Genomic DNA, 54,245 nt, shown 5'->3' with positions numbered 1-54,245 from the left:
GCTGAAGCTCTATGCCGATACCTGGCGCTGGGCCGGCGTGCCCTTCTATCTCAGGACCGGCAAGGCGCTGACGGCGCGCGACACCGAGATCGTCATCACCTTCCAGCCGGTTCCCTTCGCGCAGTTTCGCGAGACCGACGTCAAGCGCCGCCTGCCGCCGAACCGGCTGGTGATCCAGGTGCAACCGGACGAGGGCATGAGCATGGAAATCTCGATCAAATCGCCGGGGCTTTCCGTCGATACCGTGCCGGTCTCGCTCGATTTCCGCTATGCCGACAAATTCGATATTGCCAAGACGACCGGCTATGAATCACTGCTCTATGATCTCTTCATCGGCGACCAGACACTGTTCCAGCGCGCCGACGGGATCGAGGCCGGATGGGCGGCGGTGCAACCCTTCCTCGATATCTGGGCTAGGGATGAGAGCGTGCCTGACGCTTACGCGCCGGGCAGCATGGGACCGATCTGCGCCGACGAACTGATCCAGCGCGACAGGCGGCAGTGGCATGAACTCGGCGTCGTGCTGCACAAAAACGACAAATAGCCGGTCCTGCTTTTCTATACCCGGGACTATCCCGTCAGCGGCAGGCGTCGCTTAGCGTACCGTCGCGCTCGGCCGCGCGGTACTGACGCGTCCCGGGGCGCGGGCATGTGGGCCGATCCGGCGGAATGACGACGTTGATATCACCGGTTTCGACAGAATCGAACGGAATCACGAGTCCGCTGCTGGATTCCGCCCCCGGCACCGTGCCGGGCGGCATACCGCCGAAGCGGCCGCTATAATCCATATCAGCAAGCGCCTGGGAGAAGGCCGGCGTGGCGAATCCGAGGAGAATGATCGAGGCTGCTGCAAGAAACATACGCATGATGCTATTCCCTATGGTTTCAGCGATGCGACAGAAACAGCACGATGACCTCATTGTTCCCCGGAAGCGGGGGCCGACGATCAAGGTTTGGCGATCGGAATATGGCGCCTCACAGCGGGCGATCTCCAGCTCAATCGCGCCAGCGCGACAGCAGCCTGTCGAGACCTGTCGGATAGAGATCGATGCCGGCGTCCTGCAGCCTGTCGCGGCCGAACCAGCGCGCCGTCGCCGCCGTCTCGTCGAACTCGGAATAGCGGATCTCGTCGCGCCCGTAGAGCGATGCATCGGCCAGTTCGATGTCGGCGGCGAAGATATATTCGTGACCGATCGCGCCATGATGTTCGAAGATGTTTTCAAGCAGATGCCAGGGGCCGACGATGCGGATCGCCGTCTCGAGTTCCTCTCTGAATTCGCGGTGCAGGGCTTCTTCACGGCTCTCGCCGAATTCGATCGCGCCGCCAAGCGGGCGAACGCCCTTGATGCGACCGCTGTCGTCCTCCACTTCGGCAGCAAGCAGCTGGTCTTTCCGCCAGGCGAGGCCGATCACCTTCACCCTGATCTGCTGCGATGGGCGCCAGACGGTCATCTGCTCTCCTTCGATAGGGGCAGCGCTTGCTTTTCACCCCGGTGTGGCGAGAACAGCGAGCCCCGCAACAAAGCGAGGCTCCTGCCGACTTCTCGTTTCAGACGAACTGGCTGAGGCCCGGGACGGAAGCGACGACCTCGTCGACGACCTCTTCGCCGGCATATTGCTTGGCGATCGCGATGGTTTCCTTGGCAAGCGAGGTGATTTCGCCCATGCCGAGGCCTTCGCCCATCAGCTGCTGCCCGAGCCCCATGATGCCGCCGCCGCCGAGCGAGCTCATCAGCCCGCCGAGCAGACCGCCGCCGCCGGCACCTGCGCCGTTGAACTGGGCGACAAGATCGGCGCCGCCGGGGATCGCTTCGATCATCTTGGCAACCGGGCCATCGGCGGCCTCGCGCTGCAGGAAGCCGAGCATCATGCCGAGCGCCTTTTCGGCGAGATCAGGCGCAATACCCACGCGATCGGCGATCTGGGTCACAATTTCATTCATCGTCAGCCTCCTGTTTTTTGACGTTAACGTCAACGTTAATCGAGATTCGACCACAACTCAAGCCGGCCCCTCCCCGGGCCGCACTTTGTCCGGTTTTGCTTTCAATGCAAACAGTTGTCCGCATGCGCATGCCTGCTTATAACAGGGAAAAGATAGTTCGATGAAGGCGGCAGAAGCACGCCTTCTCATACAAATGGCGGCACAGCCCAAGGAGCATTCCGAATGATCGAGGAAGGCAAGATTTTCATCGGCGCGAGCCGCAATCCCGATGACAGCATCAACAAGCCGGAATATCTCGACCTGAAATTCGGCAATCGCCACGGCCTCGTCACCGGCGCGACCGGCACCGGCAAGACGGTGACGCTGCAGGTGCTGGCCGAAGGCTTCTCGCGGGCCGGCGTTCCGGTGTTTGCGGCCGATATCAAGGGCGATCTTTCCGGCATCGCCGCCAGGGGCGAGCCCAAGGACTTCCTGACGAAGCGCGCCGAGCAGATCGGCTTTACCGACTACGAATTCGACCAGTTTCCAGTGATCTTCTGGGATCTGTTCGGCGAGAAGGGCCACCGGGTGCGCACCACCATCGCCGAGATGGGACCGCTGCTGCTCGCCCGCCTGATGGATGCCTCCGAACCGCAGGAAGGCGTCATCAACATCGCCTTCAAGATCGCCGACCAGGGCGGGCTGCCGTTGCTCGACCTCAAGGATTTCAGCTCGCTGCTCAACTATATGGGCGAGAACGCCAGCCAACTTTCCAACCAGTACGGGCTGATCTCCAAGGCTTCGGTCGGCTCGATCCAGCGGGCGCTGCTCGTTCTCGAACAGCAGGGTGCGGAGCACTTCTTCGGCGAGCCGGCGCTGAAGATTTCGGACATCATGCGCACCAGCAATAATGGCTACGGCCAGATTTCGGTGCTGGCCGCCGACAAGCTGATGATGAACCCCCGGCTTTACGCCACTTTCCTGCTCTGGCTGCTCTCCGAACTCTTCGAGGAGTTGCCCGAGGTGGGCGATCCCGAAAAGCCGAAGCTCGTCTTCTTCTTCGACGAGGCGCACCTGCTCTTCAACGACGCGCCAAGGGTGCTGACCGAACGCGTCGAGCAAGTGGTGCGGCTGATCCGCTCCAAGGGCGTCGGCGTCTATTTCGTGACGCAGAACCCGCTCGACGTGCCGGAAACGGTGCTCGCCCAGCTCGGCAACCGGGCGCAGCATGCGCTTCGCGCCTATTCGCCGCGCGAGCAGAAAGCGGTGAGGACGGCGGCCGATACATTCCGTGCCAACCCGGCCTTCGATTGCGCCACCGTCATCACCAATCTCGGCACCGGCGAGGCACTGGTCTCGACACTTGAGGCCAAGGGCGCGCCTTCGATCGTCGAGCGAACACTGATCCGCCCACCATCCGGCCGCGTCGGCCCGGTGACGGATGCCGAGCGCCGGCAGATCATGGACAAGAGCCCGGTTCTTGGCATCTATGACGAGGATGTCGACCGCGAATCCGCCTTCGAGATGCTGGTGGCGCGGGCAAAGAAGGCGGCCGATGCCGAGGCCGCCAAGCGAGCGCAGGAAGAAGCGGCAGAGCAGCAGCCGGGCACCACCTCCGGCTGGACCCTTCCCGGCTTCGGCGGCAGCAATGACGACAGCCAGGGTCGCGGCCAGTCGCGCGGCCGGGCGTCCGGCTATCAGCGCGAAACGGTGGTGGAAGCAGCGATGAAGAGCGTGGCGCGCACTGTTGCGACGCAAGTCGGCCGGGCACTGGTGCGCGGGATCTTGGGGAGCTTGAAGCGGTGAGCCTGGGTCTCTTCTTCCCTGGGTCCGAAGGACGATGCCCGCAGGCAGATGAAGGGTAAGAAGCATCATCGAGAACGCCTTGAGCGACCAGTGAAAGGCAGCAACGCGGTGTTCTGTCCCTCATTCGAGCTGCTTGGGTTGAGCCACGTCTCTCAATCCAGCTTGTTTGATCTCGATCTTGATTTTATATCTTTAAATATATATTTCTTAGGCAGCCGATGACATATAAGGTTCAATTCCATCCCGACTTCGTTCCTGAATGGAAAGAACTGGAGATGGGGTTAAAAGAACTGGTTGGCGAAGTGTTCGACCACCTTGAAGATGATGGCCCGTTCTTAGGGCGCCCTGAGGTCGATACGCTTTCAGGTTCCGATTATGCGAATATGAAGGAAATCAGAGTCAAATTTGGCAAACAGGTCTGGCGTTTTGCTTTCGCCTTCGATCCGGCTCAAAGTGCCATCATCCTTTGCGGAGGAGACAAGCAAGGCATGAATAAAGCGCTCTTTTACAAACAACTGATCAACAAAGCTGACGCGCGGTTCGGTGCGTGGCTGAAGGAGAAGAAAAATGAGCACTGAATGGAAGACGTTACGCGACGAACTTCCAGAAGATGTTCGTGCTCGGCTCGACATGAAACGTCAGGAGCGTCGTCTGGGCAAAGCCTTGGCGGAAGTGCGCAAAGCGATGCATGCAACACAGCAAGAGGTCGCTACGCGTGCGGCCATGACGCAGAACACTGTTTCGAAAATCGAAAGCGCCGACGATGTCCTCCTGTCGTCCATCGTGCGGTACATGCATTCTCTTGGAGGCGGAGTCGAGCTTGTCTTGAAAACGCCTGACGGAAAAGCGAGGCGCGTTGATTTTGATCCTGAGATCTACGTGAGGCAGACCGTGTAACTGCAGAGCAATCGAATACGGCAGCCCTGCGCTCCGTGTGCGGAACATTCTGCAGCCTGAAGCGACAAATCCGCCGGCTGCTGCAAGCAGAAGAAGGGCGGCAAGATCGCTGTCTGCCGCCCGATTGGCTGCGTTGCCTTGAACCGGATGCGTTTATTCCCTAAATTACCTGCCATCGACCATTTCAACAGGATGTGTGCCGCAATGGATTTCAACCCGATCGCAACGCCAGTTCGCCTTGCCAACGGGGAAATCCATATCCATGCCTGCATCCATCACCCTCTCCCAAGTCTCGTGGTCCGCTCCTGACGGGCGGTCGCTTTTTTCCAATCTCGACCTGAGTTTCGGGGCCGAGCGTACCGGTCTCGTCGGGCGCAACGGCGTCGGCAAGACGACGCTGCTCAAACTCGTCTCCGGTGATATCCAACCGCATTCCGGGACGGTATCCGTCGGCGGCAGCCTCGGTGTGCTGCGGCAGAACGTTCAGGTGGCGCCCGAGGAAACGGTCGCCGATCTCTTCGGCGTGACCGATGCGCTCGCTATTCTTCGCCGCGCCGAAGCCGGCGAGGCAACGAGCGACGAGCTTGCATCGGCGGACTGGATGCTGGAGGCGCGCATCGCCGCAGCGCTCAATCGGACGGGGCTCGACGCACCGCCGGAGACGCCGCTTGCCGTGCTCTCCGGCGGGCAGCGCACCCGTGCCGGGCTTGCCGCGCTTGTTTTCACCGAACCGGATTTTCTGTTGCTCGACGAACCGACCAACAATCTCGATCGCGAAGGCCGCGAGGCGGTGATCGCGCTGATCTCAGGCTGGCGGGCCGGCGCCATCATCGTCAGCCATGACCGGGAACTGCTCGACAGCGTCGATGCGATCGTCGAGCTGACGTCGCTCGGTGCCACGCGCTACGGCGGCAACTGGAGCCATTATCGCGAGCGCAAGGCCCTTGAGCTCGCGGCGGCACAGCATGATCTCACTGAAGCCGAAAAACGCATGGCCGAGGTGGCGAAGAAGGCGCAGGCGACGGTGGAGCGTCAGGCGCACAGGGACAGCACTGGGCGGAAGGTCGCAGCCAAGGGCGGCATCCCGCGCATCATGCTCGGCGGCATGAAGGAACGGAGCGAAACGACGGGTGGCGGCAATGCCCGGCTCGCCGACCGCCGGCGCGCCGAGGCAATGGAAGAGGCAACAGCAGCGCGCGGGAAGATCGAGATCCTCCAGCCCTTGTCGGTCACCCTGCCACCAACCGGACTGCCCGCCAGCAAGATCGTGCTGAGGATAGATGGCGTGACATCGGGCTACCAGCCTGATGATCCCGTCATCCGCGATCTCTCCTTCGATATGACGGGACCCGAGCGTATCGCCGTCACCGGCCGCAACGGCTCGGGCAAGACGACCTTGTTGGCGCTTGTTGCCGGCGCGCTGAAACCCTGGGCGGGCACGGTCAGCGTCATGACCGCTTTCTCGATGCTCGATCAGAAGGTGAGCCTGCTCGATCCGTCGGCTTCGATCCGCGATAATTTTCGCTGGATCAATCCGCAGGCCGATGAAAATACCTGCCGGGCTGCCCTTGCCCGCTTCATGTTCAGGGCCGATGCGGCGCTACAGACGGTATCGACGCTGAGCGGCGGGCAATTGCTGCGGGCGGGCCTTGCCTGCGTCCTTGGCTCGGCACCGCCGCCGCTGTTGATCCTCGACGAGCCGACCAATCATCTCGACATCGACTCGATCGCCGCGGTCGAGGCAGGACTGCGCGCCTATGACGGCGCGCTGCTGGTGGTCAGCCACGACGAGACATTCCTCAGGAGTATCGGGATAACGCGGAGGCTGGAGCTGCTTGGCGGCGAGCGGGCCGGATAATCAGAAATTGGGTCGCAACTGCGCCAAAGACATGCGGACGCATGCCAATTGCCGGCCAGCCATATACCGCCACTGGCATCGCCGATGCCGGCACCACGGCGGTTATTTCGAAAGAACGACTTCGGCCCAGGCTGCGAACTCTTCGAGGCGCTCAAGGGCGCGTAACGCGTCATCACGCGTCTTCGCCCTCGAACCGTACTGCACTTCGTCCTTCTGTTCGAGAAGTGTCTTGAGATCTGCTTCCTGTCTGTTGGGCAGTTCGTTGCCCAGTGCGCCACGAAGGAGTTTGACGACCGCCTGATGATCTCCTTGGTTGATCTCGCCCTTAAACTTGGCGGTGACCGCGTCTGCATAGGCGATCGCACAGTTGATCACGGTGGATATCGAGGGGTTTCCAATGTCGCCGGGATCGGCGACCGCATTGCCGTTGCGAGCATCCTTGAGAAAGCCACGAGCGACGGCGAGCCGTCCAGCAACATAGGTGCCGTCCTTTTTCTTCGTGGACCGGTTCTAACCATCCGCGCGCTCCCTGACCCGTGCCGCAAGATCCTCTGGGCGTGCTCCCTGCAGGACGATGGCGTCTTCGAGCATCGAGTTCCACCAAGGATTCCCATCGCGGTCGAGGCGACTAACGTCATCGAGGTCCAAGCCGACGACCGAAGGAGTGAAGCCTAGCGACCTTGACGACTGCCGCAGATTCCCTCTCACCTTTTCGACAATTCCCGCAAGGACGTCCTGGCGGGCGACAAGGCCGATATCCAGATCGCTGCCGCGGCGATCCTCACCCCTTGCTACACTACCGTAGACAAAGAGACTCGAAAGATCCGGCGTCTGTTCTCCCGCGCTGAGACGTACGGCATCGAGCATCTTCTCGAATCTCACGGATTCGGCGCCGAACAGCGCCTTGATCTGCGGCGCCAGGTAATAATCGTGATTGAACCTGTGCAGGCGACTGTGTCCCGAACCTTCGGTGACGATCGCACCACATTCTTCCAGGGAGATCAGACCCTGTCGCGTGCCGGTCTTCGAGAGCTTCGCTCGCCGTGTGATGTCCGAACTGGAGAGCGGTCCACCATGGGCAGCGAGGACACGCAGAACGCGAACGTTGGAATCGACCCCGAACACGGTGTCGAGCGGCGCCCGCATTGCACTCTGTGGTTCTGATCGTGCCACATCTTTCTCCAGACGGATATCAGATCAACTGATTTAATATCAAATGTCTTGATCCGATATTAAACCTTTATAAGGCTAGGGCAATCGTCTGGATCGCCCTCAGAACTACCGGCATCGGCGCGGCGCCGGGAATAGCGGTGACTCCGAGCTCCCTTGCCTCTTTTTGCGGGCAATGTTATTTGGATCGCGCAAGCTCTTGAGAAAGGAGGATCACGCAATGCAATATTATTTTCGGTTTAATCGCCAGCGTGGTCCCGTCAACGCCCTGCAAATGCGTTTGCAGGGCTGACCAGAGACCGTTTCTCGACATCTCTTCCTGGTCTGCCCTCGTGGCCAATGCGGCGCCGTAAATGACAGCGCGCATTCCTCTCATTTCCCGGGTCCGAACCGCGAAATTCCGTGATGGCTGAACGCCCCGGACCGCGCTTGATACCCGGTCAAGACCAGAGAACGATCATGACACTCATCAATATCCGCAATCTCGGCGTGACGCTGGGCAATCCTTTGTTTTCCAAGCTCAATCTCGTCGTCAATGCCGGCGACCGCATCGGCCTCGTCGCCGCCAACGGGCGGGGGAAATCGACGCTGCTTGCCTGCATCACCGGCGCGCTGGAGCCGAGCGAGGGCGAGATCACCAAAGCGCGCGGGCTGACCGTCGGCCATGTCGCGCAGAATGTGCCACCTGCCCTTTTCGACACGCCATTCTACGATGCGGTGCTGCAGGCGTTGCCGGCCGATCAGGCCGAAAGCGAAAGCTGGCGTGTCGACGTGGTGCTGGAATCGCTCGAAGTGCTGGAGGTCATGCGCGGCCGGCCATTGAAGCAGTTGAGCGGCGGATGGCAGCGGCTTGCCATGCTTGCCCGCACCTGGGTTGGCGAGCCCGACGTGCTTCTGCTCGACGAGCCGACCAACCATCTCGACCTCGAAAAGATCTCGCAGCTGGAGAGCTGGCTGAATGCGCTGCCGCGCGACGTGCCGGTTATCCTGTCCAGCCACGACCGCGCCTTCCTCGATACGACGACCAACCGGACGCTGTTCCTGCGGCCGGAGCAATCGCCGGTCTTCGCCCTGCCCTATAGCCGGGCGCGCGCTGCCCTCGACGAGGCCGACGTCTCGGAGGCGCGGCGCTACGAGCGCGACATGAAGGTGGCGGAGCAACTGCGCAAGCAGGCGGCGAAGCTCAACAATATCGGTATCAATTCCGGCAGCGATCTGCTCGTCGTCAAGACGAAGCAGCTCAAGCAGCGGGCGGAGAAGCTGGAGGATGCGGCAAAACCGGCGCATCTGGAGCGCTCGGCCGGCGCCATCCGGCTTTCCAACCGCGGCACACATGCCAAGGTGCTGGTGACGCTGGAGGATGCGGCGGTGACGACGCCGGATGGAACGCTGCTGTTCAAGACCGGCCGGCAATTCATCTGCCAGGGCGACCGCATCGTGCTGCTCGGCCTCAACGGCGCCGGCAAGTCGCGGCTGGTGTCGATGCTGAAAGAGGCGATCGAAAGACCGGAGACGGCGCGGGACAGCGTCAAGGCGACGCCTTCGCTCGTTCTCGGCTATGGCGACCAGGCGCTTGCCGATCTTGCCGATACCGACACGCCGATCGGCACGATTATCCGCCGCTTCGATGTCGGCGATCAGCGGGCACGGGGCTTGCTGGCCGGCGCCGGCATGACGATCGATATGCAGGCAAAACCGATCGGCCAGCTCTCCGGCGGCCAGAAGGCCAGGCTCGGCATGCTGGTGCTGCGGCTGACGGAGCCGAACTTCTATCTGCTCGACGAACCGACCAACCATCTCGACATCGACGGGCAGGAGGCGCTGGAGAGCGAGTTGATGGCGCATGAGGCGAGCTGCCTGCTGGTCTCGCACGACCGCAGTTTCGTGCGGGCGGTGGGAAACCGGTTCTGGCTGATCGAGAGGAAGCGGCTGGTGGAGGTGGAAAGTCCGGAAGGGTTTTTTGCTTCGGTTGCGGGGTGATGGATGGCGAGGATGTGGCGTGGGGCCGCTGCCCCCCCTCACCCTAACTTACCCGGGTAGAGCCACTCGTCTCGACCCGTCCTGCGGAACCCCGCTCGCGGGGAGAGGGACGTGCCCTGTGAGAGGTGGGTGGGGAACGGAGAGGTTGCGGCATATCCCCTTCGCCCCGCAAGCGGGGAGAAGGTGCCGGCAGGCGGATGAGGGGCCAACCACCCACCGCCAACGTCGCTCCCAAACCCTACCGCTTCGGTGCGACCAGGCAGAAGAAGGCGCCTTGCGGGTCGGTGGCCTGGATGATCCAGCTGCCGCCGGGGACTTCCATCGGGCCGTTGACGACCGTGCCGCCGCCTGAGGTGACACGTTCGATCGCGGCGTCGAGGGTGGGCACGATGAAATAATAGCACCAGAAGGTCATCGGCATGTTTTCCGGCTTGGTCATCATGCCGCCGGTCTGCCTGCCGTTATGGGCGAAGATGTAGTAGACGCCCATCGGTCCCATATCCATCTCGCTGTCCTTCGTCCAGCCGAACAGCTTAGAATAGAAGGCCAGCGCCTCTTTGCCATTGCCGGCATAGAGTTCGCGCCAGCCGATATTGCCGGGGGCATCGAAGGCCAGTTCCGGCATGGGTTTCTCCATCGGCGCCGGCGTCATGATGCAGAGCACCGCGCCATGCGGATCGGCGACGACGGCGAAGCGGCCGATGGTCGGAATGTCTTCCGGCGGACGGCGGACCGAACCGCCATTGGCGGCAAAATCCTTGGCCGACTGGTCGACGTCGTCGACATCGACATAACCCGTCCAGTTCGGTGGAATGCCCTTACCTTCGAGCTCGGCCGGAAATTCCATCAGCCCGGCGACGCCGATGCCGTTCGCCTCGAAGATCGTGTAGGTGGGCATGCCCTCCACCTTCATTTCCGAGGTGGTCCAGCCGACGACAGAGCTGTAGAATTTCGCCGCGGCCGATGTGTCGGGGGTCATCAACTCGCACCAGATGAACTTTCCATGCGTCTTGGACATCGTACTCTCCCTTTTTCGACGCCGCTTTTTCCTGGGCCCCGTTTTTGGGGTTTGGGGCGCGCCGTGATTGTCAGATCTTGCGGGCGTAATGCGCTTCCATGAACTGCTTCCACGAGCCATCCGGCTGTTTGGTGCTGGAGACGAAAGTGCGATGATCGGCGTCCACGAAGATGATCTGCTCGCGATAATCGGTAAGGCCTTCGGTGTTGAAGTCGGGACCTGTCGTATAGAGGTCGAGCACATTGCCCGACGCGTCGACCTCGCCCTCATAGACCCACATATAGTCCATCATGCTGCCGATCCAGCTGCCGATGTACTTAGCTTTCGAAGTATTGTAGCCGAGCGTCAGGATGCTGGTGGCTTGTTTGCCATCCGGCATCCGGCCGGTCCCTTCGGCGACGAACCAGATGCCGTGCAGTGAGCGCACGGTCTCGATCCAGGGCTCGCCGCCACTCATGTCGGGTGTGGTGACGGTCCAGTCGCCGACCAGTCTTTCCAGGAAGGAATGTTCCTTCAGCACTTCAGCGGTCTTCATCATCCTCTTCTCCCTTGAATGATGGTGGTGTTAGTTTTTACGCATCCTGTGAAAGTCACTTCGCGGCTTTTCCCGGCAAAGCCGCTTACACTTTTCGGCATCATGCTCCGGCTCAGTGACAGCAGGATGGCGCCTTGGCGGCTTCCTCATATTCGTCGTGGCGGCGCACGAAATTCATCGTGCTGTCCTCGTTGCGGCCCTTCGGCGCGCGGTCGAGCATCATCAGGGTGCCGATCAGTTCTTCCGGCCCGCGGGCATAACTCGAATAGGTATGGAAGACCTCGCCCTTGTCGTTGCAGTAGAAAGCGCTGAGGCCCGGCAGTTCGTCATTGGCATCAGCCGGCGGCATAGGCGTGAAATTGTAGAAGACTTTGTCTTTGGCAAGATCCTCCGGGCTGAAAGAAACGTGATAATCGAAATTGAAATCGTTGCCGAAGGAAGAAACCCAGGGAAATTTCCAGCCCATGCGCTGTTTATAGGCGGCGATCTTATCGAGCGGTGCGCGCGAAACGGCGACCCAGGTGACGTCGTGATGGTTCAGATGCGGCAGGGCGCCATCGACATGATCCGACAGGAAGGAGCAGCCGGTGCAGCCGGCATCCCAATCCGGGCCAAGCATGAAATGGTAGATCAGCAACTGGCTGCGGCCGTCGAAGAGATCGGCGAGCGACTTCCTGCCCTCCGGCGTTTCGAAGACATAATCCCTGTCGACCTTCACCCAGGGCAGCGCCAGACGGGCGGCGTTGACGCTGTCGCGCAGCCGCGTCGCCTCTTTCTCCTTTGCCAGCAGGGCACGGCGGGCTTCGAGCCACTCTTCGCGGGATACAACTTCATTCTGCATGGAATGCGCCCTCCTCCGGCGCTTGCCGGTGAAGCCGGCTCATCTCCTTCTCCTTGACTAAATAGATTGATATCAATAGAAATGGAGCATGTCAAATTTGATCGAGATTCCTTTTTCCACGACGCTGATGGTGCGCGACACCTGCCTTTGCCTGCATGTGCAGCGGGCAGCACGCGCGCTTGCCCGGCTGTTCGACGATGCGCTGAGGCCGGCCGGGCTGACCAATGGGCAGTTTTCGCTGATGATGTCGCTGAACCGGCCCGAGCCACCGCCGATGGGGCCGGTCGCTGCGCTGCTCGCCATGGATCAGACGACGCTGACGGCGGCGCTGAAGCCGCTGCAGCGCAAGGGCTGGGTGACGGTGACGGAGAATCCGCGGGATAGGCGCGGCCGGCTGCTGAGCCTCACCCCTGAGGGCAAGGCGGTGCTGGCAAAAGCGCTGCCGATCTGGAAAAGCACACATGCGATGATCGACGGAAAGCTGCCGAAAGGCGGCTCCGCCCGGCTGCGGCAGGATCTGCAGGCGCTGTCATGAATAACGATAGAAACGCCGGGGCCCGCCGGACAGCGCGCCGTCCGGCGGGCAGATGGCGGCAGCCGATACGGCTACCAAGTTTTTAAAATCGATCAGGCGACGGTGACTGGGACCTCGGTCGAGGTGCGCATCGCGTGGCTGTAGGGGCAGACGATGTGGGCTGCGGCTGCGAGCTTTTCGGCGGCTTCGCGGTCGAGGCCTGGGATGTTGACCGTCAGCGCCACTTCGATGCCGAAGCCGCCGCCATCTTCACGCGGGCCTATGCCGACCTTGGCGGAGACCGTCGTGTCCTCGGGAATCTTGACCTTCTGCTGGCCCGCGACAAATTTCAATGCACCGAGGAAGCAGGCGGAGTAGCCGGCAGCGAAGAGCTGTTCGGGATTGGTGCCGGTCGCGCCGTCACCACCGAGTTCCTTGGGAACGGTCAGCGTCACGTCCAGAACGCCGTTTTCGGAAACGGCGCGGCCCGCGCGGCCGCCGGTGGCAGAGGCTTTGGTCGTATAGAGAATAGGCATGACAATCTCCTTTGGTTGGCCCTTCGATCGGGTTGGATTTTTATTATCGCACGATTAAATTGCACGCAAGTGAATTTTGCAAATTGCATTTCGATTTCGGAAAGAGGACAATCAGGCTTCAGGGATAATAGATATGAGAGCGCAAACGACGAAGACGATGGAGATACCGCAAGAGGAGAAGCGACTGGAAAAGCAGTTGTGCTTCGCGGTCTACGCGACGGCGCATGCTTTCACCCGCGCCTACAAGCCCATCCTCGACAGGGTCGGCCTGACCTATCCGCAATATCTGGTGATGCTGGTGCTGTGGGAACGCGGCGAACTGCCGGTCAAGACGATTGGTGAGCAGCTGGATCTCGATTCCGGCACGCTGTCGCCGCTGTTGAAACGGCTGGAACAGAGCGGGCTGATCAAGCGCATCCGCGACCTGCGCGACGAACGGCAGGTGATCGTGTCGCTGACCCCTAGAGGTGAGGCAATGAAAGGAGAGATCGATACGATCATGACGGCGATCGGGCAAGCCGCAGGCTGCACGCTTCAGGAAATGGCCGAGATGCGCGACATGCTGCATCGGCTGCGGGGCAATCTCGGGCGGGCCGGCACGGGCGGCGGCTGAACGCATTCACCCCGTAGAGCCGGCACTCGGTGGAGCCGGCGTGCGCGCCGAGAAATCAGGGCCGCGGCTTGGCCGGCGACCGGCGCTTCTTTGCAGGCGCAGCCTTAGGTTCGGCCTCGGCCTCCTGCTGCAAACGCAGCGCCTTCAGCTTCTCCGTCTTCTTGTCACGGGCCGATGCCTCGGCGGCGATAATGGCGCGCGCCGTGTGATCGGTCGCTTCCGCCTTGTCGCGAGACGAAAGCTTGGCGGGATTGAAGAATTCTCCCTTGGTGGCGGTCATAGGCCCCTTTCCCAGGTGATGGCGGCGTTACTGCATCGTTCCTCAAATCGGAATCGGTTCAAGGAATTATGCTGAAATTCAAGTGTCACAGCCTCATTGCGCGTCTGGAAATGACGCGCGGCGCTGTAAGCGATGGCTCCACGGCAGAAACCATGATTCACGGCTGAACCGTGATTGCCACGGTTGGGCCGTGATGCCATGGTTGGGCCACGCCCGGGATTAGCGGGTGGGGCGGAGAACCTTCTTCGGTGCCGGCAGCAGACCTTCGCGCTGCAGCTTCTTGCGGGCGAGCTTGCGCTGGCGGCGAATGGCCTCGGCCTTTTCGCGGGCGCGCTTCTCGGACGGCTTCTCAAATGCGCTGCGCGCCTTCATTTCCCGGAACAGGCCTTCCCGCTGCATCTTTTTCTTGAGCACGCGGAGCGCCTGATCGACATTGTTATCTCTGACGAGTACCTGCAAAACGATATCCTTCCTGTCGCGGCGGCGAGGCCGCACTGTCCAAAATAAAAAACCCGGGCCAAATAAAAAACCCGGAACTACTTCCCGATTTTGATGCTCGAAAACTTCAGCCAGGGCTCGGCGCCGTCGGACTTGGCCGCCACCTCGGGGGAAGCCCTCGACGGAGATTCACCGGTGTCGATGTCGGCCTCGGTGATGCGGCGCTCGAAATTCTCCGCGTCGAACTGGACACGATATTGCACATGCCCGTGGTCGTTGGGCAGGATGCTGGAGATCCGGCACCGCTTGTTGGCTTTCGCCGTTCGAGTGAGGCCGGATTTCAGCACGATCATGTCGCCGACTTTATAGTTTTGTCTGCCCATTTCAGCGTCCCTTCAACTCTTCGGCTGCTCAATCGGTCAATCACAAGGCCTGCGCAAAGCAAAAAGGCCGGGCTCGAACCCGACCTCTTCCAGTCACTCAGCCCGCTGCCAGTTTGGTCAGCCCGCTGCCAGTACATCCGTGGTCAGCGTAGGCGAATGACAAATCATGCGGCCTGAAGGTTGTCGGCCGAATTCTTGCCGGACTTCTTGTCGCGGACGAGATCGTAGCGGATCTTCTGACCTTCAACGAGTTCGCGCATTCCGGCGCGTTCAACCGCTGAGATATGGACAAAAACGTCCGTAGAACCATCATCGGGCTGAATGAAGCCAAAACCTTTGGTGCCATTGAACCACTTGACGACGCCTGAATTCATAACGATCTCCTTTTCAACCGTTTATGTTCGCCTGCGGAAAGATGTCCGACAAGCCGTATCGATGTTGAGAGGATATCTGACGGAGCGCTCAAGCGCGTGGACAAAGGTCGCAAGCAATTCGATACGCACCATGTAGGATATTTACCAAATTAAGCAATGGTATTTCGGAAAATAATTCTCTCGAGGGGGCAAAATGAAGCTCTTGCCTCAGGAGAAAGCACCTGTTTTTCCGGGGCAAAGCGCCACCTTGCCTGGGACAAAGCAACCACTTGCCTGGGGGAAAGCACCGGCTTGCCCGGGAAAAGCGATCGATCCGAGGCGGCCGGATTGCGGCCGCCTCGGTGACGATCATTGCCAGACGACGATGGGCGCCTTTGTCGGCACGCGGTCGTAGAGATCGATGATATCCTGGTTCATCAGCCGCACGCAGCCCGACGAGACGGCCTTGCCGATCGAGCGCCAGTCGGGATTGCCGTGCAGGCGGTAGAGCGTGTCCTCTCCGTTCGAGAAGATATAGAGCGCGCGGGCGCCAAGCGGGTTCTTCAGACCCGGCTCCATGCCGCCGTTCTCGATCGAATATTTGACGAGTTCGGGCTGACGGGCGACCATCTCGTTCGGCGGCTTCCAGCGCGGCCATCTCTGACGCCACTGGATGACGCCCGACCCCTGCCAGGCGAAACCCTCGCGGCCGATGCCGACGCCGTAACGCATCGCCATGCCGTCGCCCTGGACGAGATAGAGGAAGCGCGACGGCGTATCGACGACAATGGTGCCGGGGGGCTGACCAGTGGGATCGACGACGCGCTGGCGATAATAGCGCGGATCGATCTGCTCGTAGGGAACGGCTGGAATGAGAAAGCCGCCGTCTTCGATGGGGCCATACATGACGGCAAGTTCCGCCCCGCTCGGCACGCTCGATGTTCCCATCGATTGGAACAGGCGCATGGGCGAACGGTAAATGATCGTCGTATCGCCTGATGTCACGGTGTTGGCTGAGGAGGCGCAGCCGGTGAGCGCAGAGGCTGCGGTCAACGCCGAATAGGAAAGAAAGCTGCGGCGGGAAAGATGTCTATCGAAGCTCATGACGCGAGACTGATTTCCTTTGATACGGGAAGCCGGACAAGACGCCGGTTAAACCGGTGATTCGTCCGATGCCGATAACGATATTAGGAATATCTATCGGCTTGCGCCAAATAAACCATAGCTTCACGCAGACGTGTCCCGCCAGAAGCAGACGATATGGGAAGCGCTGTTGCAGCACTACATCACAACGATCTCGGCCTTGGCAGGAAGGCGGTCGTAGAGATCGACGACGTCCTGGTTCAGCATGCGCACGCAGCCCGACGAGGTGGCCTTGCCGATCGACTGCCAGTCGGGTGTGCCGTGGACACGGTAGAGCGTATCCTGCCCGTCCTTGAAGATATACATGGCGCGGGCGCCGAGCGGGTTCATCAGCCCCGGATTCATGCCGCCATTCTCCGCGCCAAACGGGCGAACTTCTGGCTGGCGCGAGACCATTTCGACCGACGGCGTCCAGCGCGGCCATTTCTGCTTCCACTGGATGACGCCGCGGCCGGACCAAGAGTAACCGTCGCGGCCGAGACCGACGCCGTAGCGCATCGCCTTGCCGCTGCCCTCGACGAAATAGAGGAAATGCGCCTTGGTATCGATGACCACCGTGCCGGGGCGCTCGGTCGTCTGATAATCGACCTCCTGGCGCAGGAACTGCGGCTGCACGCGGCTGACCGGGATCGCCGGCAGGGTGAAATCCTCGTCACGCTGCTGGCCATACATCGCCATGTGCACGGGATTGGTGACCGGCAGGCCATAGGTCTGGTGGAACTGGGTCTTGTAGAGCTCGCGCGTCTGCGGCACCGGCTGATCGGGGATCGGCCGAACCCGGCGCGGATCGACGCCGGGCGGCTGATAGAAGACCGGCGAGGTTTCCTGGACGAAGCGGGCGGGCGAATCGGCGGCGACATCGGGAATGAGGATGTTGCAGCCGCTCAGCGACGCAACCGCAATCACGAGCCCGGCAAGTGGGAAGACCCGGCGCAGAAAATTCATGGAACCACCCTTATCAACGATCGGCGAGACAGCGATATCTGCCGGAACGATGGCATCTGCGGCTGGCGCGAAGCTGGCGTTGATGTGGGAAAGGCGGCGGCGAAAGTCAGGCCGCCACCCCGCGGAAGAAGCGGATGCTCTGTTCGATCTCGGCCGGCAGCGCCGAGGTGTGGTTGCCGGCGACGGTTTCCGTCTCGATGGGAACGCCGGCGCCGCGGGCGCGGCGGGCCAGCAGATCGGCGCGGTCGTTGAAATGCGGCTCCTCGGTGCCGTGGACGACACGGACCGGGCATTTGAAGCTGTGGGCGTAACATAGCGCCGAACGCACCTCGAATTCATGCGCGTTGCTATCGTCGAAACGGATGTCCTGGGGATAGCGGTTGAAGAAGCGGAAGGCATCGGGGTTGCCTGAAATCGGTGCAGCGGCGCGGAATTTGTGGGTGCTCATCGCCGTCAGCATTGTCAGCGTGCCGCCGATGCTGTGACCGGCGATGAAGAGGCGCTCGGAATCGACGCCCGGCAGATGCGCCAGGCGCTCGGTGGCGGCGAGCACGTCGTCGACCTCGTCGTAGAAGCCGGAGAAATTGCCCATCTGGCCGTTTTCGCCGCGCAACGACGGCATCATCACCACGTAACCAGCATCCGTATAAGGCTTCATCAGCTGCCAATGGCCGATGCCCATGGCATTGCCGCCGTGCAGGAAGAGCACGGCCGGCCTGGCGGCGCGCTCGCGCTTGTATTTCGAGACAAAGGCCGCCAGCTCCAGCTCGCCGTAACCGGAGCGGTAGAAGATCTTGTCGGCATCGGCAGGCGCATTCAGCGGTTCGTATTTGTCGGGCGCCGGGCCCTTCTGCAACAGCTTGGTGCGGAAATGGTGGCGGACCTTGGTATAGTCGCGCTTGGCAAGGCGCGGCTCGTCCGGGACATCGAACGCGGCCGCCATGCGCGGCAGGATAAGTGCGCCGGCAAGACCCGCCAGGATGGCACGGCGCTGGAGGAAAAGGGAATTTCGTTCACGCGAGCTCATAACGCAGCATCCATCATTTCCCCGGCACGCAGAATCTGCACCGGAAGATCGTTGCCGCCAATACACATGCTGTTGAAAATATTGCCCTGCGTCATTGTTGCGCAGGGCTTGCAACTTCACGCCGGCTTGGCCTCGATCATGGCGATCAGCGTGCGCAGCCGGTCGGCCTCGTAGGAGGGTTTGTCGGGGCGAAGGCGGGCGATGCGGGGGAAGCGCATGGCGACCCCCGATTTGTGCCGGGTCGAACGGTTGATGCCCTCGAAGGCCACTTCGACGACGAAGCCGAAATCCTTGTCGGCGCGCACGGCCCGCACCGGGCCGAAACGCTCGGTGGTATTATTGCGCACGAATTTGTCGAGCACCTCGAGCTCGGCATCGGTGAAGCCGAAATAGGCCTTGCCGACGGGCACCAGCTGTTCGCCGTCCTCGTCATCGGCCCAGACGCCGAAGGTGAAATCGGAATAGTAGCTGGAGCGCTTGCCGTGGCCGCGCTGGGCATACATCAGCACCGCATCGACATTATAGGGGTCGCGCTTCCACTTGAACCAGGGACCCTTCATGCGGCCGGCCTGGTAGATGCTGTCGCGGCGCTTGATCATCAGGCCTTCGATGACCGGATCGGGCGGGGCGGCGCGCAGAGTATCGAGCTCTTCCCACGACGAGAACGGCACGAGCGGCGAGAGGTCGAAACGGTCATGGGGGGCGCGGTCGATGATCTCGGTCAGCCGGTCGCGGCGATCGATATAGGTGCGGCCGCGGACGTCGTCGTCGCCATCGAAGAGCAGGTCATAGGTGCGGATGAAAGCGGGGTAATCGCCAAGCATCTTTGCCGTCACCGTCTTGCGGTTCAGGCGCTGCTGCAGGTCCGAGAAGGTGCGGGTCGGGCTATTGGAGCGGGCGGTGCCGCCGACCAGCAGCTCGCCGTCGACGACGCCGGAAAAATTGATCGCGTCGAGAATATCGGGAAAGGCGCCTGATATGTCGTCGCCGGAGCGGGAATAGATCTTGCGCCTGTCGCCGGAGCGGGAGAGCTGGACGCGGATGCCGTCCCATTTCCATTCGGCTGCATAATTCGCCGGATCGAGACCGGTCAGATCCCCCTCCTCCACCGCATTGGCGAGCATGACGGAATGAAATATCGCCGGTGTGGCCAGGACCGGTTTTTCGCCGCCACCCGCCAGCCATTCGAACAGCGTCTCATAGGGCGGCTGCAGGCCATGCCAGAGAGTTTCGATCTCGGTGACGTCCTTGTCGCCGAGATCGGCGAGCGCCTGCTTGGCAAGGCGGGCGGAAACGCCGATGCGCATGGCGCCGGTGGCAAGCTTGATGAAGGCGAAACGGCCGGACGAATCCAGCCGGTCGAGAAGGTCGCGGACGTAGCTGCGGACTTCGGTTTGGCCGAGGGCATTCATGCCGGTGACGATCTCGCCGAGGCGCGGCTGGGCAAGGGCCGAGCGGTCGATATCCCTCTCATTATCCCAGACGAGCGAGATGGTTTCGGCAAGATCGCCGACATAGTCGTAGGAATAGCGAAACAGCACCTCGTCCATACGCTCCAGCACCAGCTCGCGCAGCATGGCGGGCTTGACGTTGCGCACCTCCAGCGTGCCGGCGATGGCGGCAAGGCCGTAACCGCGGTCAGGGTCCGGCGTGTCGCGGAAATAGTCGGTGAGAAGCTTCAGCTTGCCGTTACGGCCGGGGGTCAGCACCAGGCGGTCGAGGAGATCGGCGAAGGCTTTCATGGGTGCCTCCCACTGGCGTGGAGAGGCCCCACGGGTGCTCCCTCATTCCTGTCCTCGGGCTTGACCCGAGGGATGTCACAGGAATCCAGTGCGTCCAAGTCCTTGGACGCGGGACGCTCTTTTTCGTTGCATGAGTCTTTCACCGCGCCGACGCGCGGTGGCTGCATTCCTGTGACAAGCACAGGAATGAGGGAGCGAGAAATGCGACGGGCGCGGCACGAACGCCCCTCCCCCTTGTGGGCAGCGATTGGGGAGCGGTTCTCAGCGACAAACTCCACTTTCAATCCCCCTCGTCCTCGTAACCCACCAGATGCAGCGGCTTCGCCTTGATGCCCTGCAATTGGCACCAGCGCACCAGGGCCTCCTCGCGGCCATGCGTTACCCAGACCTCGGCCGGGTGAAGCTCCCGGATTGTTTCCGTCAGTTCCGGCCAGTCGCAATGATCGGAGATGACGAGCGGCAGTTCGACGCCGAGCTGCTTAGCGCGCTGGCGCACCATCATCCAGCCGGAGGCGAAGGCCGGCAGCGGCTCGTTAAAGCGCCGGGCCCAGCGGTCAGCGAAGGCCGATGACGGGCCGATGACGACCGCACCCCTGAAGGCGGATTTGTCGCGGCTTTCGATTGTCGCCGGCAGTAGTTCCCCGAGATCGATGCCCTGCCCGATGTAATAGTCGCAGAGAGTTTCCATGGCGCCGTGGATATAGATCGGTTCGGCATAACCGGCATCGCGCAGCAGCCGGATGACGCGCTGGGCCTTGCCGAGCGCATAGGCGCCGACGAGATGGGTTCGCTCGGGAAATTGCCGCAGCGATGCCAAAAGCTTGCCAATCTCGTCCATCGGATCGGGATGATGGAAGACCGGCAGGCCGAAGGTCGCCTCGGTGATGAAGACATCGCACGCAACCGGCACGTAGGCGGCGCAGGTCGGGTCGGGGCGGCGCTTGTAGTCGCCGGAGACGACGATGCGGGTACCGTTCTTCTCGATGGCGATCTGGGCGGAGCCGAGCACATGGCCGGCCGGGTGAAAACTTACCTTGACGCCGTTGACCAGCAGTTCCTCGCCGAAAGCTGCCGCCTGCTCGCTGGCGCAGAAACCGTCGCCGTAACGCAAGCGCATGATGTCGAGCGTCTGGCGGGTGGCAAGCACGTTCACATGGCCGGGGCGGGCATGGTCCGAATGGCCGTGGGTGACGAGCGCCTGCTCGACGGGCCGCACCGGATCGACATAAAAGCCGCCTTCCGGGCAATAGAGCCCCTCGGGGGCGGGATAAAGCAGCGCATCAGGTCTCATGAAACGAGAGATAGCGGCAAATGGGCGCGAGGCCAGAGGGCGGGAAGAAGGGACTGGCGAATGCGCCGCGGTCAACCCCGGCGATCGTCACGGCCCTATTCCATCGAGGAAGGATTCCACGGCGGCATTAAATTGCGACGGCCGCTGCAGCGGCGCGAAATGGCTGACGCTTGTGAGATAAATCATCTCAGCGTTCGGAATGCTGCGGGCAAGATATTCGGCATGGTCCGGCTTGATGAATTCGTCGTGCTCGGCAAGGACAATCGCAACCGGCACGCGGATCAGGCCCAAGTCGGCGGCCTGATAATTCGGCTCCGTCCGCATCATCAGGCTGACCGCCTCGACGAATGGATTAAAATCATCCGGCGTGGCGGACAATGCGGCATAGTCCTTGGCGTGCCGGCTGAAGCATCGGTCGATGACCGGAGTCGCGACGAATTCCCGCGTGCCGCTCGGATCCATGTTGCAGCCGAAGAAAAAGACGCCCTCGACCCGCGACGGCGCCGCCATGGCGAGGATCAGAGCGATGCAGGCTCCGTCGCTCCAGCCGATGATGGCCGCCTTGTCGAGATGCAGTTCGTCCATGACGGCGAGCACATCTGAAGCCATCAGCTCATAGCTATAAGGACGGGAATCGTGGGTGCTTCGTCCATGGCCGCGGCTGTCGATCAGCACGACGCGGCGGCCGCGGCGCGCGAGCGCCGGGACCTGATAGCCCCAGTTGCCGCTATGGCCGAGGCCGCCATGCAGCAGAATGACGGGTGGGCCAGAGCCATAGCTCGCATACCAGATACGGGCGCCGTCGTGCGCGACATGACCGTCGACTGCCGCCGGCGGCAACGGGGCAGCGCCGTGCGCTTCGAAATGGATAAGCTCGTCGTCGTCAAATTCCATAGCAATCAGACTCATTGTTGTCGCAGCATAGAAAAGCCAGAAAACAGCCCAAGAACAACCGGAATCGCTTTCTAGCACTTGCTCGTCGATGCAACCAGAGGGGGATTAACTTGGGCAGGAAGCTTTTCTATTGCGCCGCGGCGATCGCGGTTGCAGTCGCCGGCATCTACCTCAACAATACCAGCCTGCTCGCCGAACATCGGCCGGGAAAGCCGGTGCTGCTCGCCCATCGCGGCATCGCCCAGCGGTTCGACGAAACCGATCTCAAGAACGACACCTGCACGGCGAGCCGCATGCTGCCGCCGAAACACGACTATCTGGAAAACACACTTCCGTCGATGCAGGCAGGTTTTGCGGCCGGCGCCGATATAGTCGAGATCGACGTGCATCCGACGACGGACGGGCAGTTTGCGGTTTTTCACGATTGGACGCTCGACTGCCGAACCGACGGGCATGGCGTCACCCGCGAGCATTCGATGGCTGACATGAAGAGGCTCGACATCGGCTATGGCTATACCGCCGATGGCGGCAAGACCTTTCCCTTTCGCGGCCGGGGCATCGGCATGATGCCGACGCTTGCCGAGGTGCTGTCCACCTTTCCGGATCGGCGCTTCCTGATCAACGTCAAGAGCCGCGATCCCTCCGAGGGCGAAAAGCTCGCCGCCGTGCTCAACGGGCTTTCCACTGAGCGGCGGGCGGAGATCATCGTCTATGGTGGCGACGAGCCAATCTACGTGCTCCGCCTGATGGCACCCGATATCAAGACTGCCTCGCGCAAGAGCCTGAAGGGCTGCCTCACCGGCTATATCGGCTATGGCTGGACCGGCCTGCTGCCGGACGAATGCAAACACGCGATGATGCTGGTGCCGATCAATATCGCGCCGTGGCTCTGGGGCTGGCCGGATCGTTTTCTCAACCGGATGGCAGATGCCGGGACCGAGGTTTTCGTGCTCGGCCCCTATCGCGGCAGCGATTTTTCCACCGGCATCGACGACCCCGCGCAACTGGCGCGGCTGCCGCCAAACTATGCAGCGGGCATATGGACGAATGAGATCGAGGCAATCGGTAAGCTTGTGAAATGAGGTTCGTCCTCGGACATCGTTGAGGACGTGTCCGAGCTGTCTTCGAGATTACGCCGCTCGTGCTTGATCTGCGGCCGCCTCAACACGGTCGCGGCCATGCTTCTTCGCCGTGTAAAGCGCCTGGTCCGCCGTGGCGGTTCCGCAACGGGACCTTCGACGTCAGGAACGAGCGTTCCCGGCCATTCCCTTGGACGAGCGGTTCCTCGAAGTCGACGATGGATTCGCCGGTCGCCATGATCTCCTGTTCGCGAGCCGAAGCCAAGTTTCGCCTGGACCTTGGAAAGGCGATAGAGCTTGTAGTGCAGGTGCATCCACACCGAGATAACGAGCGAGACCGCAGCCACATTGCCTATCAACACTGCCAGGGCACAATATCTTCCCCCTCATACGCACGATAACTTGCTGTAAATTCTTGATGAAAATCGGCATGCCGGCGCACTGCCGATCTCGGGTCCGAGACCGCCAGCCGACTCATGCGCGATCAGAACTCTTCCCACTCGCCTCCTGCAACCGCGGCATTCCCGTAAAAGGCGGCAGCCACCTTGGCCGTCCTTGCCCGGGCCGGCGACGTCGCAGGCTTGGAGGCCGCAGTTACCGCGGTCGGGCGATATTGACGTTGCGCCGTGCCGCCGATGTTGAACTGACCCAGCAGCTGGAAAAGCGCATCAGCTTCTTTGGCAAGGCCATGGGCCGCGGCCGTCGATTCCTCCACCATGGCGGCATTCTGCTGCGTACCTTGGTCCATGGTGTTTACGGCCGTGTTGATTTCCTTCAATCCCGTCGCCTGCTCCTTGGAACTTTCGACGATCGCCAGAACATTGCCGTTGACTTGCTGAACTTGGGCGACGATCTCTTCCAGGGCCTTGCCGGTTTCGCCGACCAGGGTCACCCCGCTCTTCACATGCTCGTTGGAGGCGCTGATGAGCTCCTTGATCTCCTTTGCCGCTTTGGCCGATCTCTGGGCAAGCTCGCGAACTTCTTGCGCGACCACCGCAAAACCCTTGCCGGCATCGCCCGCGCGTGCCGCCTCGACGCCCGCGTTCAGCGCCAACAGATTGGTCTGAAACGCGATTTCGTCGATCACGCCGATAATATTGCCGATCTCCGCGGACGATGTCTCGATCTTTCCCATGGCCTCGACGGCGTTGCGGACCACCGCGCCGGAGCGCTCGGCATTCTCGCGGGTGCTGCGCACCAGTTGGCCGGCCTCCTGGGCGCGGTTGCTGGAATCGGAGACCGTTGTGGTGATCTGTTCAAGGGCGGCTGCTGTTTCCTCGACGGAGGCTGCCTGCTGTTCCGTGCGCTTCGACAAATCGTCCGAGGCGGAACGAACCTGCTGGGCCCCGGCGGCAATGCCCGTTGCGTTCTGGGCCACGACCTGCATCGCAGTGCGCAGCTTGCTCACCGCCGCGTTGAAGTCGATCCGGAGTTTTTCCAGTGTCGGAATGAACGGTGTCGCGACTTCCTGGGTCAAATCCCCTGCGGACAGGGACGTTAGGGATGCCGCGAGCTGATCGACATTGCTGACGCGCGTAGTGACGTCAGTCGCGAATTTAACGACCTTGAAGACCTTGCCGTTCATGTCGAAGATCGGATTGTAGGAGGCCTGGATATAGATCTTTTTCCCGCCCTTGCCGATGCGCATAAACTCGTCAGCCACGAATTCGCCACCTGACAGACGCTCCCAGAACCGCCGATAATCGTCGCTGTTTGCGTAAGCGCTCTCGCAAAACATCGAATGGTGGCGCCCCTGGATCTCGGCAAGCTGGTAGCCGAGCGCCGACAGGAAATTCTCGTTCGCCGTCAGAATCTCGCCTTTCGGTGTGAATTCGATTACCGCCTGGGCCCGCGAAAGCGCGCTTATTTTGCCGGCATCCTCGGCGCTTTGCAGCTTCTGCTTCGTGATATCGGTGGCGAACTTCACAACCTTATACGGTTTTCCGCCACTGAAGACGGGATTATAGGAGGCTTCGATCCAGATTTCCTTGCCGCCCTTGCCGATGCGCTTGTATTGGCGCCGATCGAACTCGCCCCGGCTGAGCTTTCCCCAGAACTCACGATAATCGGTCGACGAGGCTTCTGCCGGCTCGACGAACATCCGGTGGTGCTGGCCGACAATCTCGGACAGTTGGTAACCGAGCGCAGCGCAGAAATTGGCATTGGCCGTTAGAATCTTGCCGGTAAGGTCAAATTCGATGATGGCCTGCGACCTGCTCATCGCGGCCAGTACAGCCTTAGCATCCGAACGGAAGCTGAATCCTATCTTCGTCATGCTTTCCCCCTAACTCAACTCTGAGCGTGACTGCCGCGACCCATCGCGGGCTTGCGCTGGACGAGCAACCTGAAAATAAAATCCGATAAATTCTTTAAGCATCCATTAACCGGGCCATCGCAGAACTGGCCCCTGCATACCGCGGCCGCGCGAGAAAATAACAAAGTAGAATCAGCTATTTGTATGGGAGATGCCAGAAGGGTCGCTTCGGCAGAGGATCTTCCGGCATGAATTTCGCGCGCGAACAGAGCGCTTTTTTATCTCGGCCCGCTCCGGAAATTCGTAGCCACGTTTACTCTTTGTTAAGCACAGACTGCCCTTTATATTTGTGTTCCCGGCAGCCGGAGGCCTTCTGTCTTTCCCCTGCAAAAGCATATTTCACCGTCCTTCGAGCGTGTAGAATCAACCTCCGATACGAGCGGATAAGGTGGACACATCAGCCGCCAAGCGCCGGATACGACCGGCGATCGGAGAAAGTCATGATACTCGAGGCCGAGTTCAATCGAATTGAGGAAGTCGCCGCAGGCTTCAACACGCATTACGAAGTTTTCAAATATATGAAGGGCCTCACTCAGGATCTGGGAATGACTGCCTTCCTGATCATGACGCTACCCACTGTCGACTTCGTTGAAATAGGCGCAACAAAGATCATCACCAACTGGCCGGCGGAGATGGTCGATTATTATGATGCGCATAACCTGATGGTCGACAGTCCGGTCATGCGCCGGATGCTGAGATCGACCAGCCCGTTCAACTACGATGTCGAAGCGATCAATACCAATCGTGGAGGAGGCAAGAAGTCCACGGTCATCGAGCTGTTCAACCGATACGGCATGGAAAAAGGGGCCTATTTTCCTGTTCACGATGCCGCGGGTGGACGCGGCGCCATGTCGATTTCGGGATCTCGGAATTTCAGCATGGTCGAAATGGCGAAGCTGCTGTTCATCGCCACACTGATCTATGACCGGCTCTCGCAGCTGACATTGAACGAGAAACACAAGCCCATCGAGTTTACGCCGAGCGAACTGGACTGCCTGAGGCTGACCGCCGGCGGCAGGAAGGGCAATGAAATTGCCAAGCTTCTCGATCTCACAGAAAATGCGGTCAACAATCACATAGGCAGCGCGATCAGGAAGCTCGGATGTACGACAAGAACGCAGGCCGTCGTGAACGCTCTGCGGCTCAATATCATTCGTGTTTAGAGATCGAGGCGATCGGCAGGCTGATGAAATAAGGCTCAGAGACTGCGTGCCCGCAGCAATGCCGGGATCTCCTCCGGCGAGACCGGTTTGGAGAAGCGGAAGCCTTGCGCCTCCTCGCAGTGCGCCTGGCGCAGGAAATCCATCTGGGCGTCGGTTTCGACGCCTTCGGCGAGAACCGAGAGCTTCAGCGTCTGCGCCAGCGAAATGACCGCCGAGGCGATGGCGACGGCGGTCTTGTCGCCGGGCAGCGCCTCGACCAGCGAGCGGTCCATTTTCAGGCGGTCAAAGGGGAAGGTCTTCAGCGCCGCAAGGCTGGAATAGCCGGAGCCGAAATCGTCGATCGACAGGCGCACGCCAAGCCCCCGCAGCGTTTCCATCATGGCAAGCGCCCGTTCGGCATTCTGCATCACCACGCTTTCGGTGACTTCAAGCTCCAGCCAGCGGGACTGCAGACGGTGGCGCTCCAGCGCCTCGGCGACATGGGTTGCGAAATCCGGATCGGCGAACTGCTTGGCCGAGACGTTGACGGCGATCGTCAGCGGCGCCAGACCCATGTCCTGCCAAAGCCGCGCCTGGCGGCAAGCCTCATTCAGCACCCAGAGGCCGAGGGGAACGATGAGGCCGGTCTCTTCGGCGAGTGGAATGAAATTGACCGGCGGCATCCTGCCCTTTGCCGGATGGTTCCAGCGCACCAGCGCTTCGAGGCCGGTGATACGGCCGGTGGCGACATCGACCTGTGGCTGGTATTGCAGGAACAGCTGGCCGCCAGTGATCGCCTGGTGCAACTCCTCCTGCTCGCCGAGCGGCATTCCGACGGGCGTGCCGCCGCAGTCGTGATATTGCAATGTGTTGCGGCCGAGTTCTTTGGCGCGGTACATGGCGCGGTCGGCATTGGCGAGAAGCTCTTCCGAGGTCGCGCCATCGAAGGGGAAGGCGGCAACGCCGATGCTCGAGGTGACGGTGATCTCGCCGTTCGCGCCGCGGATCGGCCGGTTGATTGCCTTCTGCAGCTCGCGAAGGCGGCGCGTGATGCCGGCATCGTGGCTCGACTGGTGGACGAGCACGACGAGGAATTCGTCGCCGCCGAGACGCACCACCATATCGGAGGCCCTGACGCTGTTGGCCATGCGGGCGGCCGTCTCTTTCAGGACCTCGTCGCCGGCGGCGTGACCGCGGCCGTCATTGATGTCCTTGAAATTGTCGAGATCGATATAGGCGACGGTCACCTTGCGGTTGTTGCGCCGGGCCTGATCGAGGATGCTCGCCAGCCGTTCCTTCAGGAAGGCGCGGTTCGGCAGGCCGGTGAGATCGTCGTGATGGGCCATGAAATGGATGCGGTCATCGACGCGCTTGCGCTCGATGGCGATGCCGGCGATATGGGTGGCGAGCGCCACCAGCGTCATCTCGTGCTCGGTGGGGCGGCGGACTGCCCGGGAATAGAGTGCAAACGTGCCGAGCACGTTATTCTCAGACGTCGCGATCGGCGTCGACCAGCAGGAGCGGAAGCCGAACGGCGCGATCATCGCGCGGAAATCCTCCCAGAGCGGATCGATCGTCACGTCCTCGACGATCACCGTCTGGCCGCGCCACACCGCGGTGCCGCAGGAGCCGACCTTGGGGCCGATCGTAACGCCATCGATCAGGCGGCTGTAGCCGCCGGGCAGATTGGGAGATGCGCCGTGATAGAGCCTGGTGCCCTCGCCGTCGAGCAGCAGCACCGATCCGTCAATCCCATCCAGCTGCGCCTCGATCATCAGCACGAGCGCCTCGAGGATCATCGGCAACGGCTCGTTGCGGGCGATCATTTCGAGCAGGCCCGCCTGGCCGCGATGCAGATCCTCCTGGCGCTTGCGTTCGGTGATATCACGGGAAACGCCGATCAGACCGACGATCTCGCCGCGATCATTGCGCAGCGGTATCTTCGAGGTCAGCCGGCATATCGGCCTTCTGCTGCCGGGAAGGACGTAGGATTCCTCCATGTCGATGCGGGCTTCGCCCGTCGCCATGATCTGCTGCTCGATGTCGAAATGGCGGCGCGCCGTCTCAAAATCGAACAGGTCGAAGTCGCGCTTGCCGGTGATCAGATCGGCGCGCTGCAGGCCGAGGCTGCTGGCGGTGACGGCGTTGGCGAAGACGAAGCGGCTGTCACGATCCTTGACGTAGAGAAAATCCGGAAGTTCGTGGACGATTTCCTTGAGGCGCAGATTCTCGATGCCCTCGGAAAGGTGGTGGGCGGTCGATGCCATCATTGCCTCCGTCGCGGCGACGATACGCCGCGTTTCGGCCGTCAGGGCATCGGCTGATTCCCATCGCCTGGCACTCGGTTCGTACATGCCGCCATTCTCCCCGCCGGCCGTAGGCCGTATCCCGCACCCGTCATCAAAGAAATTCCCTTAAAAGTAGTCCTCATTTCCTTCGGCTTGCTTAAATGAAAGGGTGAACAAGACGACAATATAAGCGGCGATATCCTGCCGTCGGCCTCGGCCATAACGGCAATTTCGCCCGCCGTTGCCAAGCTTGTGCCAAAAGAATACTGCGCGCTTGGCACGTTTCCTGCTACGGGCGCGTTATGACAAGTGATCCCCGGATGCCCTCACGCCGCGACATGCTTCTATTCCTCGCTGCCTCGGCCGTTGCGGGAGGGGAATCGCGCGCCCTTGCCTCGCCGCTGACGGCAGCCGATCAGTCCGATCTGCGCGGGGCGATCGACGCGGTGGAATATCGCGCCATTCCCGAAAGCGGCAACCGCAAGACCCGCAACCTGCAGCAGATGATCGAACAGGCGGCGCGCGAGAACGTGCCGGTCTTCCTGCCACCCGGCACCTACCGGGTTTCCAATCTCACTTTGCCGGACAATACGCGCATCACTGGTGTGCCCGGCGCCTCGCGGATCGTCTATACCGGCGAAGGCCACCTATTTGCGGCCGAGAACGTGCGGCGGATCGAGCTTTCCAATCTCGTCATCGACGGCGGCAACCGCTGGCTCGGCGACTATGCCGGCGGACTGTTACAATTTACCGGCGTCGACGAGGTGCTGATCGACAATTGCGAGATCGGCGGCAGCCGCAAGCACGGGCTGCAACTGGAGCGCTGCGGCGGGCGGATCGAGCGCAGCCGCATCTCGGGAGCTGCCCAATCCGGGCTTTACGCGGTGGATTCCACCACCCTCTCGCTCATCGGCAACACGGTCTCGGATTGCGGCAATGGCGGTATCCTGGTGCACCGCTGGAAGAAGGCGGAGGACGGCACTGTCGTCTCCGGCAACCGCATCTCCAACATCCGCGCCAATGACGGCGGCACCGGGCAAAACGGCAACGGCATCAACATCTTCCGCGCCGACGGCGTGATGGTGGTGAACAACCAGATCTCCAATTGCGCCTTTACAGCGATCCGCGCCAATTCGGCCTCGAACATCCAGATCAGCAGCAATCAGTGCCGGCGTTCCGGCGAGACGGCGATCTACGTCGAATTCGCATTCGAGGGCGCCGTCGTTTCCGCCAATATGATCGACGGGGCAGCAAACGGCATCTCGATCGCCAATTTCGACGAGGGCGGCCGGCTGGCGAGCGTCACCGGCAACGTCGTGCGCAACCTGACGCTAAAAGGCCCCTATCAACACGAGGTCGGTTTCGGCATCGGCATCGCGGCGGAGGCCGATACGCTGATTTCAGGCAATGTGATCGAGGGCGCGCCGCGCTGGGGGCTGCAGATCGGCTGGGGTCCTTATCTGCGCAACGTCGTTGTGACAGGCAATGTGGTGCGCAAGGCGCCTGTGGGATGCGCGGTCTCGGTCGCCGATGGCGCAGGAACCGCCGTCATCACCGACAACATCTTCCAGGAGACCGCCGAAGGGGCGGTTTTAGGATTCCAATGGGAGAAGAAGGTCTCCGGCGAGATGGCGGGCGGCGGCGCGCCCTATGCGCAGCTCACCGTCGAGCGGAACCGCGTCTCCTGAAGAGCACGTCGATCATCCTCGATATTTCCATCGGTTATCGCGTCTGATAGGTGCCGGTGACGGTCGCTTCCTCCAATGTGTGTTTCTTTGCCTCTGCCCACATCACGCCTATCCCGGCGGCATCGGGAATCGAAAGTGTCGGCACGTCGAGAGCGGCGAGGCGGAAGATATAGCGATGCGGGGGATCGCCGGGCGGCGGTTGCGGGCCGTCATAACGGGCTTGGCCGAAATCATTCCGATAGAATCGCGGCGCGTGCTCCGGCGCCGTATCGGCACTTTCGCCAAGAGCAGTCCACTCAGCCGGGATGTTGGCGATCCCGCAATGGCGGAACGTGCCATGAGGGGCGTCCGGATCCTCGACCACCAGAGCGAAGCTCCTGGTTTTGTCAGGAGCTTCGCTCCAGGCCAGCGGCGGGAAGAGGTTCTCGCCCGTTCGCGCATATTTCGCAGGAATCGGCTGGTCTTCTGCGAAAGCTTTGCTGATCAATGTCAAAGCCATGACCTTCTCCTTCCCTCTCAGGGGCGACCGCTTCCCTTTTTATGCCCGCTTTCCTGATTGCGGCCGCGCACAATGCTCCGATCCTCGTTTCCGGAATCGGTGCCGGTCTTCAGATCGCTTCCTTTTCGATAAGCTTCTTTCGCCTGTTCATTCCGGTGCAGATCCGCCGCCGCGTCGAAGGCCTCGTCGGCATTGGCGGTTTTCTCGCGTTTTTCGATGATGCGAAGCTGCTGTTCATGCGTCTTCTTCCCCGTCATGACATTCTCCTTTCGTTGCAGGTGTATGTTTTGGGGTGCGGTTGATCGCTGTGGACACCTTGGGGGTTCCAATCTCCGAGTCGAACCCGCTGGCGTTGCCATTGTTCCTTCGAAACGGCAGCAATTGTGCTTCGATCGTTGCGGGCGGGGAAATGCATCCGAACTGAGCCCTAGTCGGTCCGAGCACTCGCATCAAAAGCTTTCATCATCCCATTAGCGGCAGGGACTTTTCGCAACCCGATCCGGCATTTACGCTCTCCTGGACAAATATCGAGGGGGATATCCATCATGCTGACAGTCTACGGGGTCTATCGCTCGCGCGCATCGCGTGTCTACTGGATGGCCGAGGAGCTTGGGCTCGAATTCCGGTCGGTGCCAGTGCTGCAGGCACGGCGGCTCCCAGATCCGCTGGCGCCGGAGGCGGCGCTTAACACGCACTCGCCTGACTTCGCTGCCGTCAATCCGATGGCGCAGATTCCCAGCATCAGGGACGGCGAGTTCGTCATGCACGAGTCGCTCGCCATCAACCTCTACCTCGCGCGCAAATATGGCGGACCGCTTGGCGGGCAAACCGTCGAAGAAGACGGATTGCTGACGATGTGGACGGTCTGGGCGGCGTCGCAGGTCGAACCGCAGACGGTGAAGATCGTGCTCACTTATGATGACGGGCTTGAAAACAGCGAAGACGGCAAGCAGACGATCGCCGTCGCCTGTCGCCTGCTGCGCAGGCCGCTGGCGGCTCTCGAAAGCCACCTTCACGGCCGGCAATGGATCGTCGGCGACCGCTTCACCGTCGCCGATCTCAACATCGCCGAGGTGCTGCGCTACGCCCAGAGCGAAGAGGCCCTGTTCGACGCGCATCCGAATATCAAAGCCTGGATCGAGCGCTGCCAGTCCCGCCCGGCCTACAAGGCGATGCAGGCGACGCGTGCCAAGGAGCCGGTCGAGGTCTGAAAACTACGTGAAAAGCGCCAGCGTGCCGGCCATTTCCTCACGGATCCAGGCCTTGAAATCCTTGACCTTCTTCGGCTCGCGCGTGCCTTCGGCGGTGACGAAATAGTGACCGAAGCCGGTGCGGGCGCGAATGCCGAAGGGGGCGACGAGCCGGCCCTCGACGAGCGCGAAGCCGGCAAGGGTCTGCCAGGCCAGCATGACGCCCTGACCGGCGATCGCCGCATCGAGGCAGAGCGAGGCATCGTTGAAGACGTGGCGGGTCGAAAGGGTGGCGCCGGATAGTCCGGCCTCGCGCATCCAGACCTCCCAGGTAAACATGGCGCGGCCATCGATGATGGCAGGCAGTGCGAGGATATCGGCGGGTTCCTTCAAATTCGCCGCCATCTCGGGGGAGCAGACGGGAAAGACCTCCTGTGCCAATAACAGTTCGGCGTTCACGTCAGGCCACTTGCCGTTGCCGACGCGGATGCCGATATCGACGTCGCAAAGCGCCGGATTGACGAGATTGGTCGTCGCATCCAGCCGCAGCTTGATGTCGGGATGACGCTCGGCGAAGCGATCGAGCCGGCAGACGAGCCAGCGGGCGGCGAAAACCGGCGCCACCGAGATCGTCAGAATCGTATCGTCCTTGCGGCTGGCGATCGACACCGCCGCCGAAAGACGGGCAAAACCCTCGTCCAGCGCCAGAAGCACCGGCCGGCCGGCTTCGGTGGCGACCATGCCTCTGGCGGTGCGCTCGAAGATCACCTGACCGAGTTGGGCTTCGGCCTTGATCACCTGCTGGCTGACGGCGCCGACCGAGACGCCGAGTTCATCGGCAGCGGCCTGCAATGAGCCGAGACGGCCGACGGCTTCCAGCGCCCGCAGGCCGTTGAGACGGACCATGTTCAAGTTCTTCATATAGTTTTTCTATAGCGCCTCAGCGTTATTCTCAATTGAAAATCTGCCTGCTGAGGCCGACATTGCAAGCATAGGCAACCCATTCGAACGTAATTGCGTGGACGGATGGGATGGCAGAGGCGAAAACCGCTGCGCGATCACATCCGCGCCACTGAAGAAAGCGAGGCATGCCATGTCGTTGCTGAAGTTTTTCTTGAGGCCCGCTCTTCCTGTGGGCAGCGCGGAAATTGCCGATGCTACCGCTTGGAAGGACGATCCGTTGCGGCATCCCGAGGTCGAGCGCATGTCGATGCGCGAAATCGCCGATCTGCCGCTCGGGATGCCGGCCGGCTTTCAGGCGGAGGACAAGTCGCCGTTGGCGAAATGCGCGTGAAAACACTAAGTCAAAGAAAGAGAGTATCATGTCGTCCGAAACCGATCACCCTCTTCGGCATTGGGCTCTATCGGCTTGAGGGTCATCCAACTTTGACCCGACCCTTAAACTGTCCTTTGTCCTCAGTCCCAGGACAAAGGACAGTTAGGATGAAAAGCCAAGACATCGTGATTTTACTGAAGCTCGTCAGCCTTCAAGAACAGGAAGAACATCGGGAAGACGAGTGGCTTCAGCTGGAATCGCAAGGCGGCGATCCCTACTCTGTGCGCAATCTGGAGGCATCGCTGGGGATAAGCAAGACGGAAATCAGCCAGGCGATAAAGAGGAGTATCTCCTCTGGAATTGCATCAAAGGATGGTGACCTCAATGCGCATTGAGGCACGATGGTTTGCCAAATTATTACCCACACCCGCGCGGATAGGCCCGTGCCTTTCGCTCGCACTTTTCGGCATCATGCTCTAAGCTTTCGCCCTGGCAGAAAGGGCGGAACCATGGCCGGCGATGTCGATGCGATCTTCGAACGCCTGAAGCGGCTGGCGGCAGAAGCCGGGCTGCCTGATGTCGAGGAGAGCACCTCCTACGGCAATCCGGCGCTGAAGGTCGGCGGCAGGAGCTTCGTGGCGGTGAAGAATGCGGAGACGATCGTGATCTCGATTTCGCTCGACGACAAGGATCACCTGCTGGAGATGGTGCCCGACGTCTATTTTCAAACCGATCATTATGTCGGCTGGCCGCATCTGCCGGTGCGCGCCGCCGTGATCGGCGACGAGGAATTGCGGCTGCGGCTGATCGGCGCCTGGCTGTTCCGGGCGCCGAAGAAACTTGCCGCCGGATTTAAGGATCAGGCCCGATCGTAGGCCAGCGCCCGCTGGACGGCGGGACGCTGCAGCATGCGGGCGTGATGGTCGCTCGCCTTTTCGAAGCGGGCGGGATCGACGCCGTCGGACGGCAGCCAGTCGGTCATGACGAAGAGGTAGGGATCGGCGAGCGAATAGGCCTCGCCCATCACCCATGGGCCTTCGAACATCGTCTGCTCGATCAGCGTGAAACAATCGGCCATATTCTCAGGCACCTTGGCCTTCATCGCCTCGATTGCCGCCGGCTCGTCGGCCCAGCGCGAGCCGCGCGGGCGGTGGGCATGGTTCACATGCACGGTCGAGCAGATATAGCTGTTGAAGGATTGGAGCCTGGCAAATTCGAAGGCATCGTCAAGCGGCGCCAGCTTGGCGGCCGGCGCGCTCTGGGCGATATAGGCCAGGATCGCCGGCGTTTCCGTCAGCACGCCATAATCGGTGACCAGAGCCGGCACACGGCCCTTCGGGTTGATCTTCAAATAGTCCGGCGAGCGCTGCTCGCCATCGCGCAGGCTGATCTTCTTGACTTCGAAGGCCAAGCCGGATTCTTCCAGGGCAATAAGGCTTGCGAGCGCGCAGGTTCCGGGCGCGTAGTACAATGTCAGCATGGTTCTCGACTCCCTTTCGGCAAGGGTTATAGCGTAGCGGTGCGCGGGTCGGAACTGGTTGGATTGGGTTTTGCTTCTCCCAGGACAAGTGAGGTGCGTTGAGCACGAGCGAAGGGCAATGTATGGTGTGCCGTGTGGCCCCCTCATCCGCCTGCCGGCACCTTCTCCCCGCTGGGGAGAAGAGATTTGTGGCAGCGCCTCACTTCTCAAAGCGTCTGTTGTGGAACCGAAGCCAAACCGCTTGCTCCCTCTTCTCCCCAGCGGGGTGGCCCGAAGGGTCGGTTGAGGGGGTGAGCGGCAAAGCCGCGAATGTGCTGAGCGTAAGCGAAGAGCAAGAGCTTCGCCGATACCTCTCAGCCGCAGCCCGGCACATCCTCCAGCCTGTGCCAGACCGGAATGCCGCGTTCCCGGGCGATGCGGACGTCGTTGTCCGCGCCCTTGGAATCGCCCGGCAGGCGCAGCACGCCCTCGCAGAGCTGCAGCAGCCGGCCGGCGACGGGGTGGAAGATCTCTTCGTAGAGCGCGTCGCCGACCGACCGGCCGCCGGCGGCGTGCCAGATCGGCAGGGCCACCCATTCGCCGATCATCGGCACGTGGCCGGCTTCAAACAGCGCGTGCGAAGGCGCTTCCAGCCGCTTCAGGTTGGCGGCCATCTTTTCCGGGTCGTCGCCGGTTCCGGACCGATAAGGCCCGGCAATCAAAATCAACATGATCCACTCCTTCGCTCCGCTTTATGCGTGAGCACTCTTCCCGGCCTCATGCACGGGATTTCGTGAAAATGCACGATATTTCTTGAATGTCGAGTCATTTCGTGCAACATCGGGCTGTTATGTTAATTTTCGTGCAGAGAACCGATGCTGACAACCCAACGCAAATCCCTCATTCTCGACATCCTGCGCCGTGACGGCCAGGTGGTCGCCAAGCGCGTCGCCGAGGATTTCGCCCTTTCGGAAGACACGATCCGGCGGGACTTAAGGGAAATGGCGGCGGAGGGGCTGCTGAAACGGGTGCATGGCGGGGCGATGCCGCTAGCGCCTGATCTGCCCGATTTCACCGCCCGGCGCGGCGTCTCGTCGCAAATCAAGGCACGACTCGGCGCGGCGGCGGCGGCGATGGTGAAGCCTGGACAGATGATCTTCCTCGACGGCGGCACGACGACGGCGGAGATCGCCAGGCACTTGCCGCGCGACATGCCGCTGACGGTTGCGACCCACAGCCCGACGATCGCCGCCGAACTCGAACACCATCCGACGGCCGAGGTGATCCTCACCGGCGGGCGGCTTTACAAACATTCGATGGTGGCAACGGGCGCGGCGGCCATGGCGGCGATCGCGCAGCTGCGCCCCGATCTCTTCTTCCTCGGCGTCACCGCAGCGCATCCGGTGCACGGGCTTTCCACCGGCGATTTCGAGGAAGCGGCGATCAAGCGGCATATCGCCCGCTGCTCGGCTGAAACGCATGTGCTGCTGACCGAGGAGAAGTTCGACCTCGTCTCGCCCTGCCCGGTGCTTGGCATTTCCGAGGTGGCGGGGCTGATCGTGCCCATGGAGATGACAGCGGAAAAGCTGAAACCCTATCGCGATCTCAACGGCGCAATCGCCGCAGCATGATGGTGCTGCGGGAGGGCTGTGGTGCTGCAGCATGTGGCAGGAGACTTGCGGCAAGGGCCGCGATGAAGGCCGCCAGCACGGCATAGGCCGGCGCCACGCTGCCGGTTCCAAGGGTGAGCACCGTCTGCAGATAGGGTTGCGCCAGCGCGATGACGACGGAAAGTGCCGGCATGTCGAGCAGGGTCCCGTCGATCGGCGACAGTTCCGGCATGAAGGCTGCACCGGCAAGCGCGCCGTAGACCGCCGTCAGGCGGAGTGTGAAGCGCAACGGCACGGAGGCTGCAAGCGGCAGCCTGTCGCCATCCTCGACGGCAATCACGAGATAGGCGACGAGGGCCGCCAGAAACAGGAAGGCGACGGGCAGCGCCGCCAAGGTGGCGGGCCGCGTCAGAGCAGCCGCATCCGCCGCCAGGAAGAGGAGCATCGGCGTGGAGGCGACGAACCAGATGGCGGCGACCGGTCCCCAGAACCAGATGAGCGAGAGAGTGTGAAGACGGAGCAGCGTCGCCACGAAAAGCACGCCGATCGCAGCCCAGATGCAGGCGGGTTTCAACATGCCCGATATCAGCCGGAGAACCGGCTCGCAGGCGCCGGACATATCGCCGCAGCCGGACAGCTGGATCGTGAGCCAGGTGATATAATCGAGGCTCAGCGCGGCGAACATGAAGATGCCGATCCCCATCAGCATCCACCAGAGATAGCGGCCTGCAAACATGCCCCGCCCTCACGGCTTCCAGGACTGTGCTCACGTCGCCGCGAAAGGGTGCATCCGCGATCGCAGGACGTACCCTTTTATATTAGTAAATTCTTATTTTTCTAATAACTTATGTATGCAAACTCGCATTCATCCGGCCAAGGCGGAGGTGACCCTGACATCGCCGACATGGATGCCGTTCCAATTGCGCATCGGCGTTGCGGCATAGGCCATCAGCGCCGCATGCACCTCATCTTCCGTCTCGAAGAACCGGGCGAGTGTCGCCGCCACCATGGCTTCGGCGGCGCGGGTCATGCCATCCTCGCATTTGAGTGCGATGGCGATGCCCTTTTCCGGGATCGCGGCGCAGAAGACGCCCTCGGCGCCTGTCTTGACGAAGATGCGGCCTGGGGCGATCTGCATCAGCTTGGTGCAGGCGCGGCCGGAACCGGCGACATAGAAAGGCTCGGCCATGCAAGCCTCGATCAGCCGGCGGGATGCCTTGGCGCGCAGGGGTTCGAGGCCGGTACCGGTCGCCATCTTGGCGAAACCGTGGGCAAGGCTCCTGAGCGGCACGGCATAGGTCGGAATGGAGCAGCCATCGGTGCCGCAGCTATCGGCGCCAATCACGGCTCCCGTGAGGCTTTCCATCGCCGCACGGATCTCGATCTGCAGCGGGTGATGGGTGCCGACATAGCCCGTCGGATCGACGTCCTGATGGCAGCAGGCGCAGATGAAGCCGGCATGTTTTCCCGAGCAATTGTTGTGCAGCGCGGTCGGCGCTTCGAGCGTGCGGGCCTGCTGGATCAGAATCTTCTGGCTCATCGACCAGTGGGCGCCGCATTCCAGCGCTTGCGCATCGCGACCGGCGCGCGACAACATGGAAGCGGCAAGCGCCACATGCTCCTCCTCGCCATTATGCGAAGCGCAGGCAAGCGCCAATTCCTTGTCGCCGAAGCCATAGGCATCTGCAGCACCACTCTCGACCAGCGGCAGAGCCTGCATCGCCTTGCAGGACGAGCGCGGGAAGACCGCGGCCTCGATGTCGCCCAGCGAGAAGACAAGCTTGCCGTCGCCATCGACCACAGCCACCGCGCCGCGATGGCGACTTTCGACGAGCAGGCCGCGGGTGACTTCGACGGTGACGGGATTGGTCATGAGCTTTTATCCGGATGCTGGCGGGATAGCGCAGTCCATAACGCGTCACGCGGGGAAAGCCAACGGGGTTGACGTTTTGCCAGGGTTTAGGCGGCTGCGCGGGTGCCTGCTGCTAGTGCACCGGCTCTATCTGTGGCTGGACGTCACCGCATATTCCGTCCTCCTCTGCCTTGAGCCGAGGATCCATACCCGCTGCCGGTGGAGGCCGGCGTAGATCCTCGGGTCAAGCCCGAGGAAGACGGAGGGCGGGGTGAGCCTCTGGAGCAAGTACAGCGAAGTCACCGGAATTGCGCCTCCTGCGGGTCGCGCCGCAACCTCCGCCATCCTAGGCCTTGAGTTTCGACGCATCGGGACGCTATCGTGCAGCCGGGTTCACATCCCAAGGGATTGTTTTGCAAGCAGGCCTGTCTATGACCGAGTCCATATTGTTGGCATTTTTGACGATTGTCTCTTTGGCTCTGGCGTCTTGGCTGGCACGCCGGCCGGCAAAGGCGAGCGTTGGAATAATACTCGGAACACTTCTGGGGCTAGCGCTGATCGTCAGCACGTCAGCTCTGGTCGGATTTTTGGGAAAGGTGCTTCCCTTCGGGCAAATCGACTTCTGGCTCTCAGGTTTGGTCGCGAAATTCTGAGTTCGGCGCTCGGCCGCGCTGTGGGGTCGGACCGCGATCACATCGTCCAAACATTCATCACATAAATTGACCGAGGCGATCGAAAACTATCGTTTCTCTGATAGGTCCGATGCAGCTAAGAGTGGTGCATCAGGAACCGCCCCCATGCCATCCACCTTTTCCTTGATCCTTCGCGACAACAGGATCCGAATTCCGACCGTGACCCTCGTCGCGCTCGCCTTCACCTATGCGTCGACCGCGCCCTACCAGTCGATCATCGGGATCAACGAACTTGGCTTGAGCAACGGCGGCTATTCGGCACTGGTGTTCTTCTCTTCGATCGTCAACGTCACGACGAGCCTGACGCTCGGCATCTGGTCGGACAGGCTGAAGGAGCGCCGGCCGCTGGTGCTGGGGCTTTCCGTTGCCGGCATGCTCGGCTTCGGGTCGATCGCGCTCGTCCATAGCCCCGCGGCCTTCATCTTCTCCACGCTGTTGCTGGTGCCGATGAGCAATTCCACTTATTCGCTGCTGTTCGCCAGCCTGCGCGCCAGGACCAACCAGATGGACCGCGGCCAGGGGGCGGCGATCACCGCAATGGTGCGGGCGCTCTTTTCCGGCTCATGGGCGCTGGCGCCGGGGTTGATCGGCCTCTATCTCGTCAGTTCGCCGTCGATGACGCCGGCCTATGGGATCGCGGCATTGGCAAGCTGCACCTGCTTCTGCCTGTATTTCTTCTTCGCACCCGGAAATGGCGCCGGCGGCCCTGCCCCCGATCCAGTCGGCTTCATTGCTTCGCTGAAACGGATTTTCGTGCCGCATGTGCTGTCGCGCGTCATCGTCATGGCGATGCTGTTCGGGCTGCAGCGGCTGAATGCCATGCTCCTGCCGCTGATCATCATCCATGCGGCCGGCGGCACCGTGGTCGATGTCGGCTTCATGGCAGGTTTGACCGCCTTGCTCGAGATGCCGTTCATGATGATGTGGGGATTTGCGCAGCGCCGCTTCCGGACCGTGCATGTGCTCGCCTTCGGCGCGCTGATCTATTGCGTTTATCTGCTGCTGCTCGGCTTTGCTTCCGCGCCCTGGCACGTCTACGCACTCCTCCTCTTCAATGCCTGCGGGGCGGCAGCGATCCTCAGCGTGCCGATCACCTATCTGCAGGACCTGATTGCGGACCGGCCGGGGCTCGGAACCTCGCTGATCTCGCTGAACACGTTCATTGGGGTTGGCGTGAGCGCCGGCCTCTTTGCCTTCGGCACCGCGATCACCGATTATTCCGGCACCGCCTTCGTCGGCGCGGCCGCGGGTCTCGCATCGATCGGAGTGCTGCTCTATCTCGAAAGCAGCAGGCGCCAGGCGCGGCAGCCCGCGTGAAGTGCGACGATCGACAGACGTCAACCGGGCGTGATGCGATAGGCGCAGCGGCGGGCGCCGGCGAGGATGTGTTCGCTGCGTTCGACCTTAGCACTGAGGACCGCGCGGAATGTTTCGAGTTCGGAGCGGCAGAAGCCGGCACAGGCAGTGGCGGCCGCACAGATGGGGCAGTGGTTTTCGACCAGCATGAAGGATCCGTCCTCTTGCCTCCAACAATCGGCCATATAACCCTCGCGGGTGCGGATGCCGGCAAGGGCCTCGACGCGCGAGGCTAGGTCACCGACCTTACTGAGCTCCTGCCTATAGCGCTGCAGCGTCTCGGCCTCGCGGGCGGAGATGACGGTATCGAGCGCTGCGGGGCCGAGCTGTTCGACGAGCGTGCCGAGGAGATTTGCCGTCAGCTCGGCATGGCCGTCAGGGAACTGGCGGTTGCCGCTCGTTGTGAGGTGCCAGAGCTGGCGCGGCCGGCCACGGCCCGCGCTGGCAAGGGTGACCGGTTCCACCAGCCCCTCCTCCGCCATCTTCGACAGTTGCTGGCGGGCGGCCTCGCCCGATATGCCGAGCGCATCGCCGATCGCGGCGGCGAGCTGCGGGCCGTCGGTCTTTATCAGGATCAGAATCCGGTTGGCTGGGGACTGGCGCATATTTTCCAAGTCAAGTCTTGTTTAATTCGAGACGGCATGCAATTTTCCAATTTATAACTTGGAAAATAATCCTTCGCCAGCAAAAATCTCGGGGTCCCTCCCATGTCGAATATCGACCAGACAGCAGCCATCCCCCCCAGCTCCCTCTTCCGCCTCTTCCTGCCCGAGCACCTGCCGGCAACATTGATGCTGGCCGGCGGCGTGACGCTTTATGCGGTGGAGAGTTACATCATGGCGACGATCGCGCCTTCGATCGTGCGCGATATCGGCGGGCTCGCGCTGTTTTCCTGGGTCACCAGCCTGTTCGTCGCCGCCGCCGTGCTCGGCTCGATCTTCGTCGCCATGCGGCCGCGCGGCATCGGGCTTCGGTCCGTCTACGTGATCGCAGCACTGGTCTTCGGCGTCGGCAGCCTGATTGCCGCAGCCGCACCGTCGATGCCGGTGGTGCTGATCGGACGCGCGGTGCAGGGTCTCGGAACCGGCGCACTTGCCGCCCTCGGCTATGCCTTCATCCGCTTCGTCTATCCCGAGCCGCTATGGCCGAAGGCCTCGACGCTCTACGCGGCAATCTGGGGGGTCTCGACCGTCATCGGGCCGACGCTCGGCGGCTTCTTTTCTACGGGCCACGCCTGGCGCTATGCTTTCATCGTGCTCGTGCCACTCGGCCTGCTGATGGCGGTCTTGGCGCCGCGGCTATTGCCTGACGTCGAGGACGACCGCGAGCAGGCAAAGACGCCGGTTGCGCAGATCGGGCTGCTGCTTGCCGCCGTCCTGATGGTGAGTGCGGCCGGCGCGGTCGAGGCGACAGCCACGAAGGTCGCGCTGATCGCGGCTTCGGTCGTCGCGGTCGCCGGCATGATCGTCACCGAGGGCCGAAGCCCGAACCACCTGCTGCCCTCCGGCGCCATCAACCTTTCCCAGCCGATTTCACGGGTCTACCTGGCGATGCTCGCCATGACTGTCGTTCTCGTCAGCGATGTCTTCATTCCCTATTTCCTGCAAACCTTGCATGGGGTGCCAGCGATCGTCTCGGGCTATCTCGTGGCGCTCGTCGCCCTCGGCTGGACCTTCGCGGCCTTCCTCAGCGGCTGGTGGGCCGGCGGCCGAGCCTATTGGGCAATCGTCATTGGCGCCCTCATCGAGGCGGCGGCGACCGCCTGCCTCGCCGTCTTCCTCGCCAAGGAGAATCCCGAGGGGCATATGCTCCTCATCGTGCCGGCGGCGATTGGCATGTTCATGATGGGCTTCGGCATCGGTCTCGGCTGGGCGCATCTGGTCGCCATGGTTTTGAGGCTCGTCGCCGACAACGAGAAGGACAAGGCTTCTGCCGCGATCCCGACAATGAGTTCGCTTGGTGGGGCGTTCGGGGCCGCCTTTGCCGGCCTGATCGCCAACGGCGCCGGCCTCGTTCATCCCGGCGGCATATCAGGCGCGTTGTCGGCAGCGCACTGGCTCTATCTGCTGATGGCGCTGCCCGGTGTTCTCGCGGTTGGCGTGTCGCTGACATTACCGCGCCGCGCGTCCGATAGGACGCAGTAAGAGCGCCCTATCTCCTTGTTTTGAGGCAATTCCCGGCAAAAGCGCTTCGCGCTTTGCCTGGCAAGACCGCTGCACACTTTTGCTGGAATTGCTCCTTGTTTCTTCGCAATCCGGACGCAAAACCGCTGCGCACTTTTGCTGGAATTGCTCTAGCCGACGCGCAGCATGACCTTGCCGACATGGCTGCCCTCTTCCAGCAGCCGGTGGGCTTCGACGACCTCTTCGAAGGCAAAGACCTTGTGGATGACGGGGGCGACAGTGCCGGCTTCCAGCAGCGGCCAGACTTCGGAGAGCAGGTCGTCGCGGATAGCGCGTTTTTCCTCCGCCGTGCGCGGCCGCATGGTGGAGCCGGTGACCGTCAGGCGCTTGACCATGATCGGCGAGAGATTGACCTTTTCGGCGAGCGCACCGCCGAGGAAGGCGATGATCGAGAGGCAGCCATCCCTTGCCAGCGAGGCGATGTTGCGCTCGAAATAGGCGGCGCCGATCATGTCGAGGATAATATCGACGCCGTCGCCGGTCTCGGCCTTGATCACCTCGGCGAAGTCCTCGCTCCTGTAGTTGATCGCCCGCCTGGCGCCGAGCTTTTCGCAGGCATCGCATTTCTCCTTTGAGCCCGCCGTCGCGTAGACCTCGGCGCCGAAGGCGCGGGCGAGCTGGATCGCCGTCGTGCCGATGCCGCTGGAACCGCCATGGATCAGCACCGTCTCGCCTTCCGTCAACCCGGCCATTTGGAAGAGATTTGCCCAGACGGTGAAGAAGGTCTCAGGCAAAGCTGCCGCCTTCACCGCGTCATAGCCCTTGGGAAAGGGCAGGATCTGGCCTGTCGGCAGCAGGCAATATTCGGCATAGGCACCACCATTGGCGAGGCCGCAGACCTTATCGCCGACGCCATGGCCCCTGACGCTCGAGCCGACGGCAACGATTTCGCCCGACAATTCCAGGCCGAGGATCGGGCTCGCATCCTTGGGCGGGGGATAGCTGCCCTGGCGCTGGGCAATATCGGGGCGGTTGACGCCGATCGCCTCGGCGCGCACCAGGACCTGCCCGTCTTGGGGCACAGGAAGCGGACGCCTGCCGATCGTCATCACCTCCGGCCCGCCGAAGGACGGCAGATCGACGAAACGCATATCCTGAGGCAAAGGCATGACCGGCTCCTCCCTAATCGGAAGCAACCGGAATAAATCAGCCTCGCAGGCTTGGGAAGGCACGATGTGGCAAAGGCGTCAATTCGCCTCGCCCAGCAAATGGAAGACGAGACCTTCCTCGCTGTCCTTGGCGGCCGACTTGATGATGGCGATTTCGGCGCTGACGCGGTTGATATCGTCGACAACGAGGCCTTCCGGCAGTTCGATGACGCCGATCGAGCAGCGCATCAGCGGGAACAAAGTTTCGGCGCCGGTGCGGTCGTGACCGAGGATACGGCCGGCGGCACGGTCCTCATCGGAATAGAAATCCCGCACATCATCATGAAAGTCGCTGATCAGCCGGTCGAGGATCTCCGTCAGCTCTTCCTTGCTCCAGCCGACGACGCCGATGAAGAAATCGTCGCCGCCGACATGGCCGAGGAAATGGCGCTCGGCGAAGAAATAGCGGCGCATCAGCGCGGCAAACAGCGAGATCGCGTGGTCGCCGAGATGGAAGCCGTAGGCATCGTTGAACGGCTTGAAATTGTCGAAGTCGCAATAGCAGAAGTGGCGGAGCTCATCGCCGTCGCGGCCGGACTGACGCATGTAATCGCGGATGGCGCGATTGCCCGGCAGGCCGGTCAGCGGGTTCTGGTCCTGCGCGGTCTTCAGCTGCTTTTCGTTGATGACCTTGATCAGTGAGGCGGCGGAGACGACGCCGGCGTAACGCATGTTGTCAGTCAGGATCAGGCAGTTGCTGCCTTCCATATTGGCGAAGATCGCCATCAGTTGCTCGGCGTCGCTGTCGAGGCCGACGATCGGCGCCATCTCGACGAAATGCGAGATAGAGCGCTCGTACATCTTGTTCTTTAAGAGATCGCGGCCGAAGGGCTGGTAGATATATTCCTTGAGATGATGCTCGTGGATGATGCCGCGCGGCTCGTCATTGGCGTTGAGGACCGGAAAGAAGGCCTGGCGCGGATTGCGGCGGAAGAGTTCGAAGACGCTGTCGATGCTGTCATTCTCATAGACCGTCGGCAGCAGTTCGATCTGCTTGCGGATGAGGATTTCGTCGAGCGACTGGCTGCCCCGCTTGCTCTTGCCGAGCTCCTGCAGATGCGGGAAGGATGGCGCCAGCTCCGATATATGCGTCGTCGGGCGGGAGATGAACCAGCCCTGGACGAGATCGACGCCATATTCGCGGCAGGCGATGAATTCGGCCTCGGTCTCGATGCCCTCGGCGATGACGCGCGTGCCGAGCACATGGGCGATGTTGACGATGCTCTTCAACAGATGGCGCTTGCGCGGGCTGCGGTCGATCTCGGCGACGAAATGGCGGTCGATTTTGAGGTAATCAACGGCATAGTCGCAGAGCAGCTTCATCTCGCCGTGACCGACGCCGAAATCGTCGATCGCCAGCTTGAAACCGGCCTTGCGCAGCCTGGAAACCAGGCTGGAAAATTCCGGCACGCTGGTATTGTCGAAACGCTCGGAGAATTCGAAGCAGACGGAGGATGGCGGAATATTCGCCTTCCGCAGATGCTGCAGCAGGCTCTCGACCAGGTGTTCGCCATGCGGGATCAGCCGGACATCGAGATTGAGGAAGAGCGTCGAGGTGGAGAAATTCGACAGTGTGGCGAATTTGGCGAGCGCGCGGCTGGCGACCATCTGCTCAAGTTGCAGCAGCTGGCCGGCCTGGTGAGCCTCGTCGAGGATGTCGACCGGCGTCTCGTAGCCGATGCGCTCCTGGCCGCGCATCAGGGATTCGTAGCCGAAAACCGTGCCGGTGCCGGCCTCGACGATCGGCTGGAAGGCATTCTCGACTACGAGCTTGGCAAGGGTTACGATCTGATCGCTGGCGTAGCGGCGCAGGACATCCGGCGCGACGGTGGCAGCCAAGGACATGCTGATCTCCACTGTGACTTGTTCTTTTTCGCAGGGAACATGCCGCAGAAGGATCAATGAACTCTTTCGCCAATGTGAAAGTTTTATGAAACGTGCAAGGGTCTTGCACGCGTTCCGCGTTTATTCAATTTTTCCAATGCAATCAGACGCTTGTCAGGCGGAGCGACGGCGCTCCGCCTCGTGATCAGCGAACATGTCGGCGACGCATCTGCCGCCGGATGGGGCGCCGTCGTCAAGAATATCGTCCCGGAACTCATTGAGCTTGCGGGCGGTATCCCAGAGGCGCAGCGCCTCGCGGACAACCTCGCTGCTCGAGGCATAACCGCCATTGTCGACGGCGGCGCGGATGCCCGCTGCCTGTTGCGGGGAGATGGAAACGGTGACCATCGGCATGAACTTCCTCCCTTTTCTGATCAGGCAGAACCCTGCCTCTGGGGGACGCATGACCATTTTTAGCATTCTCGGCGATCTCGCCGGTGCCTTGGTGCATTCGCACATCGGACCATCCGTGTGCTGGGATTGGCCCGTAACCCCTTAAGTCTAATCCCCTATCCTAGTCTTGTCAAAAAAGAACGGTCAGCGGCATCAGTTTGAACTGCGGATGCCGATCCCGAAAGCGATCAAGGTTGAGCCCTGGACGATGAGATCGGCGGCCAGGAACAGGCCGAGAATCCACAGGCTGTTCACCGGCCAGCCGAGCGCGATGACGAAACCCGCAAGAGCGGTGATGACGCCGCTTGCGACGATCCAGCGCCAGCCCTTGACCGGCTTCATGCGCATGCCGACCCAGGTGCGGAAGACGCCGGCGACGACGAGCGCCAGCGACAGGAACAACGTCAGCGCCGCCGAGGTCAGGATTGGATTGATGAAGGCGCAGATGCCGGCAAGCACATAGAGCAGGCCGCTCAGTATCCAGAAAAGCACGTGATCCCAGCCGCGCACTTGGAAGGCATGGACGAGATAGATCACGCCGCCGAACAGCATTAGCATGCCGACATAATAGACCGAGACGACGGTGGCGAGCATCAGATTGCCGAGCGCGATCAGACCGCAGACGAGCAGCAGCACGCCGAGGCCGGCAAACCAGATCCATTTCGATTGCAGCGAAGATGTCGGCGTTCCCTCGAAGACATCGGCCATGACGCACCTCCTGACAGGTTCGAATATGCTGCAGCAATTCGGGAGGGAAAGATCTGCGTTCGAGCAAATCGGCAAAGATTTTTATTGATTGATCAGTCAATCAAAAATAACCTGTCGCTGATTTCAAAGGAGTGGTCTGTTGCCGAAGGTCGGAATGGAGCCGGTGCGCCGCAAGGCGCTTGTCGATGCGGCGCTGCGGGTGATCGGCGATCACGGCTCGCTTGCTGTCACCATGTCCGACATCGCCCGGCAAGCCGGCGTGTCGCCAGCCTTGGCGCATCATTATTTCGGCAGCAAGGAGCAATTGCTGATCGAAACGATCCGCTCGCTTCTGAGACAGCTGCGCAGCGATACGGTGGCGGCGCTCAAGGCCGCCAGGACGCCGCGCGCCCGGCTTTCGGCCATCATCCGCGTCAGCTTCCACGCCGACCAGTTCGCGCCGGGCACGATTGCCGCCTGGCTTGCCTTTTATGCCGAAGCGCAGCGCTCGGAGGAGACCCGGCGCTTCCTGGTGATCTATGCGCGACGGCTGCGCTCCAATCTGCTGGCCGACCTCAAGGCGCTGCTGCCCACTGACGCCGCAGAACGCATCGCCGAAGGCGCTGCGGCGATGATCGACGGGCTCTACATCAGGCAAAGTCTAAAATCCGCGCCGATCGGCATTGAAGCCTCGATCGCGCTGACGGAAGATTATCTGAATGCGCTTTTGGCCACCGCCTCCCCTTCTCCCCGAAGGGAGAAGGGACGACCACATCGAACGACCAAAGGACAAATGACATGAAAGCCCAGCCGAAAGCCTCGCACTTCATCGATGGCGAATATGTCGAGGACACCGACGGCACCGTCATCGAGAGCCTCTATCCGGCGACCGGCGAGGTGATCGCCCGGCTGCATGCGGCAACGCCCGCGATCGTTGAGAAAGCGATTGCGGCGGCCAAACGCGCCCAGCCGGAATGGGCGGGGATGAGCCCGATGGCGCGTGGGCGCATCCTGAAACGGGCGGCCGACATCATGCGCGAGAGAAACCGGGCGCTCTCCGAACTGGAAACGCTCGATACCGGCAAGCCGATCCAGGAGACTGTTGTCGCCGACCCGACCTCGGGTGCCGATGCCTTCGAATTCTTCGGCGGCATTGCGCCGGCCGGTCTCAACGGTTCGCAGATCCCGCTCGGCCAGGATTTTGCCTATACCAAGCGGGTGCCGCTCGGCGTCTGCGTCGGCATCGGCGCCTGGAACTATCCGCAGCAGATCGCCTGCTGGAAAGCTGCGCCGGCGCTTGTCTGCGGCAATGCCATGGTGTTCAAACCGTCGGAGAACACGCCGCTCGGGGCGCTGAAGATTGCCGAGATCCTGCTTGAGGCCGGACTGCCGAAAGGACTCTTCAATGTGATCCAGGGCGACCGCGACACCGGGCCGCTGCTCGTCAACCATGCCGATGTCGCCAAGGTGTCGCTGACCGGCTCGGTGCCGACGGGGCGCAGGGTCGCGGCGGCGGCGGCCGGCAACCTCAAGCACGTGACGATGGAACTCGGCGGCAAGTCGCCGCTGATCGTTTTCGACGATGCCGATCTCGATTCGGCAGTCGGCGGCGCCATGCTCGGCAATTTCTATTCGACCGGCCAGGTCTGCTCGAACGGCACACGCGTCTTCGTGCAGAAGGCTATCAAGGACGAATTCCTGAAGCGGCTGAAGGTCCGCACCGAGGCGATGCTGATCGGCGATCCGATGGATGAGGCGACGCAGGTCGGGCCGATGGTCTCCTGGGCGCAGCGCGAGAAGGTGATCTCCTACATCGAGAAGGGCAAGACCGAGGGCGCGACGCTGATTGCCGGCGGCGGCATTCCGAACAATGTCTCCGGCGAAGGCTATTACGTGCAGCCGACGGTGTTTGCCGATGTCACCGACGACATGACCATCGCCCGTGAAGAGATCTTCGGGCCTGTCATGTGCGTGCTCGATTTCGACGCCGAGGACGAGGTGATTGCGCGCGCCAATGCCAGCGAATTCGGCCTTTCCGGCGGTGTCTTCACCGCCGACCTCACCCGCGCTCACCGCGTCGTCGACCGGCTGGAAGCGGGCACGCTGTGGATCAACACCTATAATCTCTGCCCGGTGGAAATCCCCTTCGGCGGCTCGAAACAATCCGGCTTCGGCCGCGAGAATTCGCTGGCCGCGCTGGAGCATTATTCCGAACTGAAGACGGTCTATGTGGGCATGGGGCCGGTGGTGGCGCCTTATTGAAGAACATCTTGGCCCCTCACCCTAACCCTCTCCCCGCTCCCGGGGATAGGGGACGTGGCATACGCAGCGTCGAGGTTGGGGGAAGCGGTGCGGCATGTCCCTTCGCCCCGTTTACGGGGAGAAGGTGCCGGCAGGCGGATGAGGGGCAGGTTCTGGGAAAACAAGAAGTAGCCGGATGATGGCAGCTCGAGGGAACAAGACTATGCAAGCAGATTTCGTCATCATCGGCTCGGGCTCCGCCGGCTCCGCTCTCGCCTACCGTCTGTCGGAAGACGGCAAGAACAGCGTCATCGTCATCGAGGCGGGCGGCAGCGATTTTGGGCCGTTCATCCAGATGCCGGCAGCCCTTGCCTGGCCGATGAGCATGAGGCGATATAATTGGGGTTATCTGTCCGAGCCGGAGGCGAACCTCAACAACCGGCGTATCACCGCGCCGCGCGGCAAGGTGATCGGCGGCTCCTCCTCAATCAACGGCATGGTCTATGTGCGCGGCCATGCCGAGGACTTCAACCGCTGGGAAGAGCTCGGCGCCAGCGGCTGGGCCTATGCCGACGTGCTTCCCTATTACAAGCGGATGGAACATTCGCATGGCGGCGAAGAAGGTTGGCGCGGCACCGACGGGCCGCTCCATGTCCAGCGCGGTGGCTTCACCAATCCGCTCTTCAAAGCCTTCGTCGAGGCCGGAAAACAGGCGGGCTTCGAGACGACGGAGGATTATAACGGCAGCAAGCAGGAAGGCTTTGGGCTGATGGAGCAGACGATCTTCGGCGGCCGCCGCTGGTCTGCCGCCAACGCCTATCTGAGACCGGCGCTGAAGCGGCAGAATGTCGGGATCATCTATGGCTTCGCCCGCAAGATCGTGATCGAGGACGGGCGGGCGACCGGCGTCGAGATCGAGCGCAACGGCAGAATAGAGGTGGTGAAGGCGAACCGCGAGGTGATCGTCTCGGCCTCCTCCTTCAACTCGCCGAAGCTGTTGATGCTGTCGGGCATCGGTCCAGGTCAACATTTGCAGGACATGGGCATTGCGGTCAAGGCCGACCGGCCTGGCGTCGGCGCCAACCTGCAGGACCATATGGAATTCTACTTCCAGCAGGTGAGCACCAAGCCGGTGTCGCTCTATTCCTGGCTGCCGTGGTTCTGGCAGGGGGTGGCAGGCGCACAATGGCTGCTCTCGCGCGGCGGGCTCGGCGCCTCCAACCAGTTCGAAGCCTGCGCCTTCCTGCGCTCGGCACCCGGGCTGAAGCAGCCTGACATCCAGTATCATTTCCTGCCCGTGGCGATCAGCTATGACGGCAAGGCGGCGGCGAAAAGCCACGGCTTCCAGGTTCATGTCGGTTATAACCTGTCGAAATCGCGCGGCAGCGTGAGCTTGCGCTCGGCCGACCCCAAGGCCGATCCGGTGCTGCGCTTCAACTATATGAGCCATCCGGAGGATTGGGAGAAATTCCGCCACTGCGTGCGCCTCACCCGCGAAATCTTCGGTCAGAGCGCCTTCAACGACTATCGCGGGCCGGAGATCCAGCCGGGTGAAGGCGTGCAAAGCGACGATGAGATCGACGCCTTCCTGCGCGAACATCTGGAAAGCGCCTATCACCCTTGCGGCACCTGCCGGATGGGCGCCAAGGACGATCCGATGGCGGTGGTCGATCCGCAAACGCGGGTGATCGGCATTGATGGCCTGCGCGTCGCCGACAGCTCGATCTTCCCGCACGTCACCTATGGCAATTTGAACGGCCCCTCGATCATGACCGGAGAGAAGGCAGCCGACCATATCCTCGGCAAACAGCCGCTGGCGCGCTCGAACCAGGAACCCTGGGTCAATCCGCGCGCGGCCGTCAGCGATCGATAAGAAGCGAGCCGTCCGACGTTACTTTGTCCGTCTATGCAGGTGACCGAAAGACTTCGACGGACGCGGAGAACGCCAGCGACCGAGACGTTCGCCAGCAAGATCGCCGTCACGGCCCAACCGTCTGACGTGAGGCGCGATATCTGCGATATCGCGCCCATGAATCAGCGAGCCGTGGTTCATTTTTTTAATGCCAACGGACAGGGGCACTCAGCGCTATTCGACAGCCCCGATCAATCAGGCAGCGCGGTAGGATGCGAGCCAATGTGCGTAGGGGGCAGGCAATGTCCAGGACGGACGCTCGACACCGAGCTTGCGCGCGGCTTCGTAGGGCCAATGCGGATTGGCGAGCATCGCTTTGCCGATCATAACCAGGTCAAGCTGCCCGCTCCGGATAAGTTCGTCCGCTTGCTCCGGCTGAGTGATGTTCCAACTTGCGGCACCGGGGAGGCCAGTGGCCTTGCGGACTTGATCGGCGTAAGGCGCGATGAACCCTGGACCCCAGGGAATATTGGCGGCCGGAGTTGAGAAGCCGAGGCTGACGTCGATGAAGTCGAGGCCGGCCTCCTTGAATTTACCGACGAGATCGATCGCGTCCCGCAGGGTTTCCTGGTCGCGACCGTCAAACTCGATGACGCCGAAGCGAGTCGTGAGCGGACGATCCTCGGGCCAGACTTCACGAACGGCCGCCAGCGTCTCAAGGAGAAAGCGTCCACGGTTATCGGCGCTGCCGCCATATTCGTCGTCGCGCTGGTTCGAATGCGGCGAGAAGAAGCTCTGGCCGAGATAGCCGTGAGCAAAATGCAGCACGAGCCAGCGGAATCCGATGTCCCGGGCGCGGATCGCTGCAGTGACAAAATCGCCGCGGACGCGATCTATGTCGGCTTTCGTCATGGCGCGCGGTACCTTGGCCAAGCCGCCGCCGAACACGATGGCCGACGGTGCGATGGTTTCCCAGCCGCGCGGATCGCCATCGGCGATATGATCGTCGCCTTCCCAAGGGCGGTTTGCACTGGCCTTGCGGCCGGCGTGGCCGATCTGGATTCCTGCGACCGCGCCCGCCTTTTCGATGCCGGCGACGATCGGTCCAAAGGCCTCGGCTTGGACATCATTCCAAAGACCGGTGCAGCCCGGCGTGATCCGCCCCTCCGGAGAGACAGCCGTGGCTTCGACGTTGACGAGGCCAGCGCCACCGCGCGCCAAGCTTGTGAGATGGGCGGCGTGCCAGTCGTTCGGAACACCATCCGTTGCGGAATATTGGCACATAGGGGATACCGCGATGCGGTTTCGGAGGATGACGCCTTTCAGCGTGAATCGGTCGAACAAGCTCGGCAATGGAATCTCCTTGAAATGAATATCGATCAACCGCACGGATCTGCCGACGCCGCTGACGTAGGGGTTGATCCGCGCGCTCGATCCTTCGGGGTGCCTAGACGGCGCGGTAACGGGGCGCAGGTTCACCGGTCTGCGTCGCGGCGAACAGTGTGGATCGGGCTTGGTCGAACTTGTCCCACAGACTGGCGTCGGCAACGGATGGCAGCGTGATATCTTCGCCCTTGTCGAAACCGGCCAGGGCGGCGTCGACCAGGTTTTCGGACGTCATGACGGTCGCCTGGTTGAGCGACGCCAGCGGCACGCCCGACAAATCCCAGAGTTCGGTCGCCGTGGCCGCCGGCATGACGAGTTGCAGGCGGACATTGGTCTCAGCCAGCTCCTGCTGCAGACCCCGGCTGAAGTTCATCACATAGCCCTTGGTGCCGCTGTAGATCGCGCTGATCGGCAGGGCATGAAAGGACAGGACCGAAGCGACGTTGATGATCGCGCCGTGGTTGCGGCTGAGGAAAGCAGGCAGAATGGCGTGCGTCAGCCGCGTGAGCGCAGTGACGTTGAGTGCGATCATCGCGGCTGCGTCTTCCTCAGCGGTCTTGGCGACCGGAGCCAAGGTCGAGTTGCCGGCGTTGTTGACGAGGAGCGTAATCGCTGAATTTTCCTTCAGCACCTTTTCGACGCGGGTGACGTCGGCGTCTTTCGTCAGGTCGGCTTCCACGACCTCGACTTTCGTGCCGTGGGCAGCGCCGAGCTTGTCCGAGAGCGCCTTCAGACGATCGGCCCGCCGGGCGACGAGGATGAGATCATAGCCCCTTTCGGCGAGGCGCGCGGCGTAGATGGCGCCGATGCCAGCGGAGGCGCCGGTGACGAGGGCAACGGGCTTGAGCGATGATGCAGACATGTCAAAATCCTATTTAGTTGAGTGCTCAAGTATACATATGATCGCGATGTCCCCTTGTCAATGGATGAGCCCTCAACTATTTTATTGAGATGGGAAAGAAACGTTCGATTGGCGATCCAGGTGACGAGTTGCGGGCGGGCAGGCTGACCCCGCCGGAACTCCTGGCCGAACTCGTGTGCACAAACACCGCCCTTCGACGCGCGTCACGGCGGTTGGGGCAGATCTATGATGACGCGGTGGCGCCAACCGGCCTGAAGGCCACTCAAGTCGGCCTTCTGACCCAGATAGCAGCGTTGCACGAGGGCAGCCATGAGTGGCCAACCTTGCTATCGCTTGCCGAGCGCGTCGCCGTCAGCATTTCCGCTTTGACCCACGCACTTCGTCCGCTCGTCCGGGACGGACTGATCGAACTCATGCCTGACGAACATGATGGACGGACCAAGCACGCAATGCTGACGACCTCTGGCGAGCAACGTCTGCACGAGGCATTGGCCCTGTGGGCTGATGCCAATCAGCGCGTTGAGGTGGTGCTGGGTCCTTCCGCTGCTGCGCTTCGCGCGCTCGCCGATGACGTCGCCTCTCCGGAGTTCCTGGAAGCTTATGAAGCTCGTCGCATGCTGCGAGACTGACCGTGGGGATGGCGCGGCAGAGGATTCGGGCGATGAATTCGAACAAGCATGTTGGACCCGCCGCGCCGCGCGAGCCTTCGGACGGGTGCGCGTCGCCGACAGCTCGATCTTCCCGCACGTCGCCTACGCCAACTTGAACGGCCCCTCGATCATGACCGGAGAAGGCGGCTGACCATGTCCTCGGCAGACACCCGCTGGCGCGTTCGAACCAGGAGCCGCGGGTCAACCCGCGCGCGGCCGTCAGCGACCGCTGAAGCGTAGAGAGCTATTGTGGGCAGCACTGCCACCGACCGGTCGTCGCTGGTCGTCGGGAACGTCTATCGTCAGAGCGATAGAAATACGGATGCCGG

The 54,245-nt window shown here is 61.8% G+C and carries 60 protein-coding genes and 1 pseudogene (2 of these 61 cut by a window edge); 24 read left to right on the top strand and 37 right to left on the bottom strand.

Annotation, left to right across the window (positions count from 1 at the left end):
• A protein-coding gene (gene zwf / locus BS630_RS01305; protein WP_077975961.1) for a glucose-6-phosphate dehydrogenase crosses the window boundary here: on the top strand, window positions 1-544 show its 3' portion. 965 nt of this gene lie to the left of the window's left edge; 544 of the gene's 1,509 nt are visible here — the last part of the coding sequence; its start codon lies off the left edge, out of view; the stop codon is at window positions 542-544.
• Window positions 545-578: 34 nt separating this feature from the next.
• Here the strand turns inward: zwf and BS630_RS01300 are convergent, their stop codons facing one another.
• The 3 genes from BS630_RS01300 to BS630_RS01290 all read right to left on the bottom strand — a co-directional run bounded on the left by BS630_RS01300 (window position 579) and on the right by BS630_RS01290 (window position 1,942).
• Complete coding sequence (locus BS630_RS01300; RefSeq protein ID WP_077975954.1) at window positions 579-920, bottom strand: hypothetical protein; 342 nt, start codon at window positions 918-920, stop codon at window positions 579-581.
• A gap of 76 nt (window positions 921-996) precedes the next feature.
• A complete protein-coding gene (locus BS630_RS01295) occupies window positions 997-1,452 on the bottom strand; it encodes an NUDIX hydrolase (protein ID WP_077975953.1) in 456 nt (151 codons plus the stop codon).
• Between the two features lie 97 nt (window positions 1,453-1,549).
• Complete coding sequence (locus BS630_RS01290; RefSeq protein ID WP_003546502.1) at window positions 1,550-1,942, bottom strand: hypothetical protein; 393 nt, start codon at window positions 1,940-1,942, stop codon at window positions 1,550-1,552.
• 222 nt (window positions 1,943-2,164) lie between these two features.
• Here BS630_RS01290 and BS630_RS01285 point away from each other — a divergent pair, with 222 nt between their 5' ends.
• The 4 genes from BS630_RS01285 to BS630_RS01270 all read left to right on the top strand — a co-directional run bounded on the left by BS630_RS01285 (window position 2,165) and on the right by BS630_RS01270 (window position 6,482).
• Entirely contained in the window at window positions 2,165-3,727 is a 1,563-nt protein-coding gene (locus tag BS630_RS01285) for a helicase HerA-like C-terminal domain-containing protein (RefSeq protein WP_077975951.1), read from the top strand.
• A 218-nt stretch (window positions 3,728-3,945) separates the two neighbouring features.
• A complete protein-coding gene (locus BS630_RS01280) occupies window positions 3,946-4,305 on the top strand; it encodes a type II toxin-antitoxin system RelE/ParE family toxin (RefSeq protein ID WP_026265072.1) in 360 nt (119 codons plus the stop codon).
• Window positions 4,295-4,624, top strand: a complete 330-nt coding sequence (locus tag BS630_RS01275) for a helix-turn-helix domain-containing protein (RefSeq protein ID WP_077975949.1) — start codon at window positions 4,295-4,297, stop codon at window positions 4,622-4,624. The genes BS630_RS01280 and BS630_RS01275 overlap by 11 nt, the downstream gene beginning before the upstream one ends.
• Before the next feature lie 262 nt (window positions 4,625-4,886).
• Window positions 4,887-6,482: an ABC-F family ATP-binding cassette domain-containing protein gene (locus tag BS630_RS01270; RefSeq protein WP_077975947.1), complete on the top strand. Its 1,596-nt coding sequence runs from the start codon at window positions 4,887-4,889 to the stop codon at window positions 6,480-6,482.
• 102 nt (window positions 6,483-6,584) lie between these two features.
• Here the strand turns inward: BS630_RS01270 and BS630_RS01265 are convergent, their stop codons facing one another.
• A complete protein-coding gene (locus BS630_RS01265; RefSeq protein WP_245310379.1) occupies window positions 6,585-6,857 on the bottom strand; it encodes a hypothetical protein in 273 nt (90 codons plus the stop codon).
• 135 nt (window positions 6,858-6,992) lie between these two features.
• Window positions 6,993-7,655, bottom strand: a complete 663-nt coding sequence (locus BS630_RS01260) for a helix-turn-helix domain-containing protein (RefSeq protein ID WP_245310378.1) — start codon at window positions 7,653-7,655, stop codon at window positions 6,993-6,995.
• 456 nt (window positions 7,656-8,111) lie between these two features.
• Between BS630_RS01260 and BS630_RS01250 the strand changes: the two genes are divergently transcribed.
• The gene (locus BS630_RS01250) at window positions 8,112-9,632 is read left to right on the top strand and encodes an ABC-F family ATP-binding cassette domain-containing protein (RefSeq protein ID WP_077975941.1); all 1,521 of its coding nucleotides are present in this window, start codon (window positions 8,112-8,114) and stop codon (window positions 9,630-9,632) included.
• Window positions 9,633-9,870: 238 nt separating this feature from the next.
• On the opposite strand, the gene BS630_RS01245 is transcribed toward BS630_RS01250, so the two are convergent.
• The 3 genes from BS630_RS01245 to BS630_RS01235 form a co-directional block, all read right to left on the bottom strand.
• Window positions 9,871-10,650, bottom strand: coding sequence for a VOC family protein (locus BS630_RS01245; protein ID WP_077975940.1), 780 nt, complete (start codon window positions 10,648-10,650; stop codon window positions 9,871-9,873).
• Between the two features lie 70 nt (window positions 10,651-10,720).
• A complete protein-coding gene (locus BS630_RS01240; RefSeq protein WP_077975938.1) occupies window positions 10,721-11,188 on the bottom strand; it encodes a DUF1579 domain-containing protein in 468 nt (155 codons plus the stop codon).
• 109 nt (window positions 11,189-11,297) lie between these two features.
• A complete protein-coding gene (locus tag BS630_RS01235) occupies window positions 11,298-12,026 on the bottom strand; it encodes a DUF899 domain-containing protein (RefSeq protein WP_077975936.1) in 729 nt (242 codons plus the stop codon).
• 88 nt (window positions 12,027-12,114) lie between these two features.
• Here BS630_RS01235 and BS630_RS01230 point away from each other — a divergent pair, with 88 nt between their 5' ends.
• A complete protein-coding gene (locus tag BS630_RS01230; RefSeq protein ID WP_020049099.1) occupies window positions 12,115-12,561 on the top strand; it encodes a MarR family winged helix-turn-helix transcriptional regulator in 447 nt (148 codons plus the stop codon).
• A gap of 92 nt (window positions 12,562-12,653) precedes the next feature.
• Here the strand turns inward: BS630_RS01230 and BS630_RS01225 are convergent, their stop codons facing one another.
• Window positions 12,654-13,076, bottom strand: a complete 423-nt coding sequence (locus BS630_RS01225) for an organic hydroperoxide resistance protein (RefSeq protein ID WP_077975934.1) — start codon at window positions 13,074-13,076, stop codon at window positions 12,654-12,656.
• 124 nt (window positions 13,077-13,200) lie between these two features.
• Here BS630_RS01225 and BS630_RS01220 point away from each other — a divergent pair, with 124 nt between their 5' ends.
• A complete protein-coding gene (locus BS630_RS01220) occupies window positions 13,201-13,689 on the top strand; it encodes a MarR family winged helix-turn-helix transcriptional regulator (protein WP_026265067.1) in 489 nt (162 codons plus the stop codon).
• Window positions 13,690-13,744: 55 nt separating this feature from the next.
• Here the strand turns inward: BS630_RS01220 and BS630_RS01215 are convergent, their stop codons facing one another.
• The 10 genes from BS630_RS01215 to BS630_RS01165 all read right to left on the bottom strand — a co-directional run bounded on the left by BS630_RS01215 (window position 13,745) and on the right by BS630_RS01165 (window position 22,185).
• The gene (locus BS630_RS01215; RefSeq protein WP_003546479.1) at window positions 13,745-13,969 is read right to left on the bottom strand and encodes a hypothetical protein; all 225 of its coding nucleotides are present in this window, start codon (window positions 13,967-13,969) and stop codon (window positions 13,745-13,747) included.
• A gap of 219 nt (window positions 13,970-14,188) precedes the next feature.
• Entirely contained in the window at window positions 14,189-14,428 is a 240-nt protein-coding gene (gene rpsU / locus BS630_RS01210) for a 30S ribosomal protein S21 (RefSeq protein WP_003546477.1), read from the bottom strand.
• Window positions 14,429-14,505: 77 nt separating this feature from the next.
• Window positions 14,506-14,790: a hypothetical protein gene (locus tag BS630_RS01205; protein ID WP_020049097.1), complete on the bottom strand. Its 285-nt coding sequence runs from the start codon at window positions 14,788-14,790 to the stop codon at window positions 14,506-14,508.
• Between the two features lie 164 nt (window positions 14,791-14,954).
• A complete protein-coding gene (locus BS630_RS01200; RefSeq protein WP_003546468.1) occupies window positions 14,955-15,164 on the bottom strand; it encodes a cold-shock protein in 210 nt (69 codons plus the stop codon).
• 348 nt (window positions 15,165-15,512) lie between these two features.
• A complete protein-coding gene (locus tag BS630_RS01195; RefSeq protein ID WP_077975933.1) occupies window positions 15,513-16,247 on the bottom strand; it encodes a L,D-transpeptidase family protein in 735 nt (244 codons plus the stop codon).
• Between the two features lie 177 nt (window positions 16,248-16,424).
• Complete coding sequence (locus tag BS630_RS01190) at window positions 16,425-17,231, bottom strand: L,D-transpeptidase (protein WP_077975931.1); 807 nt, start codon at window positions 17,229-17,231, stop codon at window positions 16,425-16,427.
• 106 nt (window positions 17,232-17,337) lie between these two features.
• Window positions 17,338-18,258, bottom strand: coding sequence for an alpha/beta hydrolase family protein (locus BS630_RS01185; protein ID WP_077975930.1), 921 nt, complete (start codon window positions 18,256-18,258; stop codon window positions 17,338-17,340).
• 116 nt (window positions 18,259-18,374) lie between these two features.
• Complete coding sequence (locus BS630_RS01180; protein ID WP_077975929.1) at window positions 18,375-20,000, bottom strand: cisplatin damage response ATP-dependent DNA ligase; 1,626 nt, start codon at window positions 19,998-20,000, stop codon at window positions 18,375-18,377.
• 280 nt (window positions 20,001-20,280) lie between these two features.
• Complete coding sequence (locus BS630_RS01170; RefSeq protein ID WP_017959550.1) at window positions 20,281-21,291, bottom strand: ligase-associated DNA damage response exonuclease; 1,011 nt, start codon at window positions 21,289-21,291, stop codon at window positions 20,281-20,283.
• Between the two features lie 87 nt (window positions 21,292-21,378).
• A complete protein-coding gene (locus BS630_RS01165; RefSeq protein ID WP_077975927.1) occupies window positions 21,379-22,185 on the bottom strand; it encodes an alpha/beta fold hydrolase in 807 nt (268 codons plus the stop codon).
• Between the two features lie 110 nt (window positions 22,186-22,295).
• Between BS630_RS01165 and BS630_RS01160 the strand changes: the two genes are divergently transcribed.
• Window positions 22,296-23,267 (top strand): glycerophosphodiester phosphodiesterase family protein, encoded by a 972-nt coding sequence (locus BS630_RS01160; RefSeq protein WP_077975925.1) that lies wholly within the window; start codon window positions 22,296-22,298, stop codon window positions 23,265-23,267.
• A 79-nt stretch (window positions 23,268-23,346) separates the two neighbouring features.
• On the opposite strand, the gene BS630_RS38500 is transcribed toward BS630_RS01160, so the two are convergent.
• Window positions 23,347-23,502, bottom strand: a complete 156-nt coding sequence (locus BS630_RS38500; RefSeq protein ID WP_331275732.1) for a PAS domain-containing protein — start codon at window positions 23,500-23,502, stop codon at window positions 23,347-23,349.
• 246 nt (window positions 23,503-23,748) lie between these two features.
• Window positions 23,749-25,539, bottom strand: coding sequence for a methyl-accepting chemotaxis protein (locus BS630_RS01150; RefSeq protein ID WP_077975921.1), 1,791 nt, complete (start codon window positions 25,537-25,539; stop codon window positions 23,749-23,751).
• 479 nt (window positions 25,540-26,018) lie between these two features.
• Between BS630_RS01150 and BS630_RS01145 the strand changes: the two genes are divergently transcribed.
• Window positions 26,019-26,741 carry a helix-turn-helix transcriptional regulator gene (locus tag BS630_RS01145; RefSeq protein ID WP_077975919.1) on the top strand — a complete coding sequence of 241 codons (723 nt, stop codon included), beginning with the start codon at window positions 26,019-26,021 and terminating at the stop codon, window positions 26,739-26,741.
• A gap of 35 nt (window positions 26,742-26,776) precedes the next feature.
• Here the strand turns inward: BS630_RS01145 and BS630_RS01140 are convergent, their stop codons facing one another.
• Window positions 26,777-29,074, bottom strand: coding sequence for a sensor domain-containing protein (locus BS630_RS01140; protein WP_077975917.1), 2,298 nt, complete (start codon window positions 29,072-29,074; stop codon window positions 26,777-26,779).
• 254 nt (window positions 29,075-29,328) lie between these two features.
• Here BS630_RS01140 and BS630_RS01135 point away from each other — a divergent pair, with 254 nt between their 5' ends.
• Window positions 29,329-30,696: a TIGR03808 family TAT-translocated repetitive protein gene (locus BS630_RS01135; RefSeq protein ID WP_077975915.1), complete on the top strand. Its 1,368-nt coding sequence runs from the start codon at window positions 29,329-29,331 to the stop codon at window positions 30,694-30,696.
• A gap of 34 nt (window positions 30,697-30,730) precedes the next feature.
• On the opposite strand, the gene BS630_RS01130 is transcribed toward BS630_RS01135, so the two are convergent.
• Together BS630_RS01130 and BS630_RS37780 are read right to left on the bottom strand one after the other, a co-directional pair.
• Window positions 30,731-31,195 (bottom strand): YbhB/YbcL family Raf kinase inhibitor-like protein, encoded by a 465-nt coding sequence (locus BS630_RS01130; protein ID WP_077975913.1) that lies wholly within the window; start codon window positions 31,193-31,195, stop codon window positions 30,731-30,733.
• A 17-nt stretch (window positions 31,196-31,212) separates the two neighbouring features.
• Complete coding sequence (locus BS630_RS37780; protein WP_065279281.1) at window positions 31,213-31,452, bottom strand: hypothetical protein; 240 nt, start codon at window positions 31,450-31,452, stop codon at window positions 31,213-31,215.
• Window positions 31,453-31,740: 288 nt separating this feature from the next.
• Between BS630_RS37780 and BS630_RS01120 the strand changes: the two genes are divergently transcribed.
• The gene (locus BS630_RS01120) at window positions 31,741-32,406 is read left to right on the top strand and encodes a glutathione S-transferase family protein (protein WP_077975911.1); all 666 of its coding nucleotides are present in this window, start codon (window positions 31,741-31,743) and stop codon (window positions 32,404-32,406) included.
• A gap of 3 nt (window positions 32,407-32,409) precedes the next feature.
• On the opposite strand, the gene BS630_RS01115 is transcribed toward BS630_RS01120, so the two are convergent.
• The gene (locus BS630_RS01115) at window positions 32,410-33,306 is read right to left on the bottom strand and encodes a LysR substrate-binding domain-containing protein (protein WP_077975909.1); all 897 of its coding nucleotides are present in this window, start codon (window positions 33,304-33,306) and stop codon (window positions 32,410-32,412) included.
• 172 nt (window positions 33,307-33,478) lie between these two features.
• On the opposite strand from BS630_RS01115, the gene BS630_RS01110 reads away from it, so the two are divergent.
• From BS630_RS01110 to BS630_RS01100, 3 genes are all read left to right on the top strand, one after another.
• Entirely contained in the window at window positions 33,479-33,679 is a 201-nt protein-coding gene (locus tag BS630_RS01110) for a hypothetical protein (protein WP_077976276.1), read from the top strand.
• A gap of 149 nt (window positions 33,680-33,828) precedes the next feature.
• Window positions 33,829-34,056: a hypothetical protein gene (locus BS630_RS01105; RefSeq protein ID WP_231285188.1), complete on the top strand. Its 228-nt coding sequence runs from the start codon at window positions 33,829-33,831 to the stop codon at window positions 34,054-34,056.
• Between the two features lie 114 nt (window positions 34,057-34,170).
• Entirely contained in the window at window positions 34,171-34,536 is a 366-nt protein-coding gene (locus BS630_RS01100; protein WP_077975908.1) for an MmcQ/YjbR family DNA-binding protein, read from the top strand.
• On the opposite strand, the gene BS630_RS01095 is transcribed toward BS630_RS01100, so the two are convergent.
• Window positions 34,521-35,141, bottom strand: a complete 621-nt coding sequence (locus BS630_RS01095; protein ID WP_077975906.1) for a glutathione S-transferase family protein — start codon at window positions 35,139-35,141, stop codon at window positions 34,521-34,523. The genes BS630_RS01100 and BS630_RS01095 overlap by 16 nt on opposite strands.
• Window positions 35,142-35,494: 353 nt before the next feature.
• The gene (locus BS630_RS01090) at window positions 35,495-35,851 is read right to left on the bottom strand and encodes a hypothetical protein (RefSeq protein WP_003546432.1); all 357 of its coding nucleotides are present in this window, start codon (window positions 35,849-35,851) and stop codon (window positions 35,495-35,497) included.
• A 144-nt stretch (window positions 35,852-35,995) separates the two neighbouring features.
• On the opposite strand from BS630_RS01090, the gene BS630_RS01085 reads away from it, so the two are divergent.
• On the top strand, window positions 35,996-36,751 hold the full coding sequence (locus BS630_RS01085) for a DeoR/GlpR family DNA-binding transcription regulator (protein ID WP_077975904.1): 756 nt from the start codon (window positions 35,996-35,998) through the stop codon (window positions 36,749-36,751).
• Here BS630_RS01085 and BS630_RS01080 read toward each other — a convergent pair.
• Window positions 36,726-37,466 carry a hypothetical protein gene (locus BS630_RS01080; RefSeq protein ID WP_077975902.1) on the bottom strand — a complete coding sequence of 247 codons (741 nt, stop codon included), beginning with the start codon at window positions 37,464-37,466 and terminating at the stop codon, window positions 36,726-36,728. The two genes, BS630_RS01085 and BS630_RS01080, sit on opposite strands and share 26 nt — an antisense overlap.
• A gap of 129 nt (window positions 37,467-37,595) precedes the next feature.
• Window positions 37,596-38,603: an asparaginase gene (locus BS630_RS01075; RefSeq protein WP_077975900.1), complete on the bottom strand. Its 1,008-nt coding sequence runs from the start codon at window positions 38,601-38,603 to the stop codon at window positions 37,596-37,598.
• 410 nt (window positions 38,604-39,013) lie between these two features.
• Between BS630_RS01075 and BS630_RS01065 the strand changes: the two genes are divergently transcribed.
• Entirely contained in the window at window positions 39,014-39,235 is a 222-nt protein-coding gene (locus BS630_RS01065) for a hypothetical protein (protein WP_231285186.1), read from the top strand.
• A gap of 144 nt (window positions 39,236-39,379) precedes the next feature.
• Window positions 39,380-40,591, top strand: coding sequence for an MFS transporter (locus tag BS630_RS01060; protein ID WP_077975896.1), 1,212 nt, complete (start codon window positions 39,380-39,382; stop codon window positions 40,589-40,591).
• Between the two features lie 20 nt (window positions 40,592-40,611).
• On the opposite strand, the gene BS630_RS01055 is transcribed toward BS630_RS01060, so the two are convergent.
• Entirely contained in the window at window positions 40,612-41,235 is a 624-nt protein-coding gene (locus tag BS630_RS01055) for a helix-turn-helix transcriptional regulator (RefSeq protein WP_077975894.1), read from the bottom strand.
• Window positions 41,236-41,337: 102 nt separating this feature from the next.
• On the opposite strand from BS630_RS01055, the gene BS630_RS01050 reads away from it, so the two are divergent.
• Window positions 41,338-42,774 carry an MFS transporter gene (locus tag BS630_RS01050; protein WP_077975892.1) on the top strand — a complete coding sequence of 479 codons (1,437 nt, stop codon included), beginning with the start codon at window positions 41,338-41,340 and terminating at the stop codon, window positions 42,772-42,774.
• Between the two features lie 149 nt (window positions 42,775-42,923).
• On the opposite strand, the gene BS630_RS01045 is transcribed toward BS630_RS01050, so the two are convergent.
• The 4 genes from BS630_RS01045 to BS630_RS01030 form a co-directional block, all read right to left on the bottom strand.
• Window positions 42,924-43,922 carry an NAD(P)H-quinone oxidoreductase gene (locus tag BS630_RS01045; RefSeq protein ID WP_077975890.1) on the bottom strand — a complete coding sequence of 333 codons (999 nt, stop codon included), beginning with the start codon at window positions 43,920-43,922 and terminating at the stop codon, window positions 42,924-42,926.
• Window positions 43,923-44,000: 78 nt separating this feature from the next.
• A complete protein-coding gene (locus BS630_RS01040; protein ID WP_077975888.1) occupies window positions 44,001-45,806 on the bottom strand; it encodes a bifunctional diguanylate cyclase/phosphodiesterase in 1,806 nt (601 codons plus the stop codon).
• A gap of 153 nt (window positions 45,807-45,959) precedes the next feature.
• Window positions 45,960-46,199: a ribbon-helix-helix domain-containing protein gene (locus tag BS630_RS01035; RefSeq protein ID WP_018241158.1), complete on the bottom strand. Its 240-nt coding sequence runs from the start codon at window positions 46,197-46,199 to the stop codon at window positions 45,960-45,962.
• Window positions 46,200-46,391: 192 nt separating this feature from the next.
• Window positions 46,392-46,946 carry an HdeD family acid-resistance protein gene (locus BS630_RS01030; protein WP_077975887.1) on the bottom strand — a complete coding sequence of 185 codons (555 nt, stop codon included), beginning with the start codon at window positions 46,944-46,946 and terminating at the stop codon, window positions 46,392-46,394.
• A gap of 139 nt (window positions 46,947-47,085) precedes the next feature.
• On the opposite strand from BS630_RS01030, the gene betI reads away from it, so the two are divergent.
• The 3 genes from betI to betA all read left to right on the top strand — a co-directional run bounded on the left by betI (window position 47,086) and on the right by betA (window position 51,039).
• Window positions 47,086-47,727, top strand: coding sequence for a transcriptional regulator BetI (betI, locus tag BS630_RS01025; protein ID WP_376766860.1), 642 nt, complete (start codon window positions 47,086-47,088; stop codon window positions 47,725-47,727).
• Complete coding sequence (gene betB / locus BS630_RS01020; protein ID WP_077975886.1) at window positions 47,724-49,187, top strand: betaine-aldehyde dehydrogenase; 1,464 nt, start codon at window positions 47,724-47,726, stop codon at window positions 49,185-49,187. The genes betI and betB overlap by 4 nt, the downstream gene beginning before the upstream one ends.
• Window positions 49,188-49,389: 202 nt before the next feature.
• Window positions 49,390-51,039: a choline dehydrogenase gene (gene betA, locus BS630_RS01015; RefSeq protein WP_077975885.1), complete on the top strand. Its 1,650-nt coding sequence runs from the start codon at window positions 49,390-49,392 to the stop codon at window positions 51,037-51,039.
• A 234-nt stretch (window positions 51,040-51,273) separates the two neighbouring features.
• Here the strand turns inward: betA and BS630_RS01010 are convergent, their stop codons facing one another.
• Window positions 51,274-52,371, bottom strand: coding sequence for an NADH:flavin oxidoreductase/NADH oxidase (locus tag BS630_RS01010; protein ID WP_077976275.1), 1,098 nt, complete (start codon window positions 52,369-52,371; stop codon window positions 51,274-51,276).
• A 94-nt stretch (window positions 52,372-52,465) separates the two neighbouring features.
• A complete protein-coding gene (locus tag BS630_RS01005; protein WP_017959519.1) occupies window positions 52,466-53,266 on the bottom strand; it encodes an SDR family NAD(P)-dependent oxidoreductase in 801 nt (266 codons plus the stop codon).
• Between the two features lie 89 nt (window positions 53,267-53,355).
• On the opposite strand from BS630_RS01005, the gene BS630_RS01000 reads away from it, so the two are divergent.
• On the top strand, window positions 53,356-53,895 hold the full coding sequence (locus BS630_RS01000; protein WP_077975884.1) for a MarR family winged helix-turn-helix transcriptional regulator: 540 nt from the start codon (window positions 53,356-53,358) through the stop codon (window positions 53,893-53,895).
• Between the two features lie 85 nt (window positions 53,896-53,980).
• A pseudogene (locus BS630_RS36255) lies at window positions 53,981-54,149 on the top strand (choline dehydrogenase); the annotation flags it as partial.
• A gap of 69 nt (window positions 54,150-54,218) precedes the next feature.
• Here BS630_RS36255 and BS630_RS00995 read toward each other — a convergent pair.
• Window positions 54,219-54,245 carry the final stretch of a helix-turn-helix domain-containing protein gene (locus tag BS630_RS00995; RefSeq protein ID WP_077975883.1) on the bottom strand. Its footprint extends 381 nt past the window's final position, so only the last 27 of its 408 coding nucleotides appear in the window; the start codon falls outside the window, past its right edge — the gene reads right to left on this strand; the stop codon is at window positions 54,219-54,221.

The organism is Rhizobium laguerreae, from assembly GCF_002008165.1.
Taxonomy (GTDB): domain Bacteria; phylum Pseudomonadota; class Alphaproteobacteria; order Rhizobiales; family Rhizobiaceae; genus Rhizobium; species Rhizobium laguerreae.
This window is presented reverse-complemented; position numbering and strand designations above follow the sequence as displayed.

What these genes read in the sequence shown, in the direction of transcription:
- BS630_RS01000 (WP_077975884.1), top strand. Translation starts at nt 53,356, where the DNA reads ATGGGAAAGAAACGTTCGATTGGCGATCCAGGTGACGAGTTGCGGGCG.
- BS630_RS01050 (WP_077975892.1), top strand. Translation starts at nt 41,338, where the DNA reads ATGTCGAATATCGACCAGACAGCAGCCATCCCCCCCAGCTCCCTCTTC.
- BS630_RS01140 (WP_077975917.1), bottom strand. Translation starts at nt 29,074, where the DNA reads ATGTACGAACCGAGTGCCAGGCGATGGGAATCAGCCGATGCCCTGACG.
- BS630_RS01290 (WP_003546502.1), bottom strand. Translation starts at nt 1,942, where the DNA reads ATGAATGAAATTGTGACCCAGATCGCCGATCGCGTGGGTATTGCGCCT.
- BS630_RS01075 (WP_077975900.1), bottom strand. Translation starts at nt 38,603, where the DNA reads ATGACCAATCCCGTCACCGTCGAAGTCACCCGCGGCCTGCTCGTCGAA.
- BS630_RS01230 (WP_020049099.1), top strand. Translation starts at nt 12,115, where the DNA reads ATGTCAAATTTGATCGAGATTCCTTTTTCCACGACGCTGATGGTGCGC.
- BS630_RS01045 (WP_077975890.1), bottom strand. Translation starts at nt 43,922, where the DNA reads ATGCCTTTGCCTCAGGATATGCGTTTCGTCGATCTGCCGTCCTTCGGC.
- BS630_RS01035 (WP_018241158.1), bottom strand. Translation starts at nt 46,199, where the DNA reads ATGCCGATGGTCACCGTTTCCATCTCCCCGCAACAGGCAGCGGGCATC.
- BS630_RS38500 (WP_331275732.1), bottom strand. Translation starts at nt 23,502, where the DNA reads ATGGCGACCGGCGAATCCATCGTCGACTTCGAGGAACCGCTCGTCCAA.
- BS630_RS01165 (WP_077975927.1), bottom strand. Translation starts at nt 22,185, where the DNA reads ATGGAATTTGACGACGACGAGCTTATCCATTTCGAAGCGCACGGCGCT.
- BS630_RS01115 (WP_077975909.1), bottom strand. Translation starts at nt 33,306, where the DNA reads ATGAAGAACTTGAACATGGTCCGTCTCAACGGCCTGCGGGCGCTGGAA.
- BS630_RS01200 (WP_003546468.1), bottom strand. Translation starts at nt 15,164, where the DNA reads ATGAATTCAGGCGTCGTCAAGTGGTTCAATGGCACCAAAGGTTTTGGC.
- BS630_RS01030 (WP_077975887.1), bottom strand. Translation starts at nt 46,946, where the DNA reads ATGGCCGATGTCTTCGAGGGAACGCCGACATCTTCGCTGCAATCGAAA.
- BS630_RS01040 (WP_077975888.1), bottom strand. Translation starts at nt 45,806, where the DNA reads ATGTCCTTGGCTGCCACCGTCGCGCCGGATGTCCTGCGCCGCTACGCC.
- BS630_RS01145 (WP_077975919.1), top strand. Translation starts at nt 26,019, where the DNA reads ATGATACTCGAGGCCGAGTTCAATCGAATTGAGGAAGTCGCCGCAGGC.
- BS630_RS01270 (WP_077975947.1), top strand. Translation starts at nt 4,887, where the DNA reads ATGCCTGCATCCATCACCCTCTCCCAAGTCTCGTGGTCCGCTCCTGAC.
- BS630_RS01295 (WP_077975953.1), bottom strand. Translation starts at nt 1,452, where the DNA reads ATGACCGTCTGGCGCCCATCGCAGCAGATCAGGGTGAAGGTGATCGGC.
- BS630_RS01250 (WP_077975941.1), top strand. Translation starts at nt 8,112, where the DNA reads ATGACACTCATCAATATCCGCAATCTCGGCGTGACGCTGGGCAATCCT.
- BS630_RS01300 (WP_077975954.1), bottom strand. Translation starts at nt 920, where the DNA reads ATGAGGTCATCGTGCTGTTTCTGTCGCATCGCTGAAACCATAGGGAAT.
- BS630_RS01180 (WP_077975929.1), bottom strand. Translation starts at nt 20,000, where the DNA reads ATGAAAGCCTTCGCCGATCTCCTCGACCGCCTGGTGCTGACCCCCGGC.
- BS630_RS01100 (WP_077975908.1), top strand. Translation starts at nt 34,171, where the DNA reads ATGGCCGGCGATGTCGATGCGATCTTCGAACGCCTGAAGCGGCTGGCG.
- BS630_RS01065 (WP_231285186.1), top strand. Translation starts at nt 39,014, where the DNA reads ATGACCGAGTCCATATTGTTGGCATTTTTGACGATTGTCTCTTTGGCT.
- BS630_RS01135 (WP_077975915.1), top strand. Translation starts at nt 29,329, where the DNA reads ATGCCCTCACGCCGCGACATGCTTCTATTCCTCGCTGCCTCGGCCGTT.
- BS630_RS37780 (WP_065279281.1), bottom strand. Translation starts at nt 31,452, where the DNA reads ATGACGGGGAAGAAGACGCATGAACAGCAGCTTCGCATCATCGAAAAA.
- BS630_RS01080 (WP_077975902.1), bottom strand. Translation starts at nt 37,466, where the DNA reads ATGTTTGCAGGCCGCTATCTCTGGTGGATGCTGATGGGGATCGGCATC.
- BS630_RS01240 (WP_077975938.1), bottom strand. Translation starts at nt 11,188, where the DNA reads ATGATGAAGACCGCTGAAGTGCTGAAGGAACATTCCTTCCTGGAAAGA.
- BS630_RS01130 (WP_077975913.1), bottom strand. Translation starts at nt 31,195, where the DNA reads ATGGCTTTGACATTGATCAGCAAAGCTTTCGCAGAAGACCAGCCGATT.
- BS630_RS01235 (WP_077975936.1), bottom strand. Translation starts at nt 12,026, where the DNA reads ATGCAGAATGAAGTTGTATCCCGCGAAGAGTGGCTCGAAGCCCGCCGT.
- BS630_RS01095 (WP_077975906.1), bottom strand. Translation starts at nt 35,141, where the DNA reads ATGCTGACATTGTACTACGCGCCCGGAACCTGCGCGCTCGCAAGCCTT.
- betB (WP_077975886.1), top strand. Translation starts at nt 47,724, where the DNA reads ATGAAAGCCCAGCCGAAAGCCTCGCACTTCATCGATGGCGAATATGTC.
- BS630_RS01285 (WP_077975951.1), top strand. Translation starts at nt 2,165, where the DNA reads ATGATCGAGGAAGGCAAGATTTTCATCGGCGCGAGCCGCAATCCCGAT.
- BS630_RS01110 (WP_077976276.1), top strand. Translation starts at nt 33,479, where the DNA reads ATGTCGTTGCTGAAGTTTTTCTTGAGGCCCGCTCTTCCTGTGGGCAGC.
- BS630_RS01215 (WP_003546479.1), bottom strand. Translation starts at nt 13,969, where the DNA reads ATGACCGCCACCAAGGGAGAATTCTTCAATCCCGCCAAGCTTTCGTCT.
- BS630_RS01190 (WP_077975931.1), bottom strand. Translation starts at nt 17,231, where the DNA reads ATGAATTTTCTGCGCCGGGTCTTCCCACTTGCCGGGCTCGTGATTGCG.
- BS630_RS01245 (WP_077975940.1), bottom strand. Translation starts at nt 10,650, where the DNA reads ATGTCCAAGACGCATGGAAAGTTCATCTGGTGCGAGTTGATGACCCCC.
- BS630_RS01055 (WP_077975894.1), bottom strand. Translation starts at nt 41,235, where the DNA reads ATGCGCCAGTCCCCAGCCAACCGGATTCTGATCCTGATAAAGACCGAC.
- BS630_RS01090 (WP_003546432.1), bottom strand. Translation starts at nt 35,851, where the DNA reads ATGTTGATTTTGATTGCCGGGCCTTATCGGTCCGGAACCGGCGACGAC.
- BS630_RS01280 (WP_026265072.1), top strand. Translation starts at nt 3,946, where the DNA reads ATGACATATAAGGTTCAATTCCATCCCGACTTCGTTCCTGAATGGAAA.
- BS630_RS01170 (WP_017959550.1), bottom strand. Translation starts at nt 21,291, where the DNA reads ATGAGACCTGATGCGCTGCTTTATCCCGCCCCCGAGGGGCTCTATTGC.
- BS630_RS01120 (WP_077975911.1), top strand. Translation starts at nt 31,741, where the DNA reads ATGCTGACAGTCTACGGGGTCTATCGCTCGCGCGCATCGCGTGTCTAC.
- BS630_RS01185 (WP_077975930.1), bottom strand. Translation starts at nt 18,258, where the DNA reads ATGAGCTCGCGTGAACGAAATTCCCTTTTCCTCCAGCGCCGTGCCATC.
- BS630_RS01275 (WP_077975949.1), top strand. Translation starts at nt 4,295, where the DNA reads ATGAGCACTGAATGGAAGACGTTACGCGACGAACTTCCAGAAGATGTT.
- betA (WP_077975885.1), top strand. Translation starts at nt 49,390, where the DNA reads ATGCAAGCAGATTTCGTCATCATCGGCTCGGGCTCCGCCGGCTCCGCT.
- BS630_RS01205 (WP_020049097.1), bottom strand. Translation starts at nt 14,790, where the DNA reads ATGGGCAGACAAAACTATAAAGTCGGCGACATGATCGTGCTGAAATCC.
- BS630_RS01150 (WP_077975921.1), bottom strand. Translation starts at nt 25,539, where the DNA reads ATGACGAAGATAGGATTCAGCTTCCGTTCGGATGCTAAGGCTGTACTG.
- BS630_RS01105 (WP_231285188.1), top strand. Translation starts at nt 33,829, where the DNA reads ATGAAAAGCCAAGACATCGTGATTTTACTGAAGCTCGTCAGCCTTCAA.
- BS630_RS01060 (WP_077975896.1), top strand. Translation starts at nt 39,380, where the DNA reads ATGCCATCCACCTTTTCCTTGATCCTTCGCGACAACAGGATCCGAATT.
- BS630_RS01085 (WP_077975904.1), top strand. Translation starts at nt 35,996, where the DNA reads ATGCTGACAACCCAACGCAAATCCCTCATTCTCGACATCCTGCGCCGT.
- BS630_RS01225 (WP_077975934.1), bottom strand. Translation starts at nt 13,076, where the DNA reads ATGCCTATTCTCTATACGACCAAAGCCTCTGCCACCGGCGGCCGCGCG.
- BS630_RS01005 (WP_017959519.1), bottom strand. Translation starts at nt 53,266, where the DNA reads ATGTCTGCATCATCGCTCAAGCCCGTTGCCCTCGTCACCGGCGCCTCC.
- BS630_RS01195 (WP_077975933.1), bottom strand. Translation starts at nt 16,247, where the DNA reads ATGAGCTTCGATAGACATCTTTCCCGCCGCAGCTTTCTTTCCTATTCG.